Here is a 57,483-nt window from a genome sequence, read left to right as displayed (position 1 = left end):
ATATTCCGTCTCCGGCCTGATGCATCCGCAATATCCGGCGCCCGACATCAAGCACCTGATCGACCGGCTGCACACCAAGAGCGCGTTGCGCTTTCTCGACCTCGAGCTGACAGGGCCCGTCGAGCTGATGCCGGGCGTCTACTGCGACGCTGCAAACGCCCACACCGAGGGCTCGATGAACATCCACGTCCACACCGCCGACGGCATCGCCACCATCTGCGGCGACGTCATCTACGACTTCAACGACCAGATCGTCACGCCGTTCAACGAGATCCAGCACGCCGAGCCGCGCACGACAGGCAATCACGGCACCTCCAAGCGCGCAGAGAAGGCGGCAATCAAGAAGCTGCTGTCGAGCTCGCGCTATCTGCTGCCGGTGCATGATCGTCCCGCCAAGATCGAGGGCGGAGTGGTGACGGGGCGGCTGCATGACCAGGTGCCGGGCCCGGTCGTGCAGTCGCTGCCGCAGCGGCATTGGTTTCCGGCGTGAGGACGCGTCATGACCCACGTCACCTTGCGCCCCGAGTTTGAGAGCCTGATCGATCCCTACGCGCCGGTGGCGCAGGTCGCGACCGGCTTCGAGTTCACGGAGGGGCCGATCTGGCATCCCGCCGAGCAGTTCCTGCTGTTCTCCGACATGCCGGCCGATGTCAGGCGACGCTGGGACGCCAGGCGCGGCGTCGTCGAGATGCGGCGGCCTTCGAACAAGTGCAACGGCATGACCTACGATGCCGAGCTCAATCTCATCGTCTGCGAGCACGCGACGTCATCGCTGGTGCGCGAGCGCCCCGACGGGCGCCGCGAGGTCCTCGCTTCGCACTATGAGAACCAGGAGCTCAACAGCCCCAACGATGTCTGCGTTCATTCCAGCGGCGCGATGTATTTTTCCGATCCCTGGTATGGCCGCATGCCGGTCTATGGCGTCGAGCGGCCGCGCCAGCTCGGCTTCCAGGGCGTCTTTCGTGTGCCGCCTGGCGGCGGTGCGCCGCAGCTGCTCGTCGATCGCCATCTGTTCGATCAGCCCAACGGGCTGTGTTTCTCGCCTGACGAGAAGCTGCTCTATGTCAACGACACGGTGCAGGCGCTGATCCGTGTGTTCGATGTCGGCAGCGACGGCGCGCTGTCGCACGGTCGCGTCTTCGCCAGCGGCATCCGCTCTGAACTCGAGCCGGGCGTGCCCGACGGCATGAAATGCGATCAGCGCGGCAATGTCTGGGTCACCGCGCCTGGCGGGGCCTGGGTCTACGCGCCGACAGGCGAGCTGCTCGGCAAGGTGCGCGTGCCGGAGCTGGTGGCTAATCTGGCCTGGGGCGGTGATGATTTCCGGACGCTGTATCTCACGGCGACGCATTCGGTCTACGCGATCAAGACCAAGGTCGGTCCACGCCACGAGCCGTATATGAGCGCGCGGCGTACGGCCGAGACGATATCGTCGGCATCGGTCGCGTCGGCGACTGCCGCGCCTCCGCTGCTCGCCTCCGGCGACATGCAGCTCGATCCGCGTCGCTGCGCCATGATCATCCAGGACCTGCAGAACGACGTCATCATGGAGGGCGGCGCCTTTGCCGACTCCGGCGCGCCAGGACATGCCAAGCAGCAGCGCGTCGTCGACAACGTCCGCCGGCTCGCCGAGGTGGCGCGCGCGCGCGGCGTCGTCATCATCCATGTGTGGTTCGTGGTCGAGCCGGGCGCGCCCGGCGTGACCCTGAACGCGCCGCTGTTCGAAGGGCTGGTCGACAGCAGGGCCATGGTGAGAGGCAGCTGGGGCGCGGCGCCCGTCGCCGGCCTCGAACCGCGCAGTGGCGACTTCGTGGTCGAGAAGATGCGGATGAGCGCGTGGGAGGGGACACGGCTCGAGACCATCCTGAAGGCGACCGGGCGCGACATCATCATCAACACCGGTGCCTGGACCAACATGTCGGTCGAGCACACCGCGCGCACTGGCGCCGACAAGGGCTACTTCATGGTGGTGCCGGAGGACTGCTGCTCGACCATGAATGCGGACTGGCACAATGCGTCGGTCAACTTCGCCTTGCAGAACGTGTCGGTCGTCACCCGGGCCGATGACGTCATCAAGGCGCTGGGGTAGGGGATGCCCAAGCTGCTCCATCTCGCCGCCTCGCCGCGCGCGGATTCGGAATCCGGCGCGGCTTCACGCGTCTTTCTCGACCGCTTCAGGCAGGCCCGGCCGGGTTTCGACATCGACGAGATGAACCTGTGGCGGGAGCATCTTCCCGAGTTCGACGGCGAGATCCTGCAGGCGAAATACGCGCGCATGGCCGGACGCGCGTTCACCGACGCTCAGCGCGCGGCCTTCGCCGTCGCCGAGCGCATGGCGGTGCGACTCGATCTCGCCGAGCGGGTGCTGATCTCGACGCCGATGTGGAATTTCGGCATTCCCTACAAGCTCAAGCACTGGCTCGACATCATCAACCAGCCCGGGCTCACCTTTCGCTTCGATGCCGCCAGCGGCTATCTCCCGTTGTTGAAGGACCGGCCGACGCTGGTGATCCTTTCGAGCGGCGGTGATTTCTCGACCGGCATGAGCCGCGGCCGGACCGATCTCGCGACGCCCTATCTGCGCGAGGCGCTGCGCTTCATGGGCCTGCGCGACGTCACGTTCGTCGCGATCGGTCCGACCAGCGGGCCGGCCGCGCACACCGGCGCGGCGCGCGAGCGCGCGCATCGTCGGCTCGTGGAGATCGCCGCGCGGTTCTGACCGGAGCTTCGCACCGAGCTACGCGTCTGACAGCTCCGACCTGATCCAGTCGGCGAAGGCACGCACCGCCGAGCGCTGATGCTGCGTGCGTGGAACGACCAGCCTGTGGCCGACATAGCGGATATCATTGGAGCGGCCCGCGAGCGGCGCGACCAACCGTCCCGACGCCAGCTCGCGCTCGGCCAGCAACGTCGACTCCAGGGCAACGCCGAGACCCTCGGCTGCTGTCGCCAGCGCCAGGAAGCTGCGGTCGAAGCGCATGCCGTGCAGCGCCGGCGCTTCGAGGCCGTTGGCGGCGAACCATTGATGCCACTGGATCTGCTTGACGTCGGACCGGATCAGCGTGCGCTCCAGCAGATCCGCCGGCCGCTTGATCGTCGCGGCCAAGGCCGGCGAGCATAGTGGCGTGATCGTCTCCTCGGCGAGCGGGATGATCTCGACGCCTTCGGCGTGCGGCTGGCCGTAGACGATGTCGATGTCGAAATCGTCGTTCTTGAACCGCGCGTAGTCGGTATTGGCCGACAGCCGCACCTCCAGCTTCGGATGCGCGGCGAGAAACTGCGCCAGCCTCGGCGTCAGCCATTGCGCGGCGAAGCTCGGTGCCGAATGGACGCGCACCAGTTGCGGGCCGCGCGCCGCGACCTCCTCCAATCCGCGGCGCAACTGATCGAAGGCCGCGCCCGCATGCCGCATCAGGTTCTCGCCGGCCGGCGTGAGGTGGACGGCGCGCGCCGTGCGCTCGAACAGCACGGTCCGCAACGTGGCCTCCAGCTTGCGGATGGCATGACTGACGGCTGAGGGCGTCAGGTGAAGCTCATTTGCTGCGTCGCGAAAGGATCCGGTGCGCGCAGCGGCTTCAAACGCCCTGATTGATGAGATTGGAATGTTCGACAGCATTCCATAAGTGAACCAGATTCATCTATCCATGACAACTGCGCGTTTGTCGCCGCCGGTCCGGCCCGCCATGGTTAAGCCCAACACAACGACACTTTGGGGAGGACCAAGCATGCTGCTCAGCGGCAAGACGGCGATCATCTCGGGCGCGGCCTCGAAGCGCGGCATCGGACTTGCGACCGCGCGGCGGTTCGCCGCCGAAGGCGCGAAAGTCGCGATCCTCGACATCGATGCGGCGGCTGCGGCCGAGGCGGCGGCCTCGCTCGGCGACGGTCATATCGGGCTCGGCTGCAACGTCGCCGACAAGACCTCGTGCAACGACGCGGTGGCGCAGGCGATCCGTCAGTTCGGCGTCATCGACATCCTCATCAACAATGCCGGCATCACCCAGCCGGTCAAGCTGCTCGACATCAAAGAAGAAGACTGGGAGCGCATCCAGAACGTCAACCTCAAGGGCGTGCTGTTCCTGTCGCAGGCGGTGATCCCGCACATGCGCGCGCGTAAATCGGGCTCGATCGCCTGCATGTCCTCGGTCTCGGCGCAGCGCGGCGGCGGCATCTTCGGCGGGCCGCATTACTCGGCCGCCAAGGCCGGCGTGCTCGGCCTTGCCAAGGCGATGGCGCGCGAGTTCGGCATCGACGGCATCCGCGTCAACTGCGTCACCCCGGGCCTGATCGGCACCGATATCACCGCCGGCAAGCTGACCGACGAGATGAAGGCCAAGATCCTCGAGGGCATTCCGCTCAACCGTCTCGGCACCGCCGAGGACGTCGCCGGCATCTACACCTTCCTGGCCTCTGATCTCTCCGCCTACGTCACGGGCGCGGTGATCGATGTCAACGGCGGCATGCTGATCCACTAAACAAGGTCTCACACGATGGACATCGCAACCAATCGGCTCGCCAACGCGCCGACGCTGGCGCAGCGCGCCTACAACATCCGCCGCAACGCGCTGCGCATGGGCGAGGTGCAGGGGCAGGGCTACATCGCCCAGGCCCTCGACATCTCGGACGTGCTGGCGGTGGCCTATTTCCACGCCATGCGCTACCGGCCCGAGGATCCCCATTGGGAGGAGCGCGACCGCTTCCTGCTGTCGAACGGCCACTACGCGATCGCGCTGTATGCCGCGCTGATCGAGGCCGGCATCGTTCCAGAGGCCGAGCTCGAGACTTATGGCAGCGATGATAGCCGGCTGCCGATGTCGGGCATGGCGTCCTACACGCCGGGCATGGAGATGTCGGGCGGCTCGCTGGGGCTCGGCCTGAGCATCGCCGTCGGCATGGGTCTCGGGTTGAAGCGCAAGAAGTCCAGCTCCCGCGTCTACACGCTGTTCTCGGACGGCGAGCTCGATGAGGGCTCGGTGTGGGAGGCGATCTCGTCGGCCAGCCACTACAAGCTCGACAATCTCATCGGCATCGTCGACGTCAACAATCAGCAGGCCGACGGCCCATCGACCCAGGTGATGGGCTTCGAGCCGCTGGTCGACAGGCTCGAGGCGTTCGGCTGGTTCGTGCAGCGCATCGACGGCAACGACCTCGATGCTGTGCTGGCCGCCTTCGACGCCGCCAAGAGCCACCCCGAGCCGAAGCCGCGCATGATCGTGGCGGACACGCTGATGGGCAAGGGCGTGCCGTTCCTCGAACAACGCGAGAAGAACCATTTCATTCGCGTCGAGCCGCATGAATGGCAGCTCGCGATTGCCGCACTCGACGCCGGGAGGCCGTGATGACTTCCAAGAGACCCGCTCCGGATCTGAGCAAGCCGCGCCTGACGACCTCGGCGATGATCGCCTCGATCGCCTCCGAGGGCCAGCGCACCAAGCCGGCGCCGTTCGGCCACGCGCTGGTCGAGCTGGCGCGCAGCCGGCCCGAGGTCGTCGGCATGACTGCCGATCTCGGCAAATACACCGACCTGCACATCTTCGCGAAGGAGTTCCCCGATCGCACCTACCAGATGGGCATGGCCGAGCAGCTGTTGTTCGGCGCGGCGTCCGGCCTGGCGGCGGAAGGCTTCATGCCGTTCACCACGACCTATGCCGTGTTCGCCTCGCGCCGCGCCTACGACTTCATCCATCAGACGATCGCCGAGGAAGATCGCAACGTGAAGATCGCCTGCGCGCTGCCAGGCCTGACCTCCGGCTACGGCCCGAGCCACCAGGCGGCCGAGGATCTCGCGCTGATGCGCGCGATGCCGAACATGACGGTGATCGATCCGTGCGACGCGCATGAGATCGCGCAGGTGGTGCCGGCAATGGCTGCTCATCAGGGCCCGGTCTACATGCGGCTGCTGCGCGGCCAGGTGCCGCTGGTGCTCGACGAGTACGACTACAAGTTCGAGCTCGGCAAGGCCAAGCTGCTGCGCGACGGCCGCGACGTCCTGTTCATCTCCTCCGGCCTGATGACGATGCGCGCGCTGGAGGCAGCCACGGCCTTGTCCGACGATCACGTCGACGTCGCGGTGCTGCACGTGCCGACGATCAAGCCCCTCGACGCCGAGACCATCGCGCGCGAGGCCGGCCGCTCCGGCCGTCTCGTCGTCGTCGCCGAGAACCATACGGTGATCGGCGGGCTGGGTGAGGCCGTCGCCGGGGTGCTGATGCGTGCAGGCGTGCATGTGCCGTTCCGGCAGATCGGCCTGCCCGACGAATTCCTCGACGCCGGCGCGCTGCCGACGCTGCACGACCGCTACGGCATCTCGCTGTCGGAGGTCGTGAAGCAGGTGAAGGGCTGGCTCAAATAGCGGACCAGCCGCGGACATCGACACGCCGGCGCGTGGACGCGCCGGCCATAACAACAATTCAGACTGGAGGGATGGGAATGCGCAAGGGAACGACGCGTCGGCGATTCATGGCGGGAGCGATGGTGGGAGCCGCGGTGCTGCCTTTCACCTCGCGCTTCGCGAAGGCGGCCGAATTCACGATGAAGCTCGCGACCGGACAGGATCCGTCGCATCCGGTCAACAAGCGGGCGCGAGAGGCGGCCGATCGCATCAAGGAGGCGAGCGGCGGCCGGCTGGAGATCAACATCTACCCGGCCAACCAGCTCGGCTCCGACACCGATCTGATCTCGCAGGTCCGCGTCGGCGCGGTCGATGCGATCAATATCTCGAGCTCGGTGCTGGCCACCCGCGTGCCGCTCGCCGGCATCGTCAACACCGGCTTCGCCTTCACGTCCTATGACCAGGTCTGGAAGGCGATGGACGGCAGCCTCGGCGATCACATCCGCAAGGATATCGAGAAGACCGGCGCCATCGCGCTCTCCAAGCCGTGGGACAATGGTTTCCGCCAGGTCACCTCGTCGACCCGCGAAATCAAGACCCCGGACGATCTCAAGAGCTTCAAGATCCGCGTGCCGGCCGCGCCGATCCTGACCAGCCTGTTCCAGGCGCTCGGCGCCGGCCCGACCCCGATCAATTTCAACGAGGTCTACACCTCGCTGCAGACCAAGGTGGTCGAGGGCCAGGAGAACCCGCTGCCGATCATCGCCACCGCCAAGCTCTACGAAGTGCAGAAATACTGCTCGCTGACCAGCCACGTCTGGGACGCCTACTGGATCCTCGGCAACCGCGCCGCCCTCGGCAAGCTGCCGTCCGACCTGCAGGTGCTGGTCACGCAGGAGTTCGGCAAGTCGGCGGATGACGAGCGGGCCGACATCGCCGCGCTCAGCCAGAGCCTGCGCGCCGACCTCGCCGCCAAGGGCTTCACCTTCGTCGATGTCGACAAGGAGGCGTTCCGGACCGCACTCGGCAAGACCAGCTTCTACAAGGACTGGCGCGGCAAGTTCGGCGAGGATGCCTGGAAGATCCTGCAGTCGAACGTGGGAGAGCTCGGATGAACACGGTCGACGCGTCTCTGGTTGCCCCCACGAAGCACGGCATCGTCGAAACCCTCGAACGGGTGCTGACGAAGCTGATCGAGATTCCCGCGATCGTCGCGCTGGTCGCGGAAGTCGGAATCCTGTTCACCGGCGTGACGGCGCGTTTCGCCTTCAACCGGCCGCTGACCTGGGCCGATGAGCTCGCGTCGATCACCTTTCTCTGGCTCGCGATGCTGGGCGCGGTGCTCGCGCTCAGCCGCGGCGAGCACATGCGGATGACCGCATTGATCGACCGCGTCGGACCGCGCACCCGCGCGGTGCTGGAGAGCGCGGCGCTGATGGCGCCGGCGCTGTTCCTGGCGATCCTGCTGCACCCCGCCATCGACTATGCGAGCGGGCAGGCGTTCGCGGAAACGCCGGCGCTCGGCCTGCCCGACAGCGTGCGGGCCGGCGCGGTGCCGGTCGGCATCGGTCTCATGCTCGCCACCGCCTTGCTGCGCATGGCCCGCCATGGCTCGCGCGACATCGCGATCACGCTCGTGATCCTGGCGGCCACCGCGCTCGTGTTGTGGGGTGCGGCGCCGGCGCTCAAGGCGCTCGGCAATTGGAATCTGATCGTCTTCTTCGCGATCCTGCTCGGCGCGGCCGTGCTCGCCGGCGTGCCGATCGCGTTCTGCTTCGGCCTCGCCACGGTCGCCTATCTGCTCACGGTGACGTCGGCGCCGCTCGAGGTCGTGACCAGCCGCATCGACGAGGGCGTCTCATCGCTGGTGCTGCTCGCAATCCCCTTGTTCATCCTGCTCGGCCACCTCATCGTGATGACCGGCATGGCCGCGGCCATGGTGGGCTTCCTGGTCTCGCTGGTCGGCCATGTCCGGGGCGGCCTGTCCTACGTGCTGCTCGGTGCGATCCTGCTGGTGTCCGGCATCTCCGGCGCCAAGACGGCCGACATGGCCGCGGTCGCGCCGGTGCTGTTTCCCGACATGAAGCGCCGCGGCATTCATGACGGCGAGCTGGTGTCGCTGCTCGCGGCCTCCGGCGCCATGGCGGAGACCATTCCGCCATCGATCGTGCTGATCATCATCGGCTCGGTGGCCGGGGTGTCGATCTCCGCGCTGTTCACCGGCGGCATCCTGCCGGGCCTGGTGCTGGCCGCGGCGCTCGCGATCGTCGCCAAGCGCCGCATGGTCGAGCCCGAAGGCATCGTCCGGCAGCGTCCCTCCTGGGCCACGATCCGCGCCGCGCTGATCACCGCACTGCCGGCGCTGCTGCTACCGATCCTGATCCGCACCGCGGTCACCGAGGGCGTCGCCACCGCGACCGAAGTCTCGACCATCGGCATCGCCTACACCGTGCTGGTCGGTCTGCTCGTCTATCGCCGCTTCGACTGGCGCAAGCTGTATCCTGCGCTGGTGCATACCGCGGCGTTGTCGGGATCGATCCTGTTCATCATCGGCGCGGCCACCGCGATGGCCTGGGCGCTGACGCAGTCCAACTTCTCGCACGCGCTCGCGGCGATGATGGTGTCGGCCCCGGGCGGCAAATACGGATTCCTGCTGATCTCGATCGCCGTGTTCATCCTGCTCGGCAGCATCCTCGAAGGCCTGCCGGCGATGGTGCTGTTTGGCCCGTTGCTATTCCCGGCGGCCAAGCTGCTCGGCGTGCATGAGGTGCACTACGCGATGGTGATCATCCTCGCCATGGGCATCGGCCTGTTCGCGCCGCCCTTCGGCCTCGGCTACTACGCCGCGTGCTCGATCGGGCAGATCGATCCCAACGCCGGACTGACGCGGATCTGGCCCTACCTCGGCGCGCTCGTGCTCGGCCTGCTGCTCGTCGCGTTCGTGCCGTGGCTGTCGATTGGATTTCTCTGATCCGCGCGGCGGAGGCACAGCCGCATGCAACACACAGCCTTGCGCCGCGCCCGCGGCGCGGGGCATCCTGGCGCAAAGTGACACCGTCTGAAGGACCCCTGGTCCCGCGCAAGGAAATCGCCGATGCCCACGATCCTGTTCCAGAACGCCGCCCTGCTTGATCCGCTGCAGCCCGAGCTGCGCGAGGGCTCGCATGTGCTGGTCGAGGACGGGCTGATCAAGGAGGTGTCGGACAAGCCGCTGCAGACCGCGGTGGGGCAGACCATCGACCTCAGGGGCAAGACGCTGATGCCCGGACTGATCGACCTGCATGTGCATGCGATCGCTGTCGAGCTCAACCTGGCCCAGCAGGTGCAGATGCCGAACGTGCTGGTGACCCTGCGCTCGGCACTGATCCTGCGCGGCATGCTGCGGCGGGGCTTCACGACGGTGCGCGACGCCGGCGGCGCCGGCTATCCGCTGAAGCAGGCGGTCGACACCGGCCTCACCGAAGGCCCGCGGCTGTTCGTCTCCGGCCGCGCGCTGAGCCAGACCGGCGGCCATGGCGACATGCGCGCGCGCACCGATTTTCTCTCCGACAATGCGCCATGCCCGTGCTGCGTCCGGGTCGGCGCGCTGGCGCGCGTGGCCGACGGTGTCGACGGCGTGCGCAAGGCGGTGCGCGAGGAGCTGCAGATGGGCGCCGACCAGATCAAGATCATGGCCTCGGGCGGCGTCGCGTCGCCGACCGATCCGGTCGGCGCGTTCGGCTATTCCGAGGACGAGATCCGCGCCATCGTCGCCGAGGCGAGGGGGCGGGGGACCTACGTGCTGGCGCATGCCTACACCGCGGAGGCGATCGCGCGGGCGGTGCGCTGCGGCGTGCGCACCATCGAGCACGGCAACCTCGTCGACCTGCCGACCGCGCGGCTGATGGCCGAGCACGGCGTCTATGTGATCCCGACGCTCGTTACCTATGAGGCGCTCGCGAACGAGGGCGCGCAATACGGCCTGCCGCCGGAGAGCGTCGCCAAGATCGCCGACGTGCGCGACGCCGGCCTTCGCTCGCTGTCGATCTATCGCGAAGCCGGCGTCAAAATGGGCTATGGCAGCGACCTTCTCGGCCCGTCGCAGCGGCTGCAAAGCGACGAGTTCCGCATCCGCGCCGAGATTGTCGGCAACCGCGAGGCGATCGCCAGCGCCACCATGATCGGCGCCGAGGTGCTGGGGATGGACGGCAAGCTCGGCCGCATCCAGCCCGGCGCGATCGCCGATCTCCTCGTCGTCGATGGCAATCCGCTGCGCGACATCTCCTGTCTGCTCGGGCAGGGCGATCACATCCCGCTGGTGGTGAAGGCCGGCCAGATCCACATCGACAGGCTGAACGCCTGACCTGGTCGCCTCTGATCCGTCGTCGCTTGGGCTGAGACCTCGCCGACAGCTTGGACGTCGGGCCGAACGTGATGAAGCGTTGCCCGGTTGGGAGAAGACACGAATCACACATTCCCGGCCGAACATCATTCTTTTCGGAGCATCCGGGCTCGTCCGACGTTGAGTGTTCCGCATCAGCAATCACGGGAGATTCACGTGGGACATTCAGGCTCGTTCTTCGCGCTGAACAGACGCCTTTCGCGGGCGATCACTCCTGACCACTATCACGAGGCGAATGTGTTCGCCGCCTACCACAAGATCGGCGCCATCCTGCTCTCGCATCCGGAGACCAGAACGGTGCTCGACGTCGGCGCGGGAAAGCAGTGGCACTTTCCGCTGCATTACAAGAGCTGGTACGGAATCAAGCTGATCGGCGTGGATATCGACGGCGCAGAAATGGCCGACAATCTTTTGCTCGACGAGAGGATCGAGTGCGATGCGGTCGAGAGAATTCCGGTCGCTCGCGAATCCATCGATCTGGTGATGATCAGCTCCGGCATCGAGCATTTCAGCGACAACCAGCGCTTCCTTGACAATGCCTTCGAGGCGCTGCGCCCCGGAGGCTATTTCATCGCGCAGTTCCCCGGACGCTATGCCCCGTTTGCCGTCGCCAACCGGCTCTTACCGAAAGCCACCTCGAAGCGGCTGCTGGCGACATCCATGGGAGAGACCGCCGAGCATCTGGGCTTCACCGCGCACTACGATCGGACCAACTACTCGGCATTTCGTAACCTGGTACAGAAGTCGGGCTTCCAGACCGTCTATCATTTGCCCGGATACAACAGCAGTTCCTACCTCGAATTCTTTGTTCCGTTCTATCTCGCGTCCTATTTATACGACACCTTGCTCCATGCCATCGGCGTGAGGGATCTCGCAGCCTATAATTTGTGGGTTCTTCGCAAGCCAGGCGGAGCCGACACGCCAGAGTTCAAGCTCTATGCCTGGAAATGAGCCTTTGCCTTCCGTGCAGGGCCGGCCTCGAGCGACTCACGCTCCGCTTGGAGGCGGCGCAGGGTGCCGCTGGTCGTCCTTGCCCGCGGCCCGGGTCTCGCGCGGACCTGCCGCAACCGAGCGAGGCTTGATCAAAGGCACCAGCAGGCGCAACAGCAATCCGACCACATAGCCGCCCTGGAGACCGGCTTCAGCGATGAGGATACCCACTGCCGTCGTTTCGAAACTCGAGCCGCGCGACACCGAGAAGATGATGACGATTAGGGGGACGAGGACAACGATGGGCAGGAGAGCGTGCCAGCGGAACGCGAAGCCGATCGCGGCTCCGGACAATGCCAACCCGGCCGTCAGATAGCTCATCTCGGCGTCCCGGGTGAATGCATCGGGGACGTCCAGCGATCGCTGCTCGTGGTCGATACGCAAGCCGTGCTCAAGGCGGAAATGCTCCGGTCGCAAGTGAGACCATGACACTATCGTCATATCGCGTGAGCTGTCGCATCAAATGCAAGGTCCCGCTTTGACGCGGGGCAAGGTCTGGCCGCGAATGGAACTCGCGACATGCTACCGGACCGGAAGATGAGCACACGTATTGCGCATCCTCCAATCACCATGACGCCACATTTAGCATCATTTTGCCGATTCGCGAGGCCCGCCGTGGGGGGCCGGCCGCGGCTTCGAGGCTGCTAATAGGCCGTGTTTGAGAAGCACACGGCCGGAACCGTCGCCATGATGATCTTCGCGTCGAGGATCATCGACCAGTTATGAGCATAGTAGCTGTCGAGGACCACGCGCCGTTGAAACGTGGTCGTGCTGCGACCACTCACCTGCCAGAGGCCGGTGATCCCCGGACGGCAAGAGAAATAGGCGTGAACCGCATCGGAATAGCGCTCCAATTCCTCCTCGGTGATCGGCCGCGGTCCGACGATGCTCATGTCGCCCCTTAGGACGTTGAAGAGCTGCGGCAGTTCGTCCAGGCTGGACTTTCGCAAGAGGGCGCCGATCGGCGTGACGCGGGGATCCTTGCGCAGCTTTCGCGTCGTCTGCCATTCGGCCGCCGCGGCCGGATCGGACTCGAGATGCCGACGCAGGCGTTCCGACGCATCGGTCGCCATGGTGCGGAATTTCAAACAGTCGAACGACTTGCCGTTGAAGCCGACGCGGCGGTGACGAAACATCACCGGACCGGGAGAGAAGCAGGCGATTGCGAAGCAGCAGATGAGGAGGAGGGGGGCGAGGAGAATGATGCCCCAGAGGGCGAGCACGATGTCCGTGACGCGCTTCGATGTAAGTCCAGTCGGACGATCTGCTGTTACGAACACATAGATCGATTGTTCATCTGCACCAGTCGCCTTGGCCATTCCGTCCATATCTCAGACTCCAACGCACTGCTGTTTGTTGTTGCAACGCGAACAAAAGTCCTCTGCCGGGTATCGTTCCAATCTTTCTCTAATTTGCTCAGTTGTTCCTGATGATCTTGATGTCGGCCGAAAATCGTCACGCAATGGCCTCATTGCTGCAAGGAGGAACGCGGCATCGATGAAGTCAAGTGTAGTTGTAAGTACGCGTGCGATCTGCTGGAACACGCGAGCTGAGGTCGTATCTTCAGATCGAAGGCGCCGGCTCCGTAAGCCCGGTCAGCGCGTTGCTGATGCCTTTGCGCGAACGCTCCCGCAGAGCCTGCGTGAGCCCATCGAGGAGGCGTTGTCCGTTCAGATCCCAGTCGAACAGGCCATCGGCGATGTCGAATGCGCCAGTCTGCATTCGATTTAGGCAGCCAACGTCATCGATCGTGTCGGCAACCGTCCGAAGAAGCTTCGCAACGTCATCTTCGATCAAAAATTGATCTTTCAGGCGCGCCGGAATACCGCCGAGCGCGGATGCGACAGCGGCAACCGGTACGCGCGCGAAGATGTAGTCGAGGATCTTGAGCTTGAAGCCGCCGCCGATCTCCTCGGGCACCAGTGCGAGCCGCGCGTTGCGTAGTTCCTCGCCGAGATCGTCGACGTAGCCTTTGAATGCGACCCAGGGAAAACGCTGCCTCAGCCGGGATAGCAGAGGTTCCGGGACCATTCCGACGACATGCAATTCGATCGATGCTTGCGGGAATATTCCGTCGGCCGCGCTCAGCAGGCGCTCGAGATTGATCTGCTTGGCGATCCAGCTAAATGAACCGACGATGATCGCGCGTCTGGGAACCGTCGTGTCGATGGCGCGCGGAGGCGCGCGGCGGCCCGCATGACCTGGTGGCAGGACGACGTGTCCCAGCGAGGGATTGATGGCCGCGAACGACGCACGGTCCTCATCGGTCAAGGTCACGAGAAGCCGGCTCGCGCTGGCAAGATCCGTCTCGGCGACGGCCGTCTTGCGTGCATTTTGCCTGAGCAGAAATCGTCGTACGGGATCGCCAGCGAAGTTACGGGCGATCTGATCGGTGACGCGCGTCTCGAAGTCGTGCGACACGTGGATCAGGATGGGCGGCCGGCGTGCGATGTTCCGGACATGGCGGATCGCCCAGCTCATTCCGTACTGATCGAGCACCACGGCATCATAGTCCGCTTCGCGGAGCTCGCGCGTAATCGCATCCCGATAGCTCCTGGTGCAGAACCGAGCACCGACCATCGGCAGTCGGCTAGCGAGACCGAGCAGCTTGGGGTTGGGCGCGCCGGGAACGAGCTTCCACTGGACCCGACGCTCGAGCTCGTCCAGCGAGCCGCTCGGATCGTCGGGGTTCGCAAGACCGAGGAACACGACGCGGCTGCCTTGGCGCGCGACCGCGCCGGCGAGGTGCGCCGAGTAGATCCGGTCACCGGCGTTCAGCGGCAGCGGCAGCGTTCGCGCCAGCCAGAGAATCGATGGCGTCATCTGGAACTCCGCATCTCGGACGCCATGTGCTCGGCCAGTCGAATGGCGAGAGCGACGATCGTCAGTGTGGGATTCGCCGAGCCGCCGGTTGGGAACACGGCGCTGCTGGCGATGTAGAGATTATCGACGTCATGGGCTCGACAGTTCGAATTCACGACGCCCTGGCTCGGATCATCGCTCATCCGTGCCGTGCCGATATGATGGCCGCCCACGGCGGTCGGATGGCTGGCACTCTCGTTGAGGGTGGCGTCGTCGAACAGCACTTTGGCGACGCCGGTCCGGTCCAACACCCGTTGTAACTCGCGATAGCTGGCCGCAATCGAGGCCATGTCCCCTGGACAGACCCGCCAATCGATGTGCAGCTTTGGCATTCCGAACCGATCTGTCTCGCCTGTCAGCGAGAGCCTGCTGTCATAAAGCGGCGTCTGCTCGGCATTGTAGTCGAGCGGGTAGCAGCCGGTTTTCGAGTGGAGCGCCACATAGGGGACGCGCCGATAGCGCGCATGCCGCCTGTAGACCCAGGAGCCCAGAAACTTCGCGAGCGGCCACGGATTGCCGGCGATGTTGGCGACATGCCGAACGGCGAGGGTGCTTCCGTGAGGCAGGCGATCGAGCGCCTCCAGCTCCACGGTGGTGATCTTTCGCCGGTATTCCGGAAGCACGAAGCGCTTCGCGATGTACATCAACGACAGCACGGGATCGCGATGGTCGGGGTTCATCGGATTGGCGTGATGCAGCCGGAAAATCATGTTTCGCAGCTGATGACGGTTCTTCACCGGCTCGGACAACCGCAAATGATGCTTCGCATAGATGCCATCGGATGTTCTTGCGAAGTTCCACGCCACCCGGCGGCCGTTCGCGACTTGCAGGCATCCGAGCGTGCCCTCCAGGTGCGACATGTAGTAGCGGCCGAGAGCGCCGCTCGAATTGGCGAGGCCCGCGGGATTCACCTGGTTGGAGGCCGCCAGAAGGCGCACTGACTCGAGTCCGCCGGCTGCGAGGACGATGGTCTTCGCGTGAATGCGGAAAGAATTGCCGGCAACGGTCGCACAGTCCAGCGCGGCGATCCGCCGACCGGAACTGTCCGTCTGTAATCGCGTGACGGTGGTCTGGGTCAGGATCCGGTGCAGCGACGAGCGGACGAGATCAGCCTTGAAGCGGCGCCCGAAATTGGTGGGCGGACTGAAGCGCTCCAGACCGACCGAAATATCATCGTCCTCGAGTCCCTCGACAAGATCGGCTGGACCTTTGAGACAAACCGGATCGAATACGAACTCGCCGGCCTCGCAATAAGTCAGGGCCCTTGCATAAAACGGGGCGAGCTCGTCGTAGGAGATCGGCCACCCGCTATTGGCGACATAGGGTCGGCGCTCGAAATCGCTGGGCGACAGCGGGACACAGCGGCCACCCCAGATCGTCGATGATCCGCCGAAGCGTCTTTCGCGGTACATCTCGGGGGGCGGATGACGACTGCCAGCGGCAAGCTCGGCGGCATTCAGCGCCTGGATCAGCTTATCTGGCCGCCAGGAGCCGCTCTCGACCAGAATGACCGAACGCGACGTCGCCAGCAATTCGCGCGCGATCACGATGCCTGCGGGACCGCCGCCGATGATGCAGATCTCCGCGTCCAGCGTGGTCCCTGCCGCGATTCGCCGTCCATCTATGAACACGGTTCATCCTGATCTTGAATGGCATCGAGCACTTGGAGTAGATGCGCCACACGGGTTGTGCCGATCAGCAGACGGCCGAGCTCGCTCCGCGCCAGGGCCGCGGCCAGGATGGCCCGCCATCGTTTAGCGTCGTTGTCCGGGCTGGTGACCCGCATCAGTCCGCGACCGATCACGAGAATGCCGCGTTGTTGCGCCAGGTGGAGAAAGAGATCGGTGCGGTCGGTCATCGGCCAGAGCGGGAGCTCGACCGCTTCGATGCGCGGGTCATTCAGCGCGAGTATGGCCGATTCGACGTCTTCGCAGGACACGCCGATGGCGACGGCCTTTCCTGCAGCCTTGATCCTCTCGAGATGGCCCATGGCCTCGCCGTCGATGATGATTTCTTCGGAAGGGCTGTGCAGCAGCATGACGTCGACATAGTCCGTCCGGAGGCGGCCGAGGCTCGCCTCGATGCGGGCGCGCAGATAGCTGCCGGTGAAATCTTGCGGCAGCGGTGCGTCGCGCATCTTCGCAACGAGCTGGCGTCCGCCGCCGCTCCGCCGGATCAGGGGCGCGATCACGCTCTTGAGCGGCTGCGCTGCGCGCATCCACAGCGGGAAATACTGTCCGGCCTTGGTGACGATGGTCGCCTGCTTGCGCCGGCCGTCGAGCGCTGCGCCAAGCAGCCGTTCGCTCTCGCCCTGTCCATAGATGTCGGCGGTGTCGAAGAAGCGAATGCCTCGATCGAGTGCAGTCTGCACGAGCCTGAGCGCATCGGCGCGATCGCGCCCAAGAACAGAGCCCAGTCGCGCGCAGCCCAGCCCAAGCCGCTGTCCGGTCACGTCGAGAGTCGTCATTGATAGGAACCGGTCTGGCGGATCGGCATTGGGCCGAGAGCATCGTGTCCCGCGGACACGACGCATCGGTGCGCGTTGCGCATACTCATGTCAGTTCCGCTTCGGGATCGTTCCATGCCAGCTGAACCCTCAGTCTCTATCATCGTTCCAACATTGAACGAGGAGAAATACATCGAGAGGGCCTTGCGCTCCCTGGCGGCCGGACTGGACCATGTCGATTACGAGCTGATCGTGCTCGACGGCGGCAGCACGGACCGCACTGTGTCGATCGTGACCCAGTTAGGCGCGCTCGATGGGCGAATCCGACTGGAACACAATCCGCTGCGCTATCAATCCGCCGCCGTGAACCGGGGGGCCATCATGGCCCGCGCCGAGATCATCATCCGCGCGGATTCGCACGCCGAATATCCGGAGGGCTTTGTTGTTGGCCTGGTCGAGGAGCTGCGCGAGCGTGATGCTGCATCGGTCGTGGTTCCCATGCGCACGCGCGGATCAGGCGTCCTCCAACGCGGCATCGCCGCCGCGCAGAACAGCCGTTTGGGCAACGGCGGTGCGTTGCATCGGGTCGGGGCTACGTCCCGTTATGTCGAGCATGGACATCATGCTGCGTTTCTGCGGAGGTCATTCCTTGCCGTCGGCGGCTATGACGAAAGCTTCACGCATAACGAGGACGCGGAGCTCGACGTCAGGTTCCGGAATGCCGGCGCGAAGATCTGGCTATCCGCGGAGCTTGCCGTCACCTACTTTCCGCGCAGCACTTTCAGCTCGCTCGCGCGTCAGTATTTCAACCACGGCTCCGGCCGCGCGAAAACCATGATCAAGCACCGCCAGCGGCCCAAGATCCGGCAGGTGCTGCCATTGGGTGTGCTGGGAATGAACCTGATGGGACCTGCATTGGCCATCAGCGTCAGTTGGCTGTTTGTTGCGCCGTCGCTGCTGTATATCACCGCGTGTCTCGTCGCCGGTGGCTGGCTTGCCGTCAGCAACCGCGATCTCGCCGGCTGCACAGCCGGCCCTGCCGCCATGATCATGCATCACAGCTGGGCGATCGGCTTCAGTCATCGCATCCTGCGAGCGCGATTTTCAAGGTCGCCGCCAGTGGCGGTGTCCGAACGGGCGGCTCCCTAGGGAAAGTGCTGCGGGGCTGCCGCGGCTCCAAATGCCCGGATATAGGCGGTCGCGGCTGCTGGATATCGGCCGTCGCTCAGCTTGCCCGGAAACGCATCATTCGAGTTCCAGACGCTCTGATACAGCACATGATGGTCAGCAAACCATTGCGCTGCTCTCGCGATGTAAGGCCCCGCAGTGTCGGAATTGACACCCCACTCGGGGTAGGCCGTCGGCTTGCCATGCGCGGCCGCGAAGTCTTCCAGCCATTTCAGTCCGTAGGGGCCCTCGACCATCTCGGTCCATGCCTTGTCGGGATCGGTCGGGTTCCACTTGGTATTGTAATAGAAGTCCATTCCGATCACATCGACGTAGTCATTTCCGGGATAGGCATCCGCGGCGTTCATGCGGGTTTCGCGAACGTTGACGTTCCATTCGAAACGAAACCGGCCGGACACCGAGCGGAACGCCTTGACGAAGTTGCGATAGGCTCGGATGAAGTCCTGCTCATGTCCCGCGGCGGCCCATGGCATCCAGTCGCCGTTGAACTCTTCTCCCATCCGCACATAGATGACGACGTCACGGGGGCGTGTTTGCGCCAGCATGCGGGCCGCCTGTTCGTAATGGTCCTGGTAGGTTCCGGCCGCAGCGTCCGACAGCGAGCCACGGTCGGCAAACAGCGGAATGGTCCAGCAGATCGGTTTGTCGAGCGGTGACCATAGGCCGATGGACCACCGCACACTGTCGACCCAGTCCTTCCAGTTGGCCCGGCCAGTGTGAGCGACGATCTGATCGACTGGGCGGCCAAGCCAGGTCTCGAACCTCTTCAATTCGGACAGATCATTCCCGACATAGGCGCCCAGTGCGGAATTGCCCGCGAAGCAGGCAACGGTAGAGCATAGCAACAGCAGAATCGCGAGCGAGGAGCGTGGCGGCATCACGTGTCCGATCCCTTCATTTGCGGCACGGTCCGAAGCGAGCCATCCGGCCCGATTTCAACAAGGCGTGCGCAATCGGTTTGGAACCAAGCCATCATTTCGCACTTGCCACATGCCTGATCGCACCCCGCCCAGACTCCAACAACAGCGAGGCCCGCATGTCGTTCAACGCACTTGGGAAGATCGTGTGGGATCGAAAGCTCGCTTTCCTGACGGTCTTCATCCTGATCGTGGCTGGCGTCACGGCGTTCACCATGACGGTCACGCCGCTGTATCAGTCGGAAGCGCTGTTGATGACCACGCTCGATCGGGCGCAACGGCAGCAATCGCAATTTCCCGACACGCTGCGCTATCAGCTGAATTCTCAGATCTACATCATTAACAGCGAGGATGTGCTTCGACAGGCGATCAGCGAATTCGGCGCCGCGCGATTGTTCCCCGATCAGAAGCAGCCGGCTGCATGGCGAACCGTCATTCCGCCCGAGTGGATCGACAGGGTTTCAAAAATCACCGCGCCGTTCTGGCGGGAACGATCGGATGATGCACGCACGGATGCTGATCGAGCGTTGTCGAAGGTCAAGAAGCGGCTCGCTGTCACGCTTGAAAAGGATTCTCAGATTCTCTCTCTCACCTTCCGGCACGAGGATCCGAAGGTCGCAGAGCAGTTCCTGACGCTCGTTGTCCGTGACTTCCTGCAGCGGCAGGCCGATCTGAGCGGAAATGCGGCGGCGCCCGCCTTTTTCCGACAACAGGCGTCACGTTATCTCGACGAGTACAAGCGCGCGTCGGCGGAGCTCAGCGCATTTGCGGCCCAGCATTCGACCTATTCGGTGGGGCAGGAGATCGAGCTTGCGCTCGCACGCCGCGACAACGCTACCGCGGCGCTGGAAAAAACGCGCGGTGCGATTGCGGAGAAGGAGGCCCAAGCCGCGACGTTCCAGAACACGCTGACCCAGCTTCGACGTCGGATCTCTTTGCCGAGCGAGATTACGGGGCCAAAGCAGAATGTGCCGGGCGGCAATTCGGATGCGTTGACGGATTCCAACAAGGTGCCGGCGAACGAATCGCCGCTATTGCTGGTGCGCGTGTTCCAGGAGACCGCGCAATCGCTGGTCAACCTCAATTCGGAGATCGTCGGCTTGCGTTCGCTGGAGAAGGCGCAGACGGAGTCGGTTGCGGATGTCGGCCGCAAGCTGAGCGAGCTCTCATCGATCGCCGCTGAATTCAACCGTCTCAAGGATCAGCTCGATCAGGTCTCGAAAGTGATGGAAGCGCATGTCGGTCGTGCGGCGGAAGCCCAGCTGAATGCGGATTGGGATGCGAGCGAAAAGCTGTCCAACGTCAAAATCGCCCAATCCGCCACGAGTCCGACAGAGCCGGTGTTTCCACCGAAGCCGCTCTTCCTCGCTTTGGGAGGGGTCATCGGTCTGGTGGGAGGCGCCGCCACCTGCGTGATGCTCGAAGCCATTCGTGTTCGACGTCGTCGGGCTTGGGAGCGCCGGCTCTATGCCGAGCGGGAGGAACGCTTCGACGACGACATCGACGCCGAGCAGGGCGGCTGGAGCCCGTCGCCGGCCATGGCGGACTACCGGCTGCGCAGGCAGGCGCCACTCGCGTGACGCGCGCCGCCCGTTCCGGCGAAGGTCGATGGTCATGACGCTCACATCGGTTGCTCCCGCAGCCCGCTCCGACGCGCAATCCGTCTTCGCGATCTGCGCGATCGCGCTGCTTTCATCGGTTGCCCTTCAGAAGATCGCGCTGCCCGGCACGGGCGGCCTCTATCCGTTGAACCTTCTGATCTTCCCTGCAGTGACCGCGGTGGGGTTCATCGCAGGCCGGCTCGAGATCAATACGAGCGCATTTGCCTGGTACGCGCTCTTCGTCATTCTTGGGGCCGTCAGCACAGCGCTGTCGCCGAGTTCGCACGTCTCGGCGCTGTCACTCGGCTTCCTTGTGGTGGCGCAGGCGCCTCTGGTGTTCCGCTGTGTTGCGACCGGGATGCCTTACGACAGGATCCTGCGCCTGCTCTCGACCGTCGGCTGCATCGGCGCGGCCGTCGGCATCGCGCAGTTCCTCGGGCAGTTTGCCGTGGGCGCTGATGTTGCGTTCTTCCTGGACAAGCACCTGCCGGACAGCGTCACGGTGTCGGGCTACAATTCTCTGATCCCGCTCTATTGGTCGTCGCCGGTGTACAAGAGCAATGGGGTCGTCTTCCTGGAGCCGTCCTTCTTCTGCCAGTTCCTGGCCATCGCCCTGGTGGCCGAGCTGACGCTGGCGGCGAGGGCCTCGCGCATGGCGCTGCTGGCAGCCGGTCTGCTGTGCAGCTATTCAGGGACCGGCCTCACGATGCTGGCGCTGTTCCTGCCGTTCTATTTCGTGCGTCACGGTCATATGCGGCTGTTCGTCGTCGCAGTCGTGCTCGGCTTGATCGTGATCGCCTTCGGCGATGTTCTCTCACTGGACGCGTTCACAAGACGCCTTGGTGAGTTTTCCGACACGCAGTCGAGCGGATGGGCGCGGTTCATCTCGATGTTTCGGGTGCTGCGAGGCGTGGTGTTCGCAACCGACGCCACGTTTCTCATCGGTCGTGGGCCCGGAACCGTTCAGGAGGAGTTCCGTCTGCTGTCATTCTATGCGTTCGATCCGACCTGGGGGAAGGTCATCTATGAGTACGGACTGCTCGGAGCCGTGCTCTATTCACGGCTGCTGTATTTGACGATCGGCCGCGGGCCTCGCGGTGTCCGGTTTGCCGTCGGCTACACCTATCTCTTTCTCGGCGGCTATCTCCTCAACCCGTCAGTCCTGATGCAGCTGGCCGCACTGGTGGCCTGGCTCGGCAACGATCAGATCAATGAGAATTCCAAAGCCGTATCCGAGACGGCAAGCAGGATCGCGCCGGACCTGCGAAACGAGATGATTGTCAGCCGATGACGACAAGCAGTGATGAGGTGCTCGTCAGCGGCGAGAGCAGCGGGAGTTCCATTGCAGCCGATCGCAGCGCGCTCTTGCATCGGCTTCTGCGATTATCGAACGGTGCGTTTGGGCTCGTCGCGCTGAAGGGGGCCAACTCCGCGCTGAACGCCGTCACGAACTTCCTGCTGGCCTATGTGCTCGTGCGGTCAATCGGGATCGAATCCTATGCGGTCATTGCGAGCCTGCTCGCGGTGGCAGCGCTGGTCGTCCAGAGCGATCTCGGTATCACCGGACTGACATTCTTCAAGCTCAGGTCGCACTATCTCGCGGAATCCGGTGCACGCGCCGCAACCCCTGACGATCAGGATCTGGTGGTCACGATCGTCACGCTCTACATCGCGGTCGGACTCGTGGCCATCCTGGTGTTGGGACTTGCGCTGATGTCCGGCATCCTTCAGGTCGGCATCTACGCGGTCCCATATCTTCTGATCTTTGCCGGCGCGGTCTGCGCGCTGCCGCGAATGGCGCTTCGGGTGGCCATCAACGCGCGCGACGGATTCTTCTGGACCGAGGCCGTCGATCTGGTCCGCCGCCTGGCATCGCTGGCCGTGACGCTGGCGATGCTGACTGGTCTGTCATTCGAGTCGTACAGCGCGATCAGCCTGGGCGTCTGGAGTGTGGCGATCTGCGCATTGCTCTGGCTCGCTCGCATTCACGGCTTTGCGCCGCGGAAAGGTGCGCTGCGCAGGGGTCTTACGCTGCTGCGCGCGGAAATCCGCGGGGTCGGCGCCACCGTGCTGCTCTCACTATCCGATTTCGTCATCGGCGTCTTTCCTTATTATCTGCTCGCTGCATCGCGTGATGCAGCGGCCGTCGTCACCTTCGACATGTTCTACAAGGTCACGCGGTTTGCGGTCCTGAGCTATCTGATCGGCGCGGAATCCGTTCTTCCGCAGCAGACCCGGGCGATGCACCATGCGGATGCCGTCGGCCTGATGCGCGCGACCGCGAAAGGCGTCTTGATCGGGCTGCTGCCGATGCTGGCGGGAATCATCGCGATTGCGGGGTTCGGCGAGCAGATTTTCGGCGTCATCCTCAACCATGCCGGGATCGTCTCGCCCGTCATGCGGATTGCGATCTGCGCGATGTTCGCGTTCATGCTCGTCCAGACGACGTGTCAGATCGTCTTGATCGGAATCGGACGATTTGAGGAGCTCGCTCGTCGCTCATGTCTCACGCTTGCGGTCATGGTGGTGATCAGCGTGCTGATGGTCGTGCTCAACTGGACAACAGACACGTTCATCGTGGCCTATGTGGTCGCCTATGGCGTTGGATCTCTGCTCTACGCGCAAACCCTGTATTCGGTCATCCGCGCGTTGCACCGGCCGCTCGAGACGACCAAGATGCAAGAGCGAGCGCGCTTGGTCCCGTGAGCTCAGGCGCGCAGATTGCGCAGGCTCTCGCGGGCGATGCGTCTGATCGGGCCCGCGGGACGCCTGATCCGGCGCATCAGGCTGGCGCCACTCTGATGGCGGAGGAGCTCCAGCAGGCGCAAGGGCTCGTGGAGAGGCGGGTGGCGGTTGCGGGCGAGGGCGCCAAACCTCTGCAGCGCCGCGTGCCGCGAGGGGCCGGTCACCGCCTGGCGAAGCTCGCTGTGGACGGCCATCTTCTTGGCCCTCCACCACGCGATGATCTCGGACTGCTTACGCAGCAAGGCCGAACTGTCCTGCAGCATGAGCTCGGCATAGCGACATGCCGCCTCCCAACTGCGGAAAGATGGGATCGGGTGTGGTCCGAGCAGCGAGGTGAAATAGTCCAGGGACCAGCGCGTCTCGACGAGCGGGATGCATCCGAGTTCGAGGCTCTCGTACAGGCGCCACGTTTCCAGGATGGCGTTGCCCATCGGGCATGGTGAAAACACCGTGGTCTCGAGGAGGTCGTCGAACTCCGTCTTGCGCAGCTTCTTTCCGTTCGCGTTGTAAATGGACGCGGTTCCGGTGAGAAAGTGGGGCGTCAGCCTGGCAAGGGCGGCAGCCATGTCGGCGCGGGACGATTTGATCTCGCCGGTGAACGACCAGACATGGCGACGCTCGGTCGCGGGGCGTAGCGCGGTGCCGGTCCGGGTGCCGTTGGCATACCCTTCCGGGATGGTCCAAATACCCTCCTGGCGCGCAAGGCCAGTCGCGAAGTTGCGAATGACGGCGTCAAAATGCCGGTACAGTGCATAGCCTCCGGAGAACCATTCGTCGCTGGTGTGGAGCAGAATCAGGTTCCGGCATCTCCGCCGGCACTCCTGGAAATAGGCTTCGTAGGTGGGCAAGGGCTGCCAGTTGCTGCTGACGACATGAATACAGTTGTCGTCGAAGCAAGTCAGATCGAGGTCAACGCACTCGTCATCAATGAGATCGCCAAGAATCTCGCGCAGCCAATCGACTTCCAGAAGATTATCGGCGTGCCAGACGAGCTTCATTCATCGAACTCCAGGGTCAGCCCGTGCGAGCTAAGTTCGCTGCGACGCAACTCGGAAGCCGGACGTGAGTTCCTCCCGGCCAAGACTGATCATTGGTGGGCTGCTCGCGATCTCCGGCGTTGCCATGACACAGGCGCCTGCTTGTAGCGCTTTAGGCTCAACCATGAGCGACGGCTTGAAACGGCTGCAACTTACCGAACGTTGAGGCCCTTCTCGAACGGCCGGGACACGCCGCGGTGCCGGAGAGCGTGGAGGCACAGATATGCGTGCAACATCGATCCCGGCGCTACAGCATTGTTGTACTGCGAAGCGAAAAAGCGGTCCGAAAAGGCGGAAATCGGTGTAAACAGGCGGGAATCGGATGCCTGCTGCACGACATCGAAATGGCTGAAATATCAGACGAAATAGGTAAATCAGGAGCTTGGCGCTTCGCCGTGGCGCCGATGATGGATTGGACAGACCGGCACTGCCGCGTGTTCCATCGGCTGCTGTCGCGCCGGGCTCTGCTTTACACCGAGATGGTCACGACGGGTGCCGTCATTCATGGCGACCGGACGCGGTTGCTCGGCTTCGATCGGAGCGAGCATCCGGTGGCGCTGCAGCTCGGCGGTTCTGATCCGGCCGACCTCGCGACCTCGGCCCGGATCGGCGAGGATTTCGGTTATGACGAAATCAACCTCAATGTCGGCTGTCCGTCGGACCGGGTGAAGGATGGCCGCTTCGGCGCCTGCCTGATGGCGGAGCCGGCGCTGGTCGCGGCCTGCGTCGCGGCGATGAAGCGCGTGGTGACAATTCCGGTCACGGTGAAGTGCCGCATCGGCATCGATGATCAGGATCCGGAGGTCGCGCTCGATGCATTGGCGGATGCCGTGGTCGATGCAGGCGCTGACGCGCTGATCGTGCATGCGCGCAAGGCCTGGCTGAACGGGCTGTCGCCGAAGGAGAACCGCGACATCCCGCCGCTCGACTATGACAGGGTGTACCGGCTGAAGGCGCGGCTGCCGCGGGTGCCGGTCATCATCAATGGCGGCATCACCAGCATCGAAGCGGCGCAGGATCATCTCGCGCATGTCGATGGCGTGATGCTCGGGCGCGCGGCCTATCAGGAGCCGTGGCGATTGCTCGACGTCGATCCCGTGCTGTTCGGCGAGGCGGGGCCACAGCGGAGCATGAAGGACGCGCTGGCTGCGCTCGAGCCCTATATCGAGCGCCAAGTCGCGCAGGGCATGCGGCTGCACGCGATCACGCGGCATCTCGTCGGAGCGTATCATGCCGTGCCCGGCGCGCGCGCGTTCCGCCGCCATCTCGCCGAGCGCGGCGTCAAGCCTGACGCAGGCATCGAGGTGTTGCGCGAGGCCGTGGCGATGATCGAGGAGCGCGCGCCTTCCGTCGCGCTGGCCTGATCCGGTCAGTTCGCCGGCAGCAGCTCCGCCACGGCCTGCCGCGCGATCGCATTCTCCTCGGGCAGCCCGATCGAGATGCGTAGCCATGTCGCAAAGCCCGGCTGCGCGCGGCCGATGCTGATGCCGCGGGCCGCGAGCGCCGCGGCCGCTTCCTGATGTGGCCGGCCGCAATCGAAGAACACGAAGTTCGCCCGTGAGGCGCTGAAGCGCCGCTTGCGCTCGCGCAGCAGCGCGTGCCACGCCTCGCGCTCGGCCGCCACTTTGCCGCGCACGGACGCGACGTAATCAAGATCGCCGAGGCTCGCGGTGGCAGCGACGAGACTGAGCCGGCTCAGGCCGAAGAAGGCACCGATGCCCATCTGCTTCAGCGCTGCGGCCAACGGCTTCGGCGCCAAGGTGTACCCGATGGCCAGACCGGCAAGGCCGTAGATCTTGGAAAATGTTCGGAACACCGCGACGTTCGCGCCCTCGCGCAGCAGCGGCGTAACCGTACGTTCGGCGAAATCAGGCAGGAACTCCAGATACGCCTCGTCGACGATGACGAGCGTGCGCGACGCCAATGCGCGAACCGCTGCGATGAATTGCGCGGCGTCGCTCGCCGTTCCCGAGGGATTGTGCGGATTGACCAGATAGACTGCGCGGGTGTTGCTGTCGACCACGGCCGCAAGGGCCGGCAAGTCATTCTCCAGCGCGGCGTTCAGCGCTACGCCGATCACGCGGCCGCCGGCCGGCGCCACCGCGTCGACCAGCGCCGTGTAGCCCGGCTCGGAGTAGACGAAGGTGCCACCGGGTCCGCCCTGGGCGGACAGGTAGAGCCCGAGCACGTTGAGGTTCTCGCCGAGCACGATCTGGTCGGCTGCGATGTTCTCGCGCGCGGCAATCGCAGCCGTGAGGTCGTCGACCTCGTGTCCGGTGTAGCGGGCGAGCCCGGCGAGATCGGCCTGGATGGCCGCGACGGCGGCGGGCGAGGGGCCGAAGGGAGTCTCGTTGAGCGCAAGCTTGATCAATTGCGGGGGCGGGGCGTCGGCCATGGCGGGAGCCTAGGCCGAGACGAGCCGCTCGCACAAGCGGCGCAGAGCAATGCCTGCTCAGCTGCGCTCGGGATAGCCGTGCAGCATCAGCCGGTCGGAGCGCACCTCCCAGCGTTCCAGACGGTCGAGGAAGCTCATGCCGAGCAGATTGGTCTTCATCTGGCCGTGGGGCACGACCAGCGCGGGCACTGAGCGCTCCACCAGCTTGCCGATCGCGAGCCGATCCAGCGTCAGCCGCGCCGCCTTGGTATGACCGCCTGCGGTCTCGACGTCGACATCGTAGTCGAGCAGCTCGAGCGGCAGGCCCGCGGCCTTGGCCGTCTCCCAGGTCAGCACCACCGAGGTGGCGCCGGTGTCGACCACCATCGGCGCGGCGACGCCGTTGATCTTGGCGCGCAGCGCGAACTCGCCGCCCCGCGTGCGCTCGATCTCGACCGCGTTGGTCGGCGGACCCGCTTTGGCCCTGAAGGCGCGGCTGCGGAGCATGCTCGAGACGGTGTCGCTGGCCAGCGCCGCCTGCTCGGGATCCTTGTAGACGATCACGGCGCTCGCGGTGACCACCATCGTGAGGAGAACCAAGGCGACCTTGTTCATGCCTTGCCTCCGATGTGGCAGGAGTCGCTCAGTCGCGCTTGCGCGCCATCGCGGGCAATCCGGCGTCGTGCATGCGCAGGGGCAGCCCGTCCATCACGGCGAGCCGCTCGTCGCGCGACATGCGTCCCCAGCGCGCAATCTCCGGCAGCGTGCGGCCGCAGCCGAAGCACAGCTTCGTCTTGGGGTCGATCAAGCAGACGGCAATGCAGGGGGAATCCTGGCTCATGCCGCGAGTTGAAAAGGTTCTGGTCCGGCTTTGCAAGGTCAATCATCTCACAGTCCCGTTCCGGCATTCATGATCGGTTTGCGCAGCAGCCGCCGCTTCTCCTGAGCGGGCGCGGTGGCAGGATCCGGTTGCAGCGGCGGCGCCTCGTCGGACAGCGGCGCCAGCGCCGACATCACGCGCTCGGGCGGGAAGGTGACGATCACCTCGGTGCCGATGCGGACCTTCGATTTCAGCGTGAACGTGCCGCCATGCATCTCGATCAGGTTCTTGGCGATCGGAAGCCCCAGGCCCGCGCCTTGTTCGGCTGACTTGATCGAATTCGAGCCCTGGCCGAACGAGGCGAGCACGATCGGGATCTCGTTCTCCGGGATGCCGGAGCCGGTGTCCTTGACGCTGAGATATTGCCCGCCGGACGCCGTCCAGCCCGCCTTCAGCCAGATCTCGCCGCCCTGCGGCGTGAACTTGATGGCGTTGGACAGCAGGTTCAGCACGACCTGGCGGATCGCGCGCTCGTCGGCCCACAGACGCGGCATTTTCTGCTCGAACACCTCGTGGATGGTGATGCCGCGGCTCGAGGCGCGCAGCTTGAGCAGATGATGGCAGTCCGCGATCACATGCACCAGCGCCACCGCTTCCTCGTTAAGCTCGTAGCGGCCGGCCTCGATGCGCGAGAGGTCGAGGATCTCGTTGATCAAATTGAGCAGGTGGACGCCGGAATTGTGGATGTCGGCCGAGTATTCCTTGTAGACCGGCACCGCATGGGCGCCGAAGATCTCGCTCTTCATCACCTCGGAGAAGCCGAGAATGGCGTTCAGCGGCGTGCGCAGCTCGTGGCTCATCTGGGCGAGGAAGCGCGATTTGGCGACATTGGCCGCTTCGGCGCGGTAGCGTGCCTCGTCGGAGATCGCCTTGGCCTGCTCGAGCTCGCCGATCAGCGCATCCTTCTCGGCGCGCGCCTCGAGCGTGGCCAGCGTGGTCGAATGCAGCTGATGCGCGAGCAGCACGAAATAGCCTTCGGCCGCGACGGCAAATCCGGCAAGCAGATAATTGTCGAACGTGCCCGACAGCGCGAGGCTCAGCGTGATCGCGACCGTCACCGGCGCGGTCACCGCGACGGCTGCCACTGGCAGGTTCGCTGCGAGCATGCTGGACACGGCGATGACCAGCAGCATCAGGAACATCATCAGCGTGCCCGACACCTCCGCCAGCGCGGGGTGGATCAGGATCGCCATCCAGCACACGCCGTAGAGCAGGTCGAGCAGCACGAAGCGGGTCCGCCAGCGCCGCGTCGCCGCCAGCGATGGCTGGTCGGCCAGGAAGTTCGAGCAGTTGCGCACGATCGCGGCGTGGATGCAGAGCACGCCGAGCGTCCAGGCGCCCGCGGCGACCGCGTGCAGCCAGACGCTCAGCATCATGCCGGTCGCGACGACCAGCAGCATCACGATGTAGGAGGCGGAGATGCGGGTCTGCGCATATTGGCGCAGCAGCTCGCGGTCGAAGGCCGGCCGCGTTCCCGATGTCGACGTTAACCGGTCGCGCGCCTCGCGCACCCGCTGCTGCGCCGCCCGGCGCTGGCTGACCGGCGCGAGCGCCGGCGCATCGGCCGGAAGCTCGACGATCTCGGGCTTTTCCGCGGGTTTACTCATCAACAACACAAATCCTGCCCGGGGCCGCACGGGCTGCTTTCTGCATCGTCTATAACTGGCTCCAAATCCTTAAGACGGATTATAGACAACGAAAAATTTGCGTTAACCGCGCGTTAAAATTAACCATTGTGGCGCGGCGCGAGGCCTGCCGCGCGGAGCCGCCGCCAGCCGATCACGAGGCCGGTGACACTGAAGACAAAGCCCGTGATGCACAGGCCGACGATGAGGAGCGTGCGCAGCGTGGCGTGCGCGAGCAGCGTCGGAAAGTCGAGCGTGTGCAGCGCCTGGTAGAGCCAGCGATAGGCGCGTCGCGACGGATCGAGCTTCTCCAGCGCCGCGCCCGAGGCGGCATCGACGTGGTACCAGGTGTCGCCGCAGACGACGCGATGGATCGGTGCGCCTGGCACATCCGATGCAAACGGATAGTCGTCGCCGGGCTCGACCTCGATCGATCGCGCGCAGTCGCCGCGCAGCCGGACCGCCACGGCATTGATCTCGGCGGGCTGCAGGAAGCGGCCGACGACGTGCCAGGACGGGCCGTCGCGCATCGAGATCTGCTGCTGGCGCAGTGCGCGGCGCGTGCGTTGATGCAGTCGCCCGCCGAATGCGAACCATTCGATCTCGCGGACCTCGCCGGTCACTGCGGGGGCAGCCGAGAGCTGCGTCCAATCCACGGCGCCGACAAGGATGGCATCCTCGACGCGCGTGAGCAGGCCGGTCGCAAACAGCCGGCCGTGATCCATCGACAGCCAGCCGCTGACCATCCAGGTCAGCACGAATTGCATGCAGACGAGGCCCATCCAATGATGCCACAGGTGCCAGCCGCGGTAGCGCAAGACGGGTCGTGCCTTGCGGAGCCGCAGCCTGAGGGGCCCGAGCAGGGCGCCGGTCACAGCGGCCATGACGGCCGCGAGGGACAGCCACCACACCGTCACGTTCCATGCGGCCCAGTCCTTGCGCAGCACTGTCGGATAGATCCAGTGCACGACGCTGCCGAGATAATTCCAGCGGCGTTCGAAGCCGGTCGTGTCGAGCACCACCTCGCCGGTCCGCGCGGAGACATAGAGGTCAGTCGCGTCGGCATCGTTCAGCGCGATGCGGTAGAGCGGCCGATGCGCATCGAACCGGTTCGGCACCGTCCATTGATCATAATCGTCGTGCGCGGCGACCGCGGCCTTGTCGGCGCGGAACCCCCGCTGCTGTGCCGTTACGCGGGCGATGGACAGCGCGAGATCGCTGTCGCCGATATCGGCCGCTGCCAGCGTGTCGGCATGAATGGCCACGTTCCGGTCGGCCGCGGAGATCACATAAACGGGCCCATCCGCGCGCTGCCAAAGCCGGATCCTGCGGGGGTGATCGACGCCGCTCACGCCGACGGCGTCCGCCGGACTGTGGAGCGACGTCGCCAGATCGAGCGCCGCGAGGCCTGCGAAGCGCTCGCTCTCGGTCTGTGCCGGAAACGGCACGAAGTGCATCACGATGCCGGTGGCGAACCACAGCACGAACAGCGGAGCCAGGGGAATGCTGAGCCAGCGATGCGTGGGGATCAGCGCCCGGATCATGCCGCCTCAGAATTTGAACGAGGCTTCGACCTCGTAGGTGCGGGGCGCGCCGAGGAAGATCTGGTCGGGATAGAACGGATCGCTCCAGGCAGCGTAGCGCCTGTCGGTGACGTTGCGGACGCGAAAGGCGAGACGGGTGCTGGTTGCGGTGGCGAACAGCGGCACCTTCGGCAGGTCGATGAAGGCGAACAGGTCCGCGGTGGTGTAGGCGAGCAGCTTCACGGTGTTGGCATCGGTGCTCCAGCGGTCGCCGACATGGCGCACTGAGAAGCCGAGCTCGACCGGCCACCAGGCGGGATTGAGGAAGCGGTAGGAGCCGCCGCCATTGACGATCACGGCGGGGATGTTCGGCGGCGTGTGGCCGGAGAAGGAGCCGCCGCCGGCGAGATCATAGTCGGCGTAGCGCGCGCGGACATAGGCGACGTTACCCCATAGCTTGCTCTCCGGCGTCGGCCGCACGGCGGCGGCGAGCTCGACGCCCTGCGACCTCACCTTGCCGGCGAAATTGAGTTGCTGGCCGGCCTGGGCGCTGTAGACGTTGTGGCGCGCGATGTCGAACGCCGAGAAGGTCCATTCGGCGCGGCCGTTCCAGGTGAGCTGCTTGACGCCGGTTTCGTAGCTGCGGGAGTCCGAGAGCGTGAGGTTCTGCGTTGGGCTCAGCAGAAAGATGCTGTCCGCCGAGATATCGGTCGCCGTTGCATATTGGCTGTAGAAGGTCGTGCCCGGCAGCGCTTCCCAGGTATATCCGATGCGGCCGGTGACCGGCTGCCAGCTCTTCGAATAGGGGAATCCGTTTTTCACCACGCCGTTCATGTCGGTTGAATTGCGATCGAGCGTGAATGGATTGTAGCGGAGGCCGCCGACGAGGGCGAAGGTGTCGGTCAGCTTCAGCCGGTCCTCGAGGTTGAATGCGACGCTGTCGATGGTGGCTGTCTGCATTTGCGTTGTGAGACTGCCGAACACGCCTCGGTCGAACCCGACGAGCGGCACCGTGTCGTGAAAGAAATTCGCCGCGCCGGGCCGCGTGAAGTCGGTATGTGAGCTCTCGACCAAGCCAATGAGGCGGTTGGCGAGGCCGAAGATGCTTCCGTTCCACGTCACGTCGGTGAGGTTGCCGAGGATGTCATGGTTGTGGTGGACGAAGAAGCGCTCGCGGTCGACCACATTGGTGTCCGCATTGAACGCCGAGACCTCGTTGTTGTACCAGTCGCGGCTGGCATTGTAGTTGTAGATTTGGCTCCGCAGGGTAACCGCATTGTTCAGGTCCCATTCGAAGCCGCTGCGGACCCACGACTCCTTGATCGTCTTGTGACCGTCGACCACATTGTAATTGGTCGACAGCGTACGGCGGTCGATCGTGACGGCGTCGAGAGTGCTGCCGTTGTAGGCGGATATCTTGCTGCCCGAGACGATGCCGGCGGTCGCATTGGTGCCGCTGTCGGCTGCCGGCACCAGCGGCGTGCCTTCATAGGGCTTGGCCTTGTAGTCCTTGAACTCGGCGGCCACGAAGGTCCGGAAGCTGTCGGACAGGCGGTAGTTCAACTGGCCGGACACGTGGACATTCTTGAACTCGGTGTCGGCGATGAAGCCGACTTCCTTGGTCCGGCTGATGTCGAAGCGATAGTCGAGCTCTTGCACGCTCGTGCTGCCGCCGGAGCCGAAGCCGCTGCGAAAGCTGCCGCGCTGGTCGAAGCCGACGAAGGCCTCGTTCTGCACCGGCCCGGTGTGCGGGGTCTTGGTGACGAAATTGATGGTGCCGCCCACGGCGCCCTGGCCCGAACTCAGGGAGGAGGGGCCCTTGAGAAACTCGACGCGGTCGAGATTGAAGGTCTCCATCGTCAGCGCGGTGAAACCGGTCGGTCCGATGTTGATGCCGTTGTAGAGCACGTTGACCTGGTTGCCCTGGAATCCACGCATCGCATAGCCGACGTCGTTCGGCGCATCGCCGGCGCTCACGCCGCTCGCGCCTTTCACCGCATCGACCGTCGTGTGGTAGCCCTGCTCGCGCAGCGTCTCGCTACCGACCACCTCGACCGCCGCGGGCACCTCGCGCGCCGTGAGGCCGAGCCGGCTGCCGGCCGCCGGGACGGTGTTGCTGTTGAGCGGCGTTCCGGCCGAGACGGAGGAGGGAGCGGACGGACCAGCCGCCTGCGATGCCGTCGTCGCGCGCCGCGGCGCTGTCCGCGCCGTTGGAGGGACAGTCTGTGCCGACGATGGCGTTCGGCGGGCTGCCGGCGATCGGCGCGGCGCTTCGACCGTCACGTCGGGAAGCAAGGTGTCGCTTGCGGCCCGCCTGTCCTGCGCTTTGGCAGGGGTCATCGTTGCGAAACCCGCCACCACCACACCCGCCAACGACACTGAACCCCAGAAATCCCCCGCGCTCATTTCGACTCCCACCACGGTGACCGGCCAGCCGGCCTCCGCGTCCCCTCATGTTCCCGATGACCAGGACGACAGTTAGCCGATCTGCCAAATTATGTAACGTTATAACATTACTATTTTGACGCTCCTTGGGGAGCGTCTTACCCACCTATACTGCGAACGATTATCGATCGCAGAAAATTACAGGGAGTCGCATGAGCGCACAATTGCTGGCTGTGGCGCGCGTGCCGACACGTCTGCTGCGTGGTGTTAGAGCCCGTCGCGGGAACCGCGGGCAGCGTCTCCGGTGGCAAAGTCAAGCCGCACATCTCACACAACATCAATCAAGGGTTGTAAAAACAAAGTGTTTTCCGTTCTACAAGTAGCGGCTTCCCATGAATCACAATTTTTGATTGTTTTCCCGTGCCGTTACCAATTTAGGCGACGACAATTACTCAGATATTTTTCCTCAATTCTTATGGAGAAGTGGCAATGGCTTCAACGAGCAATCTTCCCATTGGTTTTGTTTGTATGTTCGCAGGAGATCTCTCGGTCTCTACTGTTAGATCGGCCTTGATCGCCGCCGGCTGGCTGCCGTGCGACGGCTCATCCTATGCAACCTCGCAATATGCCGCTCTCTATACGGCGATCGGCAACGCTCACGGCGGATCAGGCGGCAATTTCAACGTTCCGAACCTCACGGGACGATTCGTGCGGGGGACGACGGCGACCGCTACCATTGACCCCGACGCTGGGACGCGGACCGCGGCCGCTCCAGGGGGCGCGACGGGCAATGCCGTCGGATCGCTTCAGGCGGGTGCGACCGCCCTTCCGACCAATCCCTGGGTTCTCGCGCAGGATGGCGATCATTTCCATGCCTATCAGCATCTCGACACCAACATGCATGAGGTGTGGAGCGGCAGCACCGACAGCATGGCGCGATGGTCCACCACGGTGACGATCGGGGCGGCGGGCGGTCACTTCCACACCATGTCTGGCGGGGACCCGGCGACGCTGCCGGTCAATGCGGCGCTCTATTGGGTGATCCGGGCGAGCGCCGCGCCGGCCGCCGCGCAGACGCCGGCCGGCGCAATTGCCGCGTTCGGCGCGAGCCTCGCCACGCAGAGCCCCACAGGCTGGATCTACTGCAATGGCATGCCGCAGGCGATCAGTGCGAGCAGTCCGGCCTTCGCCAACACGCTCGGCTCGAACTTCGGCGGCGACGGGGTCTCGGTGTTCAACGTGCCTGATCTGCGCGGGCAGTTTTTGCGCGGCACCAGCCACGGCACCGGCCGCGACCCCAATGCGTCCATTCGCTATGCGCTGCTGGGCGGCGGCAATACGGGAGATGCGGTGGGCTCAGCCCAGCATTACTCGACCGCCAACGGCGTCATCCCCATCAGCGTCGCGGCCACCGGTGACCACACCCACGCTCAGGCCCTGGTGCCCGCCAATGATCACCATGCCGCCTATGGCGCCTCAGGTCCCGCAGCCTACAACACCATGGAATGGACCGACGACTGGACGAACACTACGAAGGCGGGCGCCCACACCCATAGCGTCACCGGCGGCGACAAGGAGACGCGGCCGGTCAACATCTATCTCGACTGGTTCATCGCCAATGACGTCATTCCCGATGCGCCGCCGATCGGCTCGGTCACGGCCTATGGCGGTGACGTTACCTCGATCGACAACCTGACCTCTTTGCTGGCCGATGGCTGGCTGCCCTGCGTCGGGCAAAAGCTCAAGAAGAACGACCCAACCTATGCCGCGCTCTACAAGGTGATCGGGGCCACCTTCGGGCAGGACAATCTCAACTTCTACCTGCCCGACCTCAGGGGCTACTTCGTCATGGGGGCGGGCCAGGCGAAAGTGGGCGCCATCCAGGCGCAGTCGACCACCTGCCAGCCGATCACACCCTTCACGACGACACCGATCGGCGATCACACCCATCAGGTGACGGGCATCCCCACCGACACCCACACGATCGACGTCGTCGCAGGCTGGGATCTCGCCGAGAACAATCCGAACACCACTGCCTCGACGGTTGCCGGCAACCACTCCCACCAGATCGTCGCGGGGGGCGACGCGGAGTCGCGGCCTGTCAACATCAACGTCGACTACATCATCCGCTTCAAGTAGCGGAATGGACCCGATGGCCGCCGCAAGCGGCGGCCATCGTTTTCCGATCTCGGCGGCCCGTGCCGGCTCACTTCTCCAGCCGCGCCAGCAGGCTCGACGTGTCCCAGCGCTTGCCGCCGAGCTTCTCGACTTCGGAGTAGAACTGGTCGACCAGCGCGGTCACCGGCAAATGGGCGCCGTTGCGACGGGCTTCGTTGAGGCAGATCGACAGGTCCTTCCGCATCCATTCGACAGCGAAACCAAAATCGTATTTGCCGTCGTTCATGGTCTTGTAGCGGTTCTCCATCTGCCAGGACTGCGCGGCACCCTTGGAGATGGTCTCGATGACGGCGGGGACGTCGAGGCCCGACTTCTTGGCGAAGTGGATGCCTTCGGAGAGGCCCTGCACGAGGCCGGCGATGCAGATCTGGTTGACCATCTTGGTCAGCTGGCCTGAGCCGGCCGGCCCGAGCAGCTTGCACATGCGCGCATAAGCCGCGATCACCGGCTCGGCGCCGGCATAGGCGTCCTGGGTGCCGCCGCACATGACGGTGAGCACGCCGTTCTCGGCGCCGGCCTGGCCGCCCGACACCGGCGCATCGACGAATTTGAAGCCAGCCTTGGTGGCTGCGGCGTCGAGCTCGCGTGCCACTTCAGCTGACGCCGTGGTGTGGTCGACGAATGTTGCGCCCTTGGTCATGCCGCCGAAGGCGCCGTCGGGACCGATCGTCACCGAGCGCAGATCGTTGTCGTTGCCGACGCAGCACATCACGAAATCCTGGCCCTCGGCGGCCTGCTTAGGCGTCGGAGCTGTCTTGCCGCCGAACTTGTCGGCCCATTCCTTCGCCTTGGCCGCGGTGCGGTTGTACACCGTCACCTCGTGACCACCCTTCTTCACGAGATGTCCCGCCATGGGGAAACCCATGACGCCGAGACCGATGAAAGCGACTTTAGCCATGTGAGCTACCTTGCCCTTGGGGTTCTGCCGACGGCCTCGATCGGGCCGGGCTGTTCTTGAATGGAACACCTCAGCATCCGGCGCAGGGGCGCGGCGGGCTGCTGGACGCCGCACCATAACGGCTTGCGAGACGGGGGCAACGGCTTCGTGACGGATGCGCAGGCGCCCCGCCATGCTAAAGAGACGTGGTCACGATGGCTTGCAAAGCTGTCATCCGGCAACAAAATCGGTAAGACCAACGAACCAGCCAGGGAGTGTCTCACATGGGCGTCAGCGTCGGCGTGCTCGATCATTTCAACATCCGGACCCGCAACCTCCCGGAGACCGTGCGCTTCTATGAGGACGTGCTCGGGCTGGAGAACGGGGCGCGGCCGAACTTCGCCTTCCCCGGCGCCTGGATGTACAGCGAGGGCCGGCCGGTTGTGCATCTCGTCGACATCTCGGCAACGGAAGAGACGCAGAAGCCGGACTCCGGCGTCGTCCACCACGTGGCCTTCGTTAGCCGCGGCTTCGCCGGCATGAAGGCGCGGCTTGCCGCGAAAAGCATGCCGTTCGAGGCGCGGCAGGTGCCGGGCGGCGAGCTGTGGCAGATCTTCGTGCGCGACCCCAACGGCGTGATGATCGAGCTCAATTACGAGGCGGCCAAGGAGCAGGCCGAGGATGCGCCTGTCGAGAACGCCTCCGACATCGGAACCATGGTGGCGTTTTGAGCTGACCTTCATTATGAAGCAGCGCAACAGGAGGCTGGCGCGATCTTTTCGGCAACGACGGAAGATTGCGTCCGCTCAACAGGATAGGACGCGATGATGTGGCGCGTTCTGAGCTCATTCAGGAGACGCGCCGTGAGCGTGACGCAGCAGCAGGTCATCGAAGCCCTCAAGCGGGTCCGCTCGCCACGCGGCGTGGCGCTGCCCGATGCCGGCGTGCTGTCGCCGATCACTGCCAATGACGGCAAGGTGTTTGTCTCGATCAATGTCGAGGCCAGTGAGGCCCGCGCCTGGGAGGATACAAGGGCGCAGGCCGAGGCGGCCGTGCGCGCCATTCCCGGCGTGACCATGGCGATGATCGCTCTGACGGCCGAGCGTAAGGCGGGTGCACCAGCGGCTCCGCCGCCGCGGCCAGGCGGCGTGCAGCCGGTCGCGGCGCATCGTCCGCATCAGCACCGGAACCAGGCTGATTCGCCGATGTCGCGTCAGGCCCCGATCCCCGGCATTGCCGCCGTCATCGCCGTCGCCTCCGGCAAGGGCGGCGTTGGGAAGTCGACCACCGCGATCAATCTCGCGCTCGGTTTGCGCGATCTCGGCCTCAAAGTCGGTCTGCTCGACGCCGACATCTACGGTCCCTCGGTGCCGCGGCTGACCGGCCTGCAGGAGAAGCCGGAGCTGACGCCCGAAAAGAAGATGATTCCGTTGTCGCGCTTCGGCCTGTCGATCATGTCGATCGGCTTCCTGGTCGATGAAGATTCCGCGCTGGTGTGGCGCGGGCCGATGGTGATGTCGGCGATCAATCAGATGCTGCGCGACGTCGCCTGGGGGACGCTCGATGTGTTGGTGGTGGACATGCCGCCGGGCACCGGCGATGCTCAGCTCACGCTGGCGCAGAACGTTCCGCTGAAGGGCGCGGTGATCGTCTCGACGCCGCAGGACCTGTCGCTGATCGACGCCCGCCGCGGACTTGCGATGTTCCGCAAGGTCAACGTGCCCGTCCTCGGCATCATCGAGAACATGAGCTATTTCCAGTGTCCGGAATGCGGTACGCGCTCCGACATCTTCGGCCATGGCGGCGCGCGCCACGAGGCGGAGCGTCTGGGCGTCCCGTTCCTCGGCGAGATCCCGCTGCACATGGACATCCGCTCGACCTCCGATGCCGGCAGGCCGGTGGTCGAGAGCGAGCCGAGCGGACCGCACGCGACAATCTATCGGACCATCGCATCGGCCGTCCGCGATCAGCTCAAGGGCACGATCGCTGCGGCTTGATGCGCTGCAGCAATCTCCTGCGACCATTGAGCTGTTCGTCATCCCAACGTCGCGTTTTCGCTTAACCGGTTCCGTGCTAAGCCCGGCGCGGATCGCCTTCGACCGTACGCGACCAATCGCGTCGGCGGATAATGTTTTCACGGGAAACGCCCCAACAAGGAGATGCCTTAATATGAAGCGTCGTGATTTTCTGAAGGTCTCGGCAGCGGGTGCCGCGGCGACGGGCGCCATCGCCTCGCCGGCCATCGCGCAGTCGGCGCCGGAGATCAAGTGGCGGTTGACTTCGAGCTTCCCGAAGTCGCTCGACACGATCTATGGCGGCGCCACCGAGCTCGCCAAGTACGTCGCCGAGATGACCGACAACAAGTTCCAGATCCAGGTGTTCGCGGCCGGCGAAATCGTCCCCGGCCTGCAGGCCCTGGATGCGACCTCAAACGGCACCGTCGAGATGTGCCATACGGTGTCGTATTATTACGTCGGCAAGGACCCGACCTTCGCGATCTTCGCCTCGGTGCCGTTCGGCCTGAATGCCCGGCAGCAGAACTCCTGGTTGTACCAGGGCGGCGGCAACGAGCTCGCCAACGAGTTCTACAAGAAGTTCGGTGTCATCGGCTTCCCTTGCGGCAACACCGGCACCCAGATGGGCGGCTGGTTCCGCAAGGAGATCAAGACCGTCGCCGACCTCTCGGGCCTGAAATTCCGCATCGGCGGCATCGCCGGCCAGGTGCTGCAGAAGCTCGGCGTCGTGCCGCAGCAGCTCGCCGGCGGCGACATCTACCCGGCGCTGGAGAAGGGCACGATCGACGCGGCCGAGTGGGTCGGTCCGTATGACGACGAGAAGCTCGGCTTCCAGAAGGTGGCCAAGTACTACTACTATCCGGGCTTCTGGGAGGGCGGTCCGACCGTCCACGCCTACACCAACCTCGACAAGTGGAATTCGCTCCCGAAGAACTACCAGGCGATCCTCACCAACGCGACGATGGCCGCCAACACCTGGATGGCCGCGCGCTACGACCAGCAGAACCCGTCGGCGCTGAAGCGCCTGGTGGCCGGCGGCACCCAGCTTCGCCCGTTCACCAACGAAGTGCTGGAAGCCTGCCTCAAGGCGACCAACGAGCTGTGGGGCGAGATCTCGGCGAAGAACCCCGACTTCAAGAAGTCGATCGACGCCATGCAGGCCTACCGCTCGGATGAATATCTGTGGTGGCAGGTGGCGGAGTACACCTACGACAGCTTCATGATCCGCTCGCGCACCCGCGGCTGATTGCAAGCTTTCGATCGGCGGATAACCCGGAGCCCGGCCTCGCAAGAGGCCGGGCTTTTTGCATTGCGTTGCGACATCGTTTCGCAATGGCACTTCCGCGCAGTTTGATCCACACTGGAACCGCAGGCCTCAGAAGAAGGCCGCCCTTAAGGAAACGAACACATCACCCGAGAGAGGGAAGGACTATGAAGCGGAGAGACTTCATCAAGGTCACCGGGCTCGGCGCGGCCGGCGCCGCCGCGATCGCAGCACCCGCGATCGCGCAATCGATGCCCGAGATCAAATGGCGCATGACCACGAGCTGGCCGAAGACACTCGATACGTTGCACGGCGGCGCCGAGATGATGGCCAAGATGGTCGGCGAGGCCACCGACAACAAATTCCAGATCCAGACCTTCGCCGCCGGCGAGATCGTGCCCGGCCTGCAGGTGCTCGACGCCGTGCAGAACGGCACCGTCGAAATGGGCCACACCGCGTCCTACTACTACTTCGGCAAGGACCCGACCTTCACCTTCGGCTCCTCGGTCCCCTTCGGTCCGAACATGCGCATCAACCAGGCCTGGTACCTGATGGGCGGCGGCAAGGAGATCCTCAACGAGTTCTACAAGAGCTACAACGTCACCTCGCTGCTGGCCGGTAACACCGGCTGCCAGATGGGCGGCTGGTTCCGCAAGGAGGTCAACAGCGTCGACGATCTCAACGGCCTGAAATTCCGCATCGGCGGCTTTGCCGGCCGCGTGATGCAGAAGCTCGGCTGCGTGCCGCAGCAGCTCGCCGGCGGCGACATCTACCCGGCGCTGGAGAAGGGCACGATCGACGCCGCCGAATGGGTGGGACCGTATGACGACGAGAAGCTCGGCCTGTTCAAGGTCGCGCCGCACTACTACTTCCCTGGCTGGTGGGAGGGCGGGCCGATGCTGCTCGCGATGATCAACCTGGAGAAGTGGAACGCGCTGCCAAAACACTATCAGAAGCTTCTCGAGCAGGCCGGCCACTTCGCCAACAACTGGATGATGGCGAAGTACGATTCCGCCAACCCGCTGGCGCTGCGCAAGCTGATCGCCGGCGGCGCCAAGCTGCATCCATTCCCGGCGCCGGTGATGGAGGCCTCGTTCAAGGCGGCCAAGGAGCTGCACGCCGAGGTCGCCGCCACCAATCCCAACTTCAAAAAGGCGCTGGAGTCGCTGACCGCCTATTCCGGCGCCGGCTATTCCTGGTTCCAGGTCGCCGAGGTCGGCTACGACAACTTCATGGCAAGGCGCTCACAGAGCTGAGACGATGGGCGGCGCGCGCGGCGTGCCGGCCGATCATCTCGCGTCGGCGTCCGCCGTTCGCAGGCCATCGCGGCGGCCGTCGCTCATCACGCAGTCGCGCCACACCGGCGTGGTGCAGGCGGCGGGCCATCCGCCGCCGAGCGCCATGAACAGCGCCGCGGTATCGGTCAATCGCGCCGCCTCGGCCTGGACGCGGGCGATCGCCGTGTTGAGATAAGCCTGCTGCGCGTTGAGCACCGTGACCTGGCTGACCTGCCCGAGGCTCAGCTGTTTCTGGACGATGTCGAGTGTGGCGCGAGCGCTGTCCTCGGCCTTGATGGCGGCCTGCACCGCGCGCGCGTCCGCCTGCAGGCTGCGCAGGCTGTCGGCGACGTTCTGCAGCGCCGTGATCACGGCCTGGCGGTACAGCGCGCCGGCCTGGTCGAGCCCGGCCTCCGCCGCTTTCTGCCGATGATACAGCGTGAGGCCGTCGAACACCGTCGCGGTGGCGCTGCCCGCGACGGTGTAGAACAGCGTGCCCGGCGTGAACAGCTCCGCCGCCTTGAAGGCGCTCGATCCGGGATTGGCCGACAGCGTGATGTTGGGCAGCCGCGCCGCGATTGCCACGCCGACCAGCGCGCTGGCCGCGTGCAGATTGGCCTCAGTCGCACGCACGTCGGGCCGCTGCGCCACCAGTGTCGCGGGCAGGCTGATCGGCAAATTGCGTGTCAAAGCGAGATGCTGCAGGTCGAACCGCTCGGTGATCTCGTCGGCGGAGAACTGGCCGGCGAGCGCCGTCAGCAGGTCCCGCTGGATCGCGAGCTGCTTCTGCAGCGGCGGCAAGGTCTGCTCCACCTGCGCCAGCGCGGTCTGCTGCGTCAGCACGTCGACCTGCGCGGCCTGGCCGGCCTGCAATTGCTTCTGGAGGATGCCGAGGATGTCGCGCTCGATTTTGATGATGCGCTCGGTCGCTGCGATCTGGCCGCGCAGCGAGGCCTCCTGGATCGCCGCCGTGACGACGTTGGCCGTCAGCGTCAGATAGGCCGCCTCAAGCTGGAATTGCGCCTGCTCGGCCTGCGCCTCCAGGTTTTCCACGCTGCGCAAGTTCTGGCCCCACAGATCAGGCACGAAGCTGATGGTGAGCTGGGCGGTGTGCAGCGTGTAGCGCGACTGCGCGGGATCGGCCGGTCCCTGCTGCGTGCCCATGTTCGAGGTCTGCTGGTCGGCGGCCGTGTAGTTCGCGCCGAGCTGGGGATAGAACAGCCCGCGCTGGGCCAGCGCGTTTGCGGCTGCGATGCGGATCGCGGCATCGGCGGCGTCGAGCGTCGGGTTGTGTGCCACGGATCGGCGGATCAGCGTGTTGAGCGGGGCCGAGCGGAACGCCGCCCACCAGCGCGCCGGCACATCCGCTCCCGCCTCGAAATGCTGCGCCGGGACACGCGGACCGGAGCGGTCGACCGCGGGCGACGCCAACGGCTCCCGCGTATATCCGCCGACGGCCGGCGGCGCGGGGGTGATGAAATCCGGACCGACCGCGCAGCCGCTCGCGGCGATCGCGAGCGCCAGCGCCAGACAAAAGTGCGCGGTACGCAAGCCGCGGGATGGGACACGATCATGCTGCTGCATCGGCCGGCTCCTATTCCGCGGGCTCGGGAGAGGCCGTGGTGCCGTCATCGACCGGGGCCATCGTATGGTCGTGCGCCAGGAAGATGCGGCGTAGCGCCGGCGCGACGATCAGGAGCAGCAGCGGCCCGATGAACATGCCGCCGACGACCACGGTGGCCAGCGGCCGCTGCACCTGGCTGCCGATGCCGTGCGAAAGCGCGGCCGGAAACAGGCCGACGCCGGCCGACAAAGCGGTCATCAGCATCGGCCGCATGCGCTGCTCCGAGCCGCGAAACACCGCTTCCGCGACGCTCACGCCGGTGGCGCGCAGCTCGCGGAAATAGGTGATGTTGAGGATGCCGTCCATCACGGCCACGCCGAACAGCGAGATGAAGCCGATCGCGGCCGAGATCGAGAAGGCGAGCCCGGCGAGCCACAGCGCGATCAGGCCGCCGGCGATCGCGAAGGGAATGCCGGCCAGCGCCAGCAGGCTGTCGCGCAGCGAGTTGAACAGGCTGTAGAGCAGCACGAAGATCAGGAGCAGCGTGATCGGCACCACGATCAAAAGCCTCGCCTTGGCCGCTTCCAGATTGTCGAACTCGCCCGACCAGACGATGCGATAGCCGGCGGGCGGTTGAACCGCCTGGGCGACACGCTCCTGCGCCTCCTTGACGGTGCTGCCGAGATCGCGGCCGCGCACGCTGAACTTGATCGGGATGTAGCGCTGGCTGAGCTCGCGATAGATAAACAGCGCGCCGGTATCGAGCGAAATGTCGGCGAGCTCCGACAGCGGAATGTAAGCGTTGGCGCCGGACGGCGTCGCGTAGGCGACCTTGATGTCCTTCACCGCGTCGATGCTCCTGCGGAACCTGGCATCGAGCCGCACGGACACCGCGAATGAGCGATCGCCTTCGAGCACCGTCGTCGCATTGGTGCCGGCGAGCGCCGCCTGGATCACGGTGGTGACGTCGCCGGTGTTGAGACCGTAGCGCGCCGCCTTCTCGCGATTGACCTTGATGTTCAGATTGGGCTGGCCGACCAGATGGAAGATGCCGAGATCGGCGACGCCGCGCACCCTCGTCATCTCTTCCATGACCCGCGAGCCGATCTGCTCGAGCACCTCGAGATTCGGGCCGATCACCTTGACCGAGTTCGCGCCCTTCACGCCCGACAGCGCCTCCTCGACATTGTCCTGGATGTACTGCGAGAAGTTGAAGCTGATGCCGGGCAGCTCGGCCGCGAACTCCTGCTGCAGCTGCTCGGTCAGCTTCTCCTTGGTCAGGCCTTCAGGCCATTCGTCGAACGGCTTGATCGGCGCGAACAGCTCGACATTGGAGAACGGCGAGGCGTCGCTGCCATTGTCGGGACGGCCGTGCTGCGACACCACGGTGATGATCTCGGGATGGCGCAGCAGGATCTCGCGCATCTTGCGCGTCGCCTCGGTGCCGGCTTCGAGCGAGATCGTCGGGGGCATCGCGGCGCGGATCCAGAAATTGCCTTCCTCGAGCGCCGGCAGGAATTCGCTGCCGAGCTGGCTCGCCGCCAGCGCGCCGAGCGCGAGAAAGACGAGGCCGCCGGCGACGGTGAGCCGGACATGAGCCAGCGCCCATCGCAGGACCGGTGTATAGACGCGCCGCAGCGCGCGCACGATCACCGTCTCGACCTCCTCGACATGCCGCGGCAGCAGCAGCGCCGCTAGCACGGGCGTGACGGTGAAGGTCGCGAGCAGGGCGCCGGCCAGCGCGTAGCCATAGGTCCGCGCCATTGGGCCGAAGATCTGGCCCTCGACGCCCTGCATCGTGAACAGCGGCACGAACGCCGTCACCGTGATCGCGGCGGTGAAGAACACCGCCTTGTCGACCTGCAGCGCGCTGACGAAGATCATGCGCAGCCGCTCGCTCCAGCGGATCGCGGCCGGATGACCGTGGGTGGCGACGGTGGGATCAGTGCCCCAATAGCCCTCCGAGAGGCGCTGCAGCGTCACCTGCCGCGCCTCCGGCGACGACTGCAGATTGCGAAACACGTTCTCCATCATGATGACCGCGGAGTCGACGATGATGCCGAAATCGACAGCGCCGAGCGAGAGCAGGTTGGCATCCTCGTCGCGCAGCACCAGGATGATGATGGCGAAGAACAGCGCGAACGGAATGTTGGCGCTGACGATCAGCGCGCTGCGCAGATCGCCGAGAAAGATCCATTGGATCGCGAACACCAGCAGGCAGCCGAACACGAGATTGTGCAGCACGGTGTGCGTGGTGACGCCAACCAGGGAGCTGCGATCGTAATACGGCACGACACGGACGCCCGCCGGCAGCGTGCCGTCGGCATTGATCTTGGCGACCTCGGCCTGCACCTTGGGGATGATGTCGTTGGTGTGCTGGGTGCGCCCCATCACCACGATCGCGGCGGCGATGTCGTCGTCTCCGTCCTTGCCGGCAATGCCGAGCCGCGGCACGTAGCCAACCGAGACCTTGGCGACGTCCTTGATCTGGATCGGCAGGCCGCCCGACTGCGTCAGCACGATATTCTCGATGTCGGCGATACGATCGCCCTTGGTGATGTCGTCGGCGCCGCCGGAATCGATCAGCCCGATGCCGCGGATGTTGACCGATTGCTGGCCGATGGTGATCTCGCGGCCGCCGACATTGACGTTGGCATTGCCGAGCGCGGTCACCAGCTGCGGCACCGTGATGTTGTAGGATTCGAGCTTCTGCAGATCGGCATCGACGTTGAACTGCTTGGTGGTGCCGCCCCAGGAATTGATCTGCACGACGCCGGGGATGGTCATCAGCCGCCGCGTCACGACGTAATCCTGCAAGGTGCGCAGGTTGGTCAGGCCGAAATTCGGTGGGCCTATCAGCCGGTAGCGGTAGATCTCGCCGACCAGGCTCGACTGCTGGATGGTGGGGACCAGATTGCCGGGCAGCTGGATGTTCTGCTGGATGCTGTTGGCGGCCTGGGTCAGCGCAAAGTAATAGTCGACGCCGTATTTGAAGGTCACGCGCACGAAGGAGAGGCCGTAGAACGAGGTCGAGCGGATGTTGACGACGCCCGGCGTCGGATAGAGGCCGACCTCCATCGGGATCGTGTAGTACTTCTCCATCTCCTCGGCGGACAGGCCCGGCGCCTGCGCCGTGATCTCCAGGATTACCGGCGCGGGGTTGGGATAGGCCTCGATGTTCAGCCTGACGAAGGCGGCGACGCCGGCGGCGCAGAACACGAGCAGCCCCAGAACGACGATGGCGCTGCGCGTGAGACCGAACTGGATGAGGCTCTTGACCAAGATGATCGACCGAACGCGTGGCGGAGCCGGGTCGCCCGGCTGATGAGAGATTCTAAGACGCGCCGGACGCGGCGTTGGCGAAGGCGTTGCTGAGGAAGATCGCGCCTGTGGTTGCGACCTGCTCGCCGGCGGCGAGTCCTGTCAGGATCTGCCGCCAGCCGTCCTGAGTCAGGCCCACGGTGACGGCGCGGCGGACGAAGCGCTTGCCGTCGGTCGTGACCCAGACGGTCATGCTGCCGTCGCCTTCGCGCACCAGCGCCTCGGCGGGGACCGCGGGCGAGGCGCGTGGCGCCTCGGTCTCGATGCTGAAGCTCGCCAGCATGCCCGCGCGCAGCTTGTGCGCGGGATCGTCGATGACCGAGCGAACCAGCTGGCGGTGCGTCGTCGGATCGATGTTCAGCCCGAGCGTCGTCACCCGTCCCCGGAAGATCTCGCCGGGATAGGCCGGCACGGTGACCTCGACCGGCTGATCGAGCCGGTAGGCCGGCGCGTCGGTCTCGATCACATTGGCGACCATCCACATTGTGGAGAGATCGGCGAGCGTGTAGGGCGCGGGCGACGTGCCGGGCTGGGCATAGATGCCGGGTGCGGCGTTGCGCGCGATGATGCGGCCCGAGATCGGCGAGCGCACGATCAGGATCGAATCGACCTTGCGCTGCGCCAGAATCCGGTCGATCTCGGCGTCGGTCTTGCCGAAGATGCGCACGGCGTCGCGCGCGGCCTTGTAGTTGCCGTCGGCGGTCTGCTGATCCGATGTCGCCTGGTCGACGTCCTTCTGCGCGCCGCCGCCGGCCTTGAGCAACTGCTGCACGCGCGCGAGGGTGCGCGTCTGCAATTCGAGCACGCCGGCCGCCGCGAGCAGGCTCGATTCCGCCTGCAACAGGTCGGGACTGTCGATCGTGAACAGCGCCTCGCCGCGTTTGACCTCGTCGCCGACGTTGAAGAACGTATCGACGATCTTGCCTGCATTCGGCGTAAACGCCTGCACCAGCATGTTCTGATTGAAGTCGATCGAGCCGACGGTGTTTCTGACCACCCGAAAGGCGTGCAGCCCGACGGTCTCGACCTTGAGCGCCTCGACCTGGTGAGGGGTCAGCTCGACGGTCTGCTCGGCGGCGTTGACGGCGGGCGGCGCTTGGACCTCTGCGGGTTTGGTCGCGACAGCCGCTTCGGGGCGCATCGCAAGCCATGCGCCAGCAAGGAGAGCGGCGGGCGCCGCGATGAGAGCCATGAATTTGATCGGAGATGGAGCCACGGCGATGTCCGGTATTCACGTGCACGCAAATGAATGGCGATCCTGTCTGGCGGAGCCCCCGCCGGAACTGGCGATAGCAGAGTTGGCTGACACCAGCCTTACAGGGCCGATGCTGTCCTCCTTCGGCCGGGCTTGCCACGCGCGGGTGCGGTCGGGCATCGTGGCGCGCACGGGCGCACGATCGCGCCTCCATCATCTGAACGTGAGCTGCATGCGTCTGCTGGTCGTCGAAGACAACAACGAGCTGTCCAAGCTGCTGTCGCAGGGGCTCGCCAGCGCCTTCTATCAGGTCGACACCGTGAGCTCGGCCGCCGACGCGCGCGATGCGCTCAACGACATCAGCTATGCCGCGATGATTCTCGATCTCGGCCTCCCCGATGAGGACGGCTTGTCGGTGCTGACCGAGCTGCGTCGCCGCGGCGATCCGCTGCCTGTCATCGTTCTCACCGCGCGCGGCGGACTGCAGGACCGGGTGGGCGGCCTGCGCAGCGGCGCCGATGACTACCTCGTCAAGCCGTTCGCGCTGGAAGAGCTGGTGGCGCGGCTGCAGGCGATCCTGCGCCGTCCCGGACAGCTGCTCGGCCGCTCGCTCGAGCTCGGCAATCTCGTCTACGACACCGAGAGCCGGCAGACCTTCGTGGGCGGTGCGCCGCGCACGCTGTCGGCCCGCGAGCTCTCGGTGCTGGAGATCCTGCTGCGGCGGCAGGGGCGGGTGGTGCCGAAGAAGGCCGTCGAGGATCACATCTTCGGCCTCACCGGCGAGGTCGGCTCCAACGCCGTCGAGGTCTACGTGTCGCGGCTGCGCAAGCAGCTTGCAGAGTATGGCGCGACCGTCGTGATCCATACGATCCGCGGCGTCGGTTACATGATGGCCGCGGAGACCTGAGCGTGCACGTCAAGTCGCTGCTCTCGCGCATCGTGCTGTTGCATATCGTGGCGGTCGCGATCGCCGCGGTGTTCCTGCCGCTGGTGCTGTTCTGGCTACTGACCTCGGAAATCGACCATCTCCATCGCGACGCCATGCAGGATCAGGCCGATGCGCTCAGCGAGCGTCTCGCTCAGGCTGCCGACGGTACGCTCCAGCTCAACCTGACGCAGAGCCAACGCGATCTCTACTCCGCCGCCTATGGCCGTTACGAATACGATGTCCGCGACGCGAGCGGGCAGGTTCTGTTTTCATCGCGCGCCGATGGCAGCGCCATTCTGCCGGCCGGCGCATCGTCGGCCGGCAGCATGTCGGGCGCGCGGGTGACCCGTACGATCAGCGATCGGGTTCTGCGCGTCGAGGTCGCCGAGGACCTCGCCCATCGCGACGTCATCACGGACGACATCGCCGCGAATTTCTTCCGTCGCGTCGGCTGGATCACGATCCCGATTCTGCTCTCGCTGCTGGCCATCGATATCGTGATCTTCCGCCGTGCGCTGGCGCCGCTGCTGCGCGCCTCGCAGGAGGCGAGCCGCATCGGGCCGGCGCGCACCGACATCCGGCTGCCGACGGATGCGCTGCCGGCGGAGATCCGGCCGCTGGTGCTCGCGGTCAACCAGGCGCTCGACCGCCTGGAGGACGGCTTCCGCATGCAGCGACAGTTCACCGCCGATGCCGCCCATCAGCTGCGCACGCCGCTCGCCGTGTTGCGCACGCGGATCGAGACCAAAGGCCAGTCCGCGGGACGCGCCGAACTGCTCGCCGACATCGCGCGGATGAGCCGGATCGTGCACCAGCTGCTCGAGATCGCCGAGCTCGACACGCTGGCGCTCGATCCCGACGAGATTGCCGACCTGCACGCGGTTTGCACCGAGGTGGTCGCCGCGATCGCGCCGTTCGCGCTGGCGCAAGGCAAGGACATCGCGCTGAAGGGGGCGGACACGCCGGTCCATGTGCACGGCAACGCCGTCATGCTGGAGCGGGCGATTTTCAATCTGGCCGAGAATGCGATCAAGTACACCGCGCCGCGCACATCGGTGGAGGTCGAGATCGGCGCCGGCGGCGCGGTCTGGGTCCGCGACCGCGGCCCCGGCATCCGGCCGTCTGAGCGGGGCTTCATCTTCCAGCGGTTCTGGCGCGGCGACACCCGCGACACCGAGGGGGCCGGGCTCGGCCTGTCGATTGTCCGCGCCGTGATCGAGGATCACGGCGCCAGCATCATGGTGGGCGACCTCGCGGGCGGGGGCACCGAGTTCTCGCTGCGCTTCAGGCCCGCTCCGGCACCTTCGGCCGCCGCCTAGAGCGGCCGGCCGTTATTGCTTCGGCTGGCCGAAGTCCAGCGGCGGCAGCTCGATCTGCGGCACCTCGATCTTGACCTTGTCGAGGTCGACCTGGACCGGCTTGTCGAGCAGGCCGGTGACCGTGACCGGGAAGGCGATCACCAGCAGCACCATGATCGCCTGCAGGCCGATCCACGGCATCGCGCCCCAGTAGATGTCGGAGCTCTTCACTTCCTTCGGCGCCACGCCGCGCAGATAGAACAGCGCGAAGCCGAACGGCGGATGCAGGAACGAGGTCTGCATGTTCACGCACAGCATCACGCCGAACCAGATCAGCGCTGCCTCGGGCCCGACCACCGGGGCCAGGATCTTCTGCGCGATCGGCGCGATCATCGGCAGGATGATGAAGGCGATCTCGAAGAAGTCGAGGAAGAAGGCCAGGAAGAAGATGAAGACGTTGATGAAGATGAGGAAGCCCCAGACGCCGCCGGGCAGGGACGTCAAGAGGTGCTCCAGCCACTCGCCGCCGGACACGCCCTGGAACACCACCGAGAAGCAGGTCGAGCCGATCAGGATGAAGGTCACCATGCAGGTGATCCGCATGGTGGTCTCGTAGCCCTGCTTGATCAGGTCGCGCAGGTCGGGGATGGCCACAGCGCGGATGCCAAGCCAGGCGACCGCGAGATAGGTGATCGCAAACGCCAGCTTGAACACGACGTTCTCGGTGAAGAGCATCGCCACGATGGTGCCGACGCCGGCCGCGACCACGCCCACGATCAGGACGCTGCGGTCCTTCTTGGTGAACTCCTTGTGGTGGATCACCGCCAGCACGATGGCGCCGACCGCACCCATGGCGCCGGCTTCGGTCGGGGTGGCCAGGCCCATCATCATGGTGCCAAGCACCACGAAGATCAGGACGGCGGAGGGGATGATGCCCATCAGGCACTTCTTCCACAACGCCCAGCCGGTCAAGGTGCGTGCCTCTTTCGGTACGGGCGGCAAGTGGTTCGGCTTGATGAGGCCTAGAACGAAGGTGTAGCCGGCGAACAGAACGACCTGGAAGATCGAGGGGCCCCAGGCGCCGAGATACATGTCGCCGACCGACTTGCCGAGCTGGTCGGCCAGCACGATCAGCACCAGCGACGGCGGGACCAGTTGCGTGATCGTGCCGGAGGCCGCGAGCACGCCGGTGATGTAGCGCATGTTGTAGCCGTAGCGCATCATGACCGGCATCGAGATCATCGCCATGGCGATGACCTGCGCCGCCACCGTGCCGGTGATGGCGCCGAGGATGAAGCCGACGATGATGACGGAGTAGCCGAGGCCGCCGCGGATCGGGCCGAACAGCTGGCCCATGGAATCCAGCATGTCCTCCGCAAGCCCGCATCTCTCCAGGATCGCGCCCATGAAGGTGAAGAACGGGATCGCGAGCAGGAGGTCGTTGGCGAGCACGCTGCCGAAGATGCGGCCCGGGATCGCCTGCAGGAAGTTGAGGTCGAAGAAGCCCAGATGGATGGCGAGGAAGCCGAACGACAGGCCGACGGCGGCGAGCGTGAACGCCACCGGGAAGCCGATCAGCATCGCCACGACAAGGCCGCCGAACATCAGCGGCGGCATCATCTCCAGCGTAATCATTGCGTCGGCCTCTCATATTTCGCGTCGATCGTCACATAACCCTGCAGCGCCGCCGCGCGCTTGATCACCTCGGAAAGGCCCTGCAGCGCCAGCATCACGAAGCCGGCGGGGATTGCGAATTTGACCGGCCAGCGCAACAGGCCGCCGGCATTGCCGGACATCTCGTTGATCGAATAGGACTGCATGAAGAACGGCCAGGACAGATAGGCCAGCAGCAGGCAGGTCGGGATCAGGAAGAACAGGGTGCCGATCAGGTCGAGCCAGAGCTGGCCGCGTTCGGACAGATAGAGATAGAGCAGCTCCACCCGGACATGCTCGTTGCGGCGGAACGTGTAGGAGGCGCCGAACATCACCAGCAGGGCGAACATGTACCACTGCAATTCCAGCCAGCCGTTCGACGAATAGCTGAAGGCGTACCGGATCATCGCGTTGATCGCGCTGACCAGGCAGGCCAGGAGCACCAGGAGATTGCAAACGTAGCCGATCTTTTCGTTCAGCTGATCGATGGCCGTACTAATTGCCAACAAGGGGCGCATCATTCTCTCCGCTGCGGGTGCCGGTCAGGACAGCACGCCCAAGCTTTCGGAAGGCATGGTCCCGCGATCACGCAAAACGTGCATGTCGTCACGACGGCGCGCTTGAAGCGAATGCAACGAGACGTCCTCCCCCTCGATCGCCTTCGGCTCTTGGTTCGGCGCTTGGGTGATGGGCGGGCGCCCATCGGCCGCGCGGGGCCTGAAAGCGTGGGCACCATTTCAGCGCGCCGTCCTGCCGTCAATCGGAAAATGGACACATTGACGGCTCGGCAACAGTCTGGCCGCGTTCGATAAACCCCGATCCGGGCGGTCGCGGCCGGCGCGGTTTGCGTTGCCGCAGAAGCAGGCAGGCGGGTGCCGGACCTCCCTTGGGCCTCGGTGGCGTCCGGGCTGGCCGGCCGGCACTTTGACGACGGTTCCGAAGGATCCACTCGTCCGCTTCAGCCGTGGCGTGTGGCGTGATGCGGCGGCAGGAGGATGTTGGCGTTGGGCGGCAAGCTGGCTAAAAGCGTCGTCCTGGACGTTTGACGCGGGGATCAACCGGGATGACCAAGCCGAGCAAGACCGAAGCCGAACTGATTGCGATGGCCGTGGCCGAGCTGAAGGCTCACAAGGACTACGCCGAGGGCATCCGCATCTCGATCGTTCGTGACGGCAAATCCTGGGAGTTTCGCGCCAGTGCCGATCAGGACACCATCGCCAAGCCCGGCTATCCCGAGTGCGTCGCCATGCTGGTCCAGATCGGCGATCATCTGTCGAAGCAATATGCCCTTCAGGACTGACCCCTGGGCGCGGCGCTAGAGCACGACCACGCCCGAATGCTTGGCCTTGTTCTCGGGCTCGACATGGATGGTGATCCAGCTGTGCTCGTCGTCCTCGCGCAGCGCGGCCTCGATGCGGTCGCAGATCTCGTGGGCCGCGTTGACCGACATCTCGCCGGGCACGACGAGGTGAAACTCGATGAAGGTCATCTTGCCGGCATGACGGGTGCGGACGTCATGCGCCTCCAGCGCGCCGTCGGCATGCTGGCCGATGATCTGGCGGATGCGCGACAGCGTGGACTCGGGGACCGCTTCGTCCATCAGCCCGCCGGTCGACTCCTTGAGCACCTGCCAGCCCGACCAGAGGATGTTGACGGCGACCAGCAGGGCCAGGGCCGGATCGAGAATCGGCAGTTGGAGCATGACGGCGAGCACGAGACCGACCACGACGCCGCCTGAGGACACGACGTCCGTCAGGAGGTGGCGGCCGTCCGCGACCAGCGCCGGCGAGCGCAGCCGCTTGCCGCGGGTGATCAGCAGCCAGCACCAGACCGCATTGATCGCGCTCGCGAGACCATTGACGGCGAGGCCCTCGGTCGGGGCCGAGAACGGCCGCGGCGCGAACAGGTTGCCATAGGCCTCGTGGACGATCAGCAGCGCCGCGACCACGATCATCACGCCTTCGATGACGGCGCTGAAATACTCGACCTTGTGGTGGCCGAAGGGGTGGTTGGCGTCGGCCGGCTTCGCGGCGATGCGCACCGCGAGCAGTGCCACGCCGGCCGTGACGACGTTGACGATGCTCTCCAGCGCGTCCGAGTACAGCGCCACCGAGCCGGTGATCCAATAGGCGAAGAACTTCAGGCCGAGGACGAGCGTCCCGACCACGAGGCTGCCAGCGGCCAGCTTGAGCGATTGCGAATGCATGAGTCCTTCACCTGGGCCTGCGGAGTACCCAACCCGGCGTCGGAACGCAACGGCCGCTGCTGCGAGCAGGTCTCAACGCCGCGGGCCGTGGCCGAAGAGCCGCATCGGACCGCATAAGCGGAAGGGCCGTGCTCACGATCATGAGCACGACCCTTCATCTCGCTGACAAGCGAGATCTCGCGGACAAGCGAGCGAGATGGACGCTTACTTTTCCTTGATGACCGTGGTCGTGCTGCTGCTGCCGACGGTGCCTTCGTCCTCGCAGACCTTGGTCTGCTTGATGCGGTCCTCGGCCTCGACGCGGCTGGTGAACGCCATCGGTCCGATCTGGGTGACGACCTCGCGGTCGGCCGGGCGGGTCGTGGTGATGGTGCAGCGATGGCTCGGGCCCTGCACGACGTAGTATTCGTCGGCGAAGGCCGCTGCGCTGGATCCGATGATCAGTGCGCTGGCAAGAAGAAGGGAAGCTTTCATTGTCGTCTCTCCATCCAGTTCTGAGTCCAGTTGCTGTCGAAAGGAGGACGGCGCGGTGAGCGAACATCGCTAGCACCACGCGGTCCTCTCCGCGGCTGAGCAACTCGCTCGCGTGGCGGCGGTTCCGGCCTGCCGGAAAAGCTGCATGTTGATGCGATGCACCGTCCGTCGCGATGGACGCGCCACCTCGTCAGGTTATGACGACGCGATGCGCCTCTGCCGTGAATCGACTGAACTCCTGATGTCGCGGCGCGAGGCTCTTCGTGGCGGGCAGACGATGGCGTCCCTCATCGGCTCATGCCATGGTCCGTTGTCCACGGCAGAGCTGGAGACCTGGCCGCGTGACAAGGCGCGCGCAGAGGAGCGAAGGGCGTTCATGAGCAGGAGAAGACGCATTCTGAAGCCGGTAGCTGTCCTCATTCTGGCCGCCACTCTCGGCGGTTGCCTCGCCAGCGCGCAAGGTGTCGAACGGCCGGCCATCGCGGCGGCGACGCCGCCGGATCGGGCGCAGACCGGCCGCGCTGGTCCGGCCACCTACGATCCGGCTGTGTGGTTCAGGAACGACTTCTGGGGCCACGAATGGCCCGACGGTTTCACCGTGAACAATGACATCACGCTCACCATCCGAACGCGGCCTGAGATCGGAGCGCCGAAATCAGTATCCTGCCTGCTCAGGAGAGGTGCGACCTATCATCCTTGGAACACCAAACGAGTGAATGCGGACCGATTGAGCTTCGTGACGTTTACCCGGATCAGGACGTATCAGCTCACACGCGATTACTCGTCCGATCTGCCGAGATTGCCGAAGGACGAGCACGTCAAGGTGACGTTGAAGGCTGGCGACCGGTGGTCTGCGGTCGGTCCGGGAGCGGAGGGCTTCTTTCTGATGCGCGTCGGCACCGAGGTCTATCGGGGCTATCAGGACCTGTTCGACGCGTCGACAGAGGTCGGCGGCGAGCCGGCGGCCGGCCCGGAGGACGACGACCAGCAGTGGCTCCAGCTCAGATGCGCCAACGGCATAACGGGCTGGATCTTTTACACCGACGTGAAGGACGCGCCCGGCTTCTCCAGAGCGCAGGAATGCGGCTTCGGCTGCGCTGAGGACCGCAAGCCGGCGCGGCGGCGCTCGACGATGTCGCAATCCGGAGCGACCCGCTAGGTCGGGCGCATGGCCGGTCCCGCTTTGCCGGAGACCACGAACGTCTCGATCAGATGCGGTTTCAACGGGTCGGCGGGCACGAAGCGCGGCTCCTGCGGCCGGCCTTCGCGGTAGTTCGGATTGTCCCGCCACTCGTGGCGCTCCGGCACACGATCCAGGCCGATGGCATGGACCCGGACCTCGTCCCCCTCGATGCGCAGCCGGAGGAAGTTGTTGTAGCGGCCGATGCGCAGCGCGCTGAAGGCGTCGTTGCGGTTCATGCGCAGCCAGCGGCAGGTGATGAGGATGTTGAAGCCGAAATAGCTGCTGCCGAGCACGGCGCCGACGACGCCCATCTCGGCCGCGAGCAGGCCGAGCCAGATCCAGACGCTGTACCAGGGATGGCCGAATGGAAAGAGATCACCATTGATGCGCGCCCACAAGATCGCCGCCGTAAGCGCCGTGCCGACATGAGCGGCGACATGGATCAGGCTCGTGCCGACGACGATCATGGCCTTCCGGAATTGCAGCCAGAGATTTTCGTTGGCGAGCTCGTCGAACTCGTCCGGCTTGATGCGCCGGCGGCGCCATTTGTGGAAGATGTCCTTGAGCGACACGTGCTCCTGCCGCGTCGTGTAGCCGATGATGCCGGCGCCGAAGGCGAGCGCCACGAGGATGTAGATGTCGGGCTCGCTGCGCAGGCCGACCAGGACACCGACGACGAAATACACCAGCCCCAGAAAGATCGAGAAATCCCAGTTGGTGAGTGCGAACCACAGATTGCGCCAGAGCAGATCGCGGCTGATCTGCATCGACGGGTAGGCCGCAGGCTCCTTGCCGCCATCCTTGCCGGCCAGCGTCAGCGGCACCTTCGTGCCGGTCCAGCGCACGCTGACATTCGTCTCCAATTGATGCGTCGGGTGCAGGAAGGCGCCGCCGCCGCCCGACGTCACGAACTGCGTGCCGTCCTCGGCGTGATAGCGGCTGTAGTGATGCGTGTCGCCGGACAAGAGCAGCGGGATCGTCAGCGCCTTGTCCGCCCTTCTGGCAATGCTCAGGACGTAGTCGACGATCCCCCAGGATCTCATGTTGGTGTCGGTGTAGAGCCAGCCCGGCTCCGCGGTGCAGAGGATGATCTTCGAGCCAGGCTTGAGCTGGTCCGACTGGGCGATGAGCTTGAAGTAGTCCGCCTGCGGCTGGTCCATGTCGTCGGCAAGCTGGATATCCATCGCCCAGAGCCACCAGCTCTCGGTAAGCTGGATCGCGAAATAGCTGCGCTTCTGCTGCGTCCGCCACGAGCCGAAATGGGTCGGCGTCGGCCGGGTGAAATAGGCCAGGAACTGCACCAGCCCGTCATACCAATCATGGTTTCCGGGGATCGCGAACAGGGGAACGCCATCGTCGTCCGTCTTGTCGTGGTCGGGCGAGGCCCATTGATAGGGCTTGCGCAGCTGATTGCGGTAGGTCTGCGCATTGGCGAGCGGATAGACCTCGTCGCCGCCCATGATCAACATCTCGCCGCGCGGCAGAAGACCGCTGCCGACATCGAGGCTCTCGCGGCCGAGCAGGCAGGCCACCGCATAGGTGCTGTCGAAGCCGTCGCCGAGATCGGCGACGAAGTCGATCCAGACCGGCCCCTTCGTCGTCGGACTGAGGCTGCGCGCGAACGCGGTCGCGCGCCGCATGTGCTCCTCGGGCGACACCGTGTCGAGCGCGGCGACCATCAGGCGACGATCGGCATACTGGCCGAACTGCGCCGAGGTGACGACGTTGTTGAGCAGCTTGGCGAGCAGCAGCGGATTGAACCAGCGCGTCATCCGCGGATAGGTCTTGGTGTCCTTCAAAAGGTCGACGGTCATGCCAATGAGTCCTGGAGACAAAGCGGGTCGAAAAGAGCTGAAATGAACGTCGCAAGCTTAAGCTTAACAGGCGTCTTTGAGAACTCAACTGCAGCGGGTGCAAGCGGGTCGCGGCGCTGCCGTCCGGCGCGCGGATGCGCTCACGCCGGTCGGGTCGCGATCCAGATCACGTGACGGGCGCCGCCGCCACCGCGGCCGGTGGCGCGGATCTTGATCTCCTCGGCAGCGAAGCCGGCCTTGCGCAGGCGCGGCGCGAAGCGATCGTCGGGATGCGACGACCACACCGCGAGCACGCCGCCGGGGCGTAGCGCCGTGAAAGCCGTGCGCAGGCCGGAGGGATCATACAGCGCGTCGTTGGACTCCCGCGTCAGGCCCTGCGGGCCGTTGTCGACATCGAGCAGGATCGCATCATAGCTGCCACGGGCGGCCGCGATCAGCTTCACGACGTCGCCCTCGCGGATGTCGACGCGTGGATCAGTGAGACTGTCGCCGGACAATTCGGCCATCGGCCCGCGCGCCCAGGCGATCACGGCCGGGACGAGCTCGGCCACCGTGACGCGCGCCTGCGGACCCAGCACCTTCAGCGCCGCGCGCAAGGTGAAACCCATGCCGAGACCGCCGATCAGCAGATGCGGGGCAGGGCGGTCCTTCAGCCGCGCGCAGCTCAAGGTCGCCAGCGCCTCCTCCGAGCCGTAGAGACGGCTGCTCATCAGCTCGTTCGAGCCGAGCTTGATCGAGAAGTCGCGGCCGCGCTGCATCAGCCGCAGCGGCTCGCCGCCGCCGGGCACATCAGCGGTGTCGATCAGCGTCCAGGGGAGCACGGATCAGCCGCCGGTCACGCTCATGTGCCGGCTGACGCTCGGGCGGTTGTGGCGGCGGTCGATGATGAAGTCGTGGCCCTTCGGCTTCAGGCCGATGGCGCGGTCGATCGCGTCGCTCAGTTGCTCGTCG

The 57,483-nt window shown here is 65.1% G+C and carries 49 protein-coding genes (2 of these 49 only partly in view); 24 read left to right on the top strand and 25 right to left on the bottom strand.

Translation table 11 applies throughout. The annotated features are described in order from the left end of the window. The 3 genes in view from BRADO_RS22195 to BRADO_RS22185 are tightly spaced (at most 9 nt apart) and all read left to right on the top strand, a layout consistent with a single transcriptional unit that may run on beyond the window. Positions 1–490, top strand: the 3' portion of a protein-coding gene (locus tag BRADO_RS22195) for an MBL fold metallo-hydrolase (protein WP_011927595.1). The gene continues 359 nt to the left of window position 1, outside the view; only the last 490 of its 849 coding nucleotides appear in the window; its start codon lies off the left edge, out of view; its stop codon occupies positions 488–490. Positions 491–499: 9 nt separating this feature from the next. Then, entirely contained in the window at positions 500–2,089 is a 1,590-nt protein-coding gene (locus BRADO_RS22190) for an isochorismatase family protein (RefSeq protein ID WP_011927594.1), read from the top strand. 3 nt (positions 2,090–2,092) lie between these two features. Next, positions 2,093–2,719: an FMN-dependent NADH-azoreductase gene (locus BRADO_RS22185; RefSeq protein WP_011927593.1), complete on the top strand. Its 627-nt coding sequence runs from the start codon at positions 2,093–2,095 to the stop codon at positions 2,717–2,719. An 18-nt stretch (positions 2,720–2,737) separates the two neighbouring features. Here the strand turns inward: BRADO_RS22185 and BRADO_RS22180 are convergent, their stop codons facing one another. Then, entirely contained in the window at positions 2,738–3,616 is an 879-nt protein-coding gene (locus tag BRADO_RS22180) for a LysR substrate-binding domain-containing protein (RefSeq protein WP_011927592.1), read from the bottom strand. Between the two features lie 109 nt (positions 3,617–3,725). On the opposite strand from BRADO_RS22180, the gene BRADO_RS22175 reads away from it, so the two are divergent. The 7 genes from BRADO_RS22175 (at position 3,726) to BRADO_RS22145 (ending at position 11,663) form a co-directional block, all read left to right on the top strand. Further along, complete coding sequence (locus tag BRADO_RS22175; protein WP_011927591.1) at positions 3,726–4,475, top strand: SDR family NAD(P)-dependent oxidoreductase; 750 nt, start codon at positions 3,726–3,728, stop codon at positions 4,473–4,475. 15 nt (positions 4,476–4,490) lie between these two features. Further along, a complete protein-coding gene (locus BRADO_RS22170; RefSeq protein WP_011927590.1) occupies positions 4,491–5,339 on the top strand; it encodes a transketolase in 849 nt (282 codons plus the stop codon). Next, positions 5,339–6,352, top strand: coding sequence for a transketolase family protein (locus BRADO_RS22165; protein ID WP_011927589.1), 1,014 nt, complete (start codon positions 5,339–5,341; stop codon positions 6,350–6,352). Before BRADO_RS22170 ends, BRADO_RS22165 begins: the two co-directional genes overlap by 1 nt. 77 nt (positions 6,353–6,429) lie before the next feature. After that, positions 6,430–7,446 (top strand): TRAP transporter substrate-binding protein, encoded by a 1,017-nt coding sequence (locus BRADO_RS22160; protein ID WP_050781032.1) that lies wholly within the window; start codon positions 6,430–6,432, stop codon positions 7,444–7,446. Then, positions 7,443–9,302, top strand: a complete 1,860-nt coding sequence (locus tag BRADO_RS22155; RefSeq protein ID WP_011927587.1) for a TRAP transporter large permease subunit — start codon at positions 7,443–7,445, stop codon at positions 9,300–9,302. Before BRADO_RS22160 ends, BRADO_RS22155 begins: the two co-directional genes overlap by 4 nt. Before the next feature lie 123 nt (positions 9,303–9,425). Continuing rightward, the gene (locus BRADO_RS22150; protein ID WP_011927586.1) at positions 9,426–10,673 is read left to right on the top strand and encodes an amidohydrolase family protein; all 1,248 of its coding nucleotides are present in this window, start codon (positions 9,426–9,428) and stop codon (positions 10,671–10,673) included. A 195-nt stretch (positions 10,674–10,868) separates the two neighbouring features. Further along, positions 10,869–11,663 (top strand): bifunctional 2-polyprenyl-6-hydroxyphenol methylase/3-demethylubiquinol 3-O-methyltransferase UbiG, encoded by a 795-nt coding sequence (locus BRADO_RS22145; RefSeq protein ID WP_011927585.1) that lies wholly within the window; start codon positions 10,869–10,871, stop codon positions 11,661–11,663. A 36-nt stretch (positions 11,664–11,699) separates the two neighbouring features. On the opposite strand, the gene BRADO_RS22140 is transcribed toward BRADO_RS22145, so the two are convergent. From BRADO_RS22140 to BRADO_RS22120, 5 genes are all read right to left on the bottom strand, one after another. After that, the gene (locus BRADO_RS22140) at positions 11,700–12,086 is read right to left on the bottom strand and encodes a hypothetical protein (RefSeq protein WP_157872604.1); all 387 of its coding nucleotides are present in this window, start codon (positions 12,084–12,086) and stop codon (positions 11,700–11,702) included. A gap of 260 nt (positions 12,087–12,346) precedes the next feature. After that, positions 12,347–13,021: a sugar transferase gene (locus tag BRADO_RS22135; RefSeq protein ID WP_041756795.1), complete on the bottom strand. Its 675-nt coding sequence runs from the start codon at positions 13,019–13,021 to the stop codon at positions 12,347–12,349. 244 nt (positions 13,022–13,265) lie between these two features. Then, positions 13,266–14,525, bottom strand: a complete 1,260-nt coding sequence (locus BRADO_RS22130) for a glycosyltransferase (RefSeq protein ID WP_011927582.1) — start codon at positions 14,523–14,525, stop codon at positions 13,266–13,268. Continuing rightward, complete coding sequence (locus BRADO_RS22125; protein ID WP_244422865.1) at positions 14,522–16,111, bottom strand: GMC oxidoreductase; 1,590 nt, start codon at positions 16,109–16,111, stop codon at positions 14,522–14,524. The genes BRADO_RS22130 and BRADO_RS22125 overlap by 4 nt, the downstream gene beginning before the upstream one ends. Positions 16,112–16,185: 74 nt before the next feature. After that, positions 16,186–17,031 carry an aldo/keto reductase gene (locus BRADO_RS22120; RefSeq protein WP_011927580.1) on the bottom strand — a complete coding sequence of 282 codons (846 nt, stop codon included), beginning with the start codon at positions 17,029–17,031 and terminating at the stop codon, positions 16,186–16,188. Between the two features lie 114 nt (positions 17,032–17,145). Between BRADO_RS22120 and BRADO_RS22115 the strand changes: the two genes are divergently transcribed. After that, a complete protein-coding gene (locus BRADO_RS22115) occupies positions 17,146–18,159 on the top strand; it encodes a glycosyltransferase family 2 protein (RefSeq protein ID WP_041756793.1) in 1,014 nt (337 codons plus the stop codon). Here BRADO_RS22115 and BRADO_RS22110 read toward each other — a convergent pair. Continuing rightward, the gene (locus BRADO_RS22110; protein WP_011927578.1) at positions 18,156–19,076 is read right to left on the bottom strand and encodes a glycosyl hydrolase; all 921 of its coding nucleotides are present in this window, start codon (positions 19,074–19,076) and stop codon (positions 18,156–18,158) included. The genes BRADO_RS22115 and BRADO_RS22110 overlap by 4 nt on opposite strands. Before the next feature lie 158 nt (positions 19,077–19,234). On the opposite strand from BRADO_RS22110, the gene BRADO_RS22105 reads away from it, so the two are divergent. The 3 genes from BRADO_RS22105 to BRADO_RS22095 are packed head-to-tail and all read left to right on the top strand — an operon-like array spanning position 19,235 to position 23,422. Further along, entirely contained in the window at positions 19,235–20,695 is a 1,461-nt protein-coding gene (locus BRADO_RS22105) for a Wzz/FepE/Etk N-terminal domain-containing protein (protein ID WP_197535370.1), read from the top strand. A gap of 34 nt (positions 20,696–20,729) precedes the next feature. Next, positions 20,730–22,007: a hypothetical protein gene (locus BRADO_RS22100; RefSeq protein WP_011927576.1), complete on the top strand. Its 1,278-nt coding sequence runs from the start codon at positions 20,730–20,732 to the stop codon at positions 22,005–22,007. After that, on the top strand, positions 22,004–23,422 hold the full coding sequence (locus BRADO_RS22095) for a lipopolysaccharide biosynthesis protein (protein ID WP_011927575.1): 1,419 nt from the start codon (positions 22,004–22,006) through the stop codon (positions 23,420–23,422). Before BRADO_RS22100 ends, BRADO_RS22095 begins: the two co-directional genes overlap by 4 nt. 2 nt (positions 23,423–23,424) lie before the next feature. Here the strand turns inward: BRADO_RS22095 and BRADO_RS22090 are convergent, their stop codons facing one another. Next, entirely contained in the window at positions 23,425–24,459 is a 1,035-nt protein-coding gene (locus tag BRADO_RS22090; RefSeq protein WP_063822879.1) for a hypothetical protein, read from the bottom strand. A gap of 383 nt (positions 24,460–24,842) precedes the next feature. Here BRADO_RS22090 and dusA point away from each other — a divergent pair, with 383 nt between their 5' ends. Continuing rightward, positions 24,843–25,862 (top strand): tRNA dihydrouridine(20/20a) synthase DusA, encoded by a 1,020-nt coding sequence (dusA, locus tag BRADO_RS22085; RefSeq protein WP_011927572.1) that lies wholly within the window; start codon positions 24,843–24,845, stop codon positions 25,860–25,862. A gap of 5 nt (positions 25,863–25,867) precedes the next feature. Here the strand turns inward: dusA and BRADO_RS22080 are convergent, their stop codons facing one another. The 6 genes from BRADO_RS22080 to BRADO_RS22055 form a co-directional block, all read right to left on the bottom strand. Continuing rightward, complete coding sequence (locus BRADO_RS22080; protein WP_011927571.1) at positions 25,868–26,893, bottom strand: histidinol-phosphate transaminase; 1,026 nt, start codon at positions 26,891–26,893, stop codon at positions 25,868–25,870. 57 nt (positions 26,894–26,950) lie between these two features. Further along, entirely contained in the window at positions 26,951–27,487 is a 537-nt protein-coding gene (locus BRADO_RS22075) for a TIGR02281 family clan AA aspartic protease (RefSeq protein ID WP_011927570.1), read from the bottom strand. 28 nt (positions 27,488–27,515) lie between these two features. Continuing rightward, the gene (locus BRADO_RS22070; protein WP_041756792.1) at positions 27,516–27,713 is read right to left on the bottom strand and encodes a DUF1289 domain-containing protein; all 198 of its coding nucleotides are present in this window, start codon (positions 27,711–27,713) and stop codon (positions 27,516–27,518) included. A 47-nt stretch (positions 27,714–27,760) separates the two neighbouring features. Continuing rightward, positions 27,761–29,359 (bottom strand): HAMP domain-containing sensor histidine kinase, encoded by a 1,599-nt coding sequence (locus BRADO_RS22065; protein ID WP_011927568.1) that lies wholly within the window; start codon positions 29,357–29,359, stop codon positions 27,761–27,763. A 119-nt stretch (positions 29,360–29,478) separates the two neighbouring features. Next, positions 29,479–30,921: a PepSY domain-containing protein gene (locus BRADO_RS22060; protein WP_011927567.1), complete on the bottom strand. Its 1,443-nt coding sequence runs from the start codon at positions 30,919–30,921 to the stop codon at positions 29,479–29,481. A 6-nt stretch (positions 30,922–30,927) separates the two neighbouring features. Continuing rightward, on the bottom strand, positions 30,928–33,306 hold the full coding sequence (locus tag BRADO_RS22055; RefSeq protein ID WP_011927566.1) for a TonB-dependent receptor domain-containing protein: 2,379 nt from the start codon (positions 33,304–33,306) through the stop codon (positions 30,928–30,930). Between the two features lie 468 nt (positions 33,307–33,774). On the opposite strand from BRADO_RS22055, the gene BRADO_RS33360 reads away from it, so the two are divergent. Further along, on the top strand, positions 33,775–35,424 hold the full coding sequence (locus BRADO_RS33360; RefSeq protein ID WP_011927565.1) for a tail fiber protein: 1,650 nt from the start codon (positions 33,775–33,777) through the stop codon (positions 35,422–35,424). A 67-nt stretch (positions 35,425–35,491) separates the two neighbouring features. Here the strand turns inward: BRADO_RS33360 and BRADO_RS22045 are convergent, their stop codons facing one another. Continuing rightward, positions 35,492–36,361 carry an NAD(P)-dependent oxidoreductase gene (locus BRADO_RS22045; protein WP_011927564.1) on the bottom strand — a complete coding sequence of 290 codons (870 nt, stop codon included), beginning with the start codon at positions 36,359–36,361 and terminating at the stop codon, positions 35,492–35,494. Between the two features lie 263 nt (positions 36,362–36,624). Between BRADO_RS22045 and BRADO_RS22040 the strand changes: the two genes are divergently transcribed. From BRADO_RS22040 to BRADO_RS22025, 4 genes are all read left to right on the top strand, one after another. Further along, complete coding sequence (locus tag BRADO_RS22040; protein WP_011927563.1) at positions 36,625–37,071, top strand: VOC family protein; 447 nt, start codon at positions 36,625–36,627, stop codon at positions 37,069–37,071. A 132-nt stretch (positions 37,072–37,203) separates the two neighbouring features. After that, a complete protein-coding gene (locus BRADO_RS22035) occupies positions 37,204–38,337 on the top strand; it encodes an Mrp/NBP35 family ATP-binding protein (RefSeq protein WP_041757659.1) in 1,134 nt (377 codons plus the stop codon). Then, positions 38,225–39,601, top strand: a complete 1,377-nt coding sequence (locus BRADO_RS22030) for a TRAP transporter substrate-binding protein (protein ID WP_371259342.1) — start codon at positions 38,225–38,227, stop codon at positions 39,599–39,601. The genes BRADO_RS22035 and BRADO_RS22030 overlap by 113 nt, the downstream gene beginning before the upstream one ends. 185 nt (positions 39,602–39,786) lie before the next feature. Continuing rightward, a complete protein-coding gene (locus BRADO_RS22025) occupies positions 39,787–40,875 on the top strand; it encodes a TRAP transporter substrate-binding protein (protein ID WP_011927560.1) in 1,089 nt (362 codons plus the stop codon). 33 nt (positions 40,876–40,908) lie between these two features. Here the strand turns inward: BRADO_RS22025 and BRADO_RS22020 are convergent, their stop codons facing one another. From BRADO_RS22020 to BRADO_RS22010, 3 genes are read right to left on the bottom strand one after another with little or no spacing between them, the layout of a single operon-like run. Next, entirely contained in the window at positions 40,909–42,480 is a 1,572-nt protein-coding gene (locus BRADO_RS22020; RefSeq protein ID WP_011927559.1) for an efflux transporter outer membrane subunit, read from the bottom strand. A gap of 10 nt (positions 42,481–42,490) precedes the next feature. Then, positions 42,491–45,742: an efflux RND transporter permease subunit gene (locus BRADO_RS22015; protein ID WP_011927558.1), complete on the bottom strand. Its 3,252-nt coding sequence runs from the start codon at positions 45,740–45,742 to the stop codon at positions 42,491–42,493. Between the two features lie 52 nt (positions 45,743–45,794). Then, positions 45,795–46,973, bottom strand: coding sequence for an efflux RND transporter periplasmic adaptor subunit (locus BRADO_RS22010; protein ID WP_244422864.1), 1,179 nt, complete (start codon positions 46,971–46,973; stop codon positions 45,795–45,797). A 235-nt stretch (positions 46,974–47,208) separates the two neighbouring features. Between BRADO_RS22010 and BRADO_RS22005 the strand changes: the two genes are divergently transcribed. Both BRADO_RS22005 and BRADO_RS22000 read left to right on the top strand, forming a co-directional pair. Beyond that, a complete protein-coding gene (locus tag BRADO_RS22005; RefSeq protein WP_011927556.1) occupies positions 47,209–47,883 on the top strand; it encodes a response regulator transcription factor in 675 nt (224 codons plus the stop codon). 2 nt (positions 47,884–47,885) lie between these two features. Further along, positions 47,886–49,223, top strand: coding sequence for a cell wall metabolism sensor histidine kinase WalK (locus BRADO_RS22000; protein WP_011927555.1), 1,338 nt, complete (start codon positions 47,886–47,888; stop codon positions 49,221–49,223). 12 nt (positions 49,224–49,235) lie between these two features. Here BRADO_RS22000 and BRADO_RS21995 read toward each other — a convergent pair whose 3' ends face one another. Continuing rightward, on the bottom strand, positions 49,236–50,837 hold the full coding sequence (locus BRADO_RS21995) for a TRAP transporter large permease subunit (protein ID WP_011927554.1): 1,602 nt from the start codon (positions 50,835–50,837) through the stop codon (positions 49,236–49,238). Beyond that, positions 50,834–51,373: a TRAP transporter small permease subunit gene (locus tag BRADO_RS21990; protein WP_011927553.1), complete on the bottom strand. Its 540-nt coding sequence runs from the start codon at positions 51,371–51,373 to the stop codon at positions 50,834–50,836. The genes BRADO_RS21995 and BRADO_RS21990 overlap by 4 nt, the downstream gene beginning before the upstream one ends. Before the next feature lie 545 nt (positions 51,374–51,918). Between BRADO_RS21990 and BRADO_RS21985 the strand changes: the two genes are divergently transcribed. Further along, on the top strand, positions 51,919–52,155 hold the full coding sequence (locus BRADO_RS21985; protein ID WP_011927552.1) for a hypothetical protein: 237 nt from the start codon (positions 51,919–51,921) through the stop codon (positions 52,153–52,155). A gap of 15 nt (positions 52,156–52,170) precedes the next feature. On the opposite strand, the gene BRADO_RS21980 is transcribed toward BRADO_RS21985, so the two are convergent. Then, positions 52,171–53,061: a cation diffusion facilitator family transporter gene (locus BRADO_RS21980; protein WP_011927551.1), complete on the bottom strand. Its 891-nt coding sequence runs from the start codon at positions 53,059–53,061 to the stop codon at positions 52,171–52,173. Between the two features lie 204 nt (positions 53,062–53,265). Further along, positions 53,266–53,535 (bottom strand): hypothetical protein, encoded by a 270-nt coding sequence (locus BRADO_RS21975; protein WP_011927550.1) that lies wholly within the window; start codon positions 53,533–53,535, stop codon positions 53,266–53,268. Between the two features lie 112 nt (positions 53,536–53,647). Here BRADO_RS21975 and BRADO_RS21970 point away from each other — a divergent pair, with 112 nt between their 5' ends. Next, complete coding sequence (locus BRADO_RS21970; RefSeq protein WP_244422863.1) at positions 53,648–54,694, top strand: hypothetical protein; 1,047 nt, start codon at positions 53,648–53,650, stop codon at positions 54,692–54,694. On the opposite strand, the gene BRADO_RS21965 is transcribed toward BRADO_RS21970, so the two are convergent. From BRADO_RS21965 to moaA, 3 genes are all read right to left on the bottom strand, one after another. Then, positions 54,691–56,532, bottom strand: a complete 1,842-nt coding sequence (locus tag BRADO_RS21965) for a metallophosphoesterase (protein WP_011927548.1) — start codon at positions 56,530–56,532, stop codon at positions 54,691–54,693. The two genes, BRADO_RS21970 and BRADO_RS21965, sit on opposite strands and share 4 nt — an antisense overlap. Positions 56,533–56,672: 140 nt before the next feature. Beyond that, positions 56,673–57,353, bottom strand: a complete 681-nt coding sequence (locus BRADO_RS21960) for a spermidine synthase (protein WP_011927547.1) — start codon at positions 57,351–57,353, stop codon at positions 56,673–56,675. A gap of 3 nt (positions 57,354–57,356) precedes the next feature. Beyond that, positions 57,357–57,483: the 3' portion of a GTP 3',8-cyclase MoaA gene (gene moaA, locus BRADO_RS21955; RefSeq protein ID WP_011927546.1), read on the bottom strand. Its footprint extends 905 nt past the window's final position; the window shows 127 of its 1,032 coding nt (coding positions 906–1,032); the start codon falls outside the window, past its right edge — the gene reads right to left on this strand; its stop codon occupies positions 57,357–57,359.

It is taken from the genome of Bradyrhizobium sp. ORS 278, assembly GCF_000026145.1.
Lineage (GTDB): Bacteria > Pseudomonadota > Alphaproteobacteria > Rhizobiales > Xanthobacteraceae > Bradyrhizobium.
This window is presented reverse-complemented; position numbering and strand designations above follow the sequence as displayed.

What these genes read in the sequence shown, in the direction of transcription:
- BRADO_RS22190 (WP_011927594.1), top strand. Translation starts at nt 500, where the DNA reads ATGACCCACGTCACCTTGCGCCCCGAGTTTGAGAGCCTGATCGATCCC.
- BRADO_RS22185 (WP_011927593.1), top strand. Translation starts at nt 2,093, where the DNA reads ATGCCCAAGCTGCTCCATCTCGCCGCCTCGCCGCGCGCGGATTCGGAA.
- BRADO_RS22180 (WP_011927592.1), bottom strand. Translation starts at nt 3,616, where the DNA reads ATGCTGTCGAACATTCCAATCTCATCAATCAGGGCGTTTGAAGCCGCT.
- BRADO_RS22175 (WP_011927591.1), top strand. Translation starts at nt 3,726, where the DNA reads ATGCTGCTCAGCGGCAAGACGGCGATCATCTCGGGCGCGGCCTCGAAG.
- BRADO_RS22170 (WP_011927590.1), top strand. Translation starts at nt 4,491, where the DNA reads ATGGACATCGCAACCAATCGGCTCGCCAACGCGCCGACGCTGGCGCAG.
- BRADO_RS22165 (WP_011927589.1), top strand. Translation starts at nt 5,339, where the DNA reads ATGACTTCCAAGAGACCCGCTCCGGATCTGAGCAAGCCGCGCCTGACG.
- BRADO_RS22160 (WP_050781032.1), top strand. Translation starts at nt 6,430, where the DNA reads ATGCGCAAGGGAACGACGCGTCGGCGATTCATGGCGGGAGCGATGGTG.
- BRADO_RS22155 (WP_011927587.1), top strand. Translation starts at nt 7,443, where the DNA reads ATGAACACGGTCGACGCGTCTCTGGTTGCCCCCACGAAGCACGGCATC.
- BRADO_RS22150 (WP_011927586.1), top strand. Translation starts at nt 9,426, where the DNA reads ATGCCCACGATCCTGTTCCAGAACGCCGCCCTGCTTGATCCGCTGCAG.
- BRADO_RS22135 (WP_041756795.1), bottom strand. Translation starts at nt 13,021, where the DNA reads ATGGCCAAGGCGACTGGTGCAGATGAACAATCGATCTATGTGTTCGTA.
- BRADO_RS22130 (WP_011927582.1), bottom strand. Translation starts at nt 14,525, where the DNA reads ATGACGCCATCGATTCTCTGGCTGGCGCGAACGCTGCCGCTGCCGCTG.
- BRADO_RS22120 (WP_011927580.1), bottom strand. Translation starts at nt 17,031, where the DNA reads ATGACGACTCTCGACGTGACCGGACAGCGGCTTGGGCTGGGCTGCGCG.
- BRADO_RS22115 (WP_041756793.1), top strand. Translation starts at nt 17,146, where the DNA reads ATGCCAGCTGAACCCTCAGTCTCTATCATCGTTCCAACATTGAACGAG.
- BRADO_RS22110 (WP_011927578.1), bottom strand. Translation starts at nt 19,076, where the DNA reads ATGCCGCCACGCTCCTCGCTCGCGATTCTGCTGTTGCTATGCTCTACC.
- BRADO_RS22105 (WP_197535370.1), top strand. Translation starts at nt 19,235, where the DNA reads ATGTCGTTCAACGCACTTGGGAAGATCGTGTGGGATCGAAAGCTCGCT.
- BRADO_RS22100 (WP_011927576.1), top strand. Translation starts at nt 20,730, where the DNA reads ATGACGCTCACATCGGTTGCTCCCGCAGCCCGCTCCGACGCGCAATCC.
- BRADO_RS22095 (WP_011927575.1), top strand. Translation starts at nt 22,004, where the DNA reads ATGACGACAAGCAGTGATGAGGTGCTCGTCAGCGGCGAGAGCAGCGGG.
- BRADO_RS22090 (WP_063822879.1), bottom strand. Translation starts at nt 24,459, where the DNA reads ATGAAGCTCGTCTGGCACGCCGATAATCTTCTGGAAGTCGATTGGCTG.
- dusA (WP_011927572.1), top strand. Translation starts at nt 24,843, where the DNA reads ATGGCTGAAATATCAGACGAAATAGGTAAATCAGGAGCTTGGCGCTTC.
- BRADO_RS22080 (WP_011927571.1), bottom strand. Translation starts at nt 26,893, where the DNA reads ATGGCCGACGCCCCGCCCCCGCAATTGATCAAGCTTGCGCTCAACGAG.
- BRADO_RS22075 (WP_011927570.1), bottom strand. Translation starts at nt 27,487, where the DNA reads ATGAACAAGGTCGCCTTGGTTCTCCTCACGATGGTGGTCACCGCGAGC.
- BRADO_RS22070 (WP_041756792.1), bottom strand. Translation starts at nt 27,713, where the DNA reads ATGAGCCAGGATTCCCCCTGCATTGCCGTCTGCTTGATCGACCCCAAG.
- BRADO_RS22065 (WP_011927568.1), bottom strand. Translation starts at nt 29,359, where the DNA reads ATGAGTAAACCCGCGGAAAAGCCCGAGATCGTCGAGCTTCCGGCCGAT.
- BRADO_RS22060 (WP_011927567.1), bottom strand. Translation starts at nt 30,921, where the DNA reads ATGATCCGGGCGCTGATCCCCACGCATCGCTGGCTCAGCATTCCCCTG.
- BRADO_RS22055 (WP_011927566.1), bottom strand. Translation starts at nt 33,306, where the DNA reads ATGAGCGCGGGGGATTTCTGGGGTTCAGTGTCGTTGGCGGGTGTGGTG.
- BRADO_RS33360 (WP_011927565.1), top strand. Translation starts at nt 33,775, where the DNA reads ATGGCTTCAACGAGCAATCTTCCCATTGGTTTTGTTTGTATGTTCGCA.
- BRADO_RS22045 (WP_011927564.1), bottom strand. Translation starts at nt 36,361, where the DNA reads ATGGCTAAAGTCGCTTTCATCGGTCTCGGCGTCATGGGTTTCCCCATG.
- BRADO_RS22040 (WP_011927563.1), top strand. Translation starts at nt 36,625, where the DNA reads ATGGGCGTCAGCGTCGGCGTGCTCGATCATTTCAACATCCGGACCCGC.
- BRADO_RS22030 (WP_371259342.1), top strand. Translation starts at nt 38,225, where the DNA reads ATGCCGGCAGGCCGGTGGTCGAGAGCGAGCCGAGCGGACCGCACGCGA.
- BRADO_RS22025 (WP_011927560.1), top strand. Translation starts at nt 39,787, where the DNA reads ATGAAGCGGAGAGACTTCATCAAGGTCACCGGGCTCGGCGCGGCCGGC.
- BRADO_RS22020 (WP_011927559.1), bottom strand. Translation starts at nt 42,480, where the DNA reads ATGCAGCAGCATGATCGTGTCCCATCCCGCGGCTTGCGTACCGCGCAC.
- BRADO_RS22010 (WP_244422864.1), bottom strand. Translation starts at nt 46,973, where the DNA reads ATGGCTCTCATCGCGGCGCCCGCCGCTCTCCTTGCTGGCGCATGGCTT.
- BRADO_RS22005 (WP_011927556.1), top strand. Translation starts at nt 47,209, where the DNA reads ATGCGTCTGCTGGTCGTCGAAGACAACAACGAGCTGTCCAAGCTGCTG.
- BRADO_RS21995 (WP_011927554.1), bottom strand. Translation starts at nt 50,837, where the DNA reads ATGATTACGCTGGAGATGATGCCGCCGCTGATGTTCGGCGGCCTTGTC.
- BRADO_RS21990 (WP_011927553.1), bottom strand. Translation starts at nt 51,373, where the DNA reads ATGCGCCCCTTGTTGGCAATTAGTACGGCCATCGATCAGCTGAACGAA.
- BRADO_RS21985 (WP_011927552.1), top strand. Translation starts at nt 51,919, where the DNA reads ATGACCAAGCCGAGCAAGACCGAAGCCGAACTGATTGCGATGGCCGTG.
- BRADO_RS21980 (WP_011927551.1), bottom strand. Translation starts at nt 53,061, where the DNA reads ATGCATTCGCAATCGCTCAAGCTGGCCGCTGGCAGCCTCGTGGTCGGG.
- BRADO_RS21975 (WP_011927550.1), bottom strand. Translation starts at nt 53,535, where the DNA reads ATGAAAGCTTCCCTTCTTCTTGCCAGCGCACTGATCATCGGATCCAGC.
- BRADO_RS21965 (WP_011927548.1), bottom strand. Translation starts at nt 56,532, where the DNA reads ATGACCGTCGACCTTTTGAAGGACACCAAGACCTATCCGCGGATGACG.